Origin of the sequence: Rheinheimera soli (assembly GCF_031457405.1) — a bacterium.
Taxonomy (GTDB): Bacteria; Pseudomonadota; Gammaproteobacteria; order Enterobacterales; family Alteromonadaceae; genus Pararheinheimera; species Pararheinheimera soli_A.
Genome location: NZ_JAVDWR010000001.1, coordinates 519,045 through 576,715, shown reverse-complemented (window position 1 = coordinate 576,715; position 57,671 = coordinate 519,045). Strand labels below are relative to the sequence as shown.

The 57,671-nt window shown below is 46.9% G+C and carries 48 protein-coding genes and 1 riboswitch (2 of these 49 cut by a window edge); of the genes, 19 read left to right on the top strand and 29 right to left on the bottom strand.

The features are described 5' to 3' along the window. From sucD to sdhC, 8 genes are all read right to left on the bottom strand, one after another. A protein-coding gene (gene sucD / locus J2W69_RS02580) for a succinate--CoA ligase subunit alpha (protein ID WP_008899439.1) crosses the window boundary here: on the bottom strand, positions 1-512 show its 5' portion. Its footprint begins 361 nt before the window's first position; only the first 512 of its 873 coding nucleotides appear in the window; its start codon is at positions 510-512; its stop codon lies off the left edge, out of view. A gap of 10 nt (positions 513-522) precedes the next feature. Continuing rightward, positions 523-1,689 carry an ADP-forming succinate--CoA ligase subunit beta gene (sucC, locus tag J2W69_RS02575; RefSeq protein WP_008899438.1) on the bottom strand — a complete coding sequence of 389 codons (1,167 nt, stop codon included), beginning with the start codon at positions 1,687-1,689 and terminating at the stop codon, positions 523-525. 146 nt (positions 1,690-1,835) lie between these two features. Continuing rightward, positions 1,836-3,023, bottom strand: coding sequence for a 2-oxoglutarate dehydrogenase complex dihydrolipoyllysine-residue succinyltransferase (gene odhB, locus J2W69_RS02570; protein WP_310274259.1), 1,188 nt, complete (start codon positions 3,021-3,023; stop codon positions 1,836-1,838). A gap of 117 nt (positions 3,024-3,140) precedes the next feature. Further along, positions 3,141-5,948, bottom strand: coding sequence for a 2-oxoglutarate dehydrogenase E1 component (locus J2W69_RS02565; RefSeq protein ID WP_310274257.1), 2,808 nt, complete (start codon positions 5,946-5,948; stop codon positions 3,141-3,143). 111 nt (positions 5,949-6,059) lie between these two features. Then, on the bottom strand, positions 6,060-6,779 hold the full coding sequence (locus tag J2W69_RS02560) for a succinate dehydrogenase iron-sulfur subunit (RefSeq protein ID WP_008899435.1): 720 nt from the start codon (positions 6,777-6,779) through the stop codon (positions 6,060-6,062). Between the two features lie 12 nt (positions 6,780-6,791). Then, positions 6,792-8,564: a succinate dehydrogenase flavoprotein subunit gene (gene sdhA / locus J2W69_RS02555; protein ID WP_310274254.1), complete on the bottom strand. Its 1,773-nt coding sequence runs from the start codon at positions 8,562-8,564 to the stop codon at positions 6,792-6,794. Then, positions 8,565-8,912 carry a succinate dehydrogenase, hydrophobic membrane anchor protein gene (gene sdhD, locus J2W69_RS02550; protein WP_310274252.1) on the bottom strand — a complete coding sequence of 116 codons (348 nt, stop codon included), beginning with the start codon at positions 8,910-8,912 and terminating at the stop codon, positions 8,565-8,567. Next, positions 8,903-9,280, bottom strand: coding sequence for a succinate dehydrogenase, cytochrome b556 subunit (gene sdhC / locus J2W69_RS02545; protein WP_405047864.1), 378 nt, complete (start codon positions 9,278-9,280; stop codon positions 8,903-8,905). Before sdhC ends, sdhD begins: the two co-directional genes overlap by 10 nt. Positions 9,281-9,649: 369 nt before the next feature. Between sdhC and J2W69_RS02540 the strand changes: the two genes are divergently transcribed. The 3 genes from J2W69_RS02540 to J2W69_RS02530 all read left to right on the top strand — a co-directional run bounded on the left by J2W69_RS02540 (position 9,650) and on the right by J2W69_RS02530 (position 12,641). Continuing rightward, the gene (locus J2W69_RS02540; RefSeq protein ID WP_310274250.1) at positions 9,650-10,927 is read left to right on the top strand and encodes a citrate synthase; all 1,278 of its coding nucleotides are present in this window, start codon (positions 9,650-9,652) and stop codon (positions 10,925-10,927) included. Positions 10,928-10,989: 62 nt separating this feature from the next. Next, on the top strand, positions 10,990-12,204 hold the full coding sequence (locus J2W69_RS02535; RefSeq protein ID WP_310274248.1) for an aminotransferase class V-fold PLP-dependent enzyme: 1,215 nt from the start codon (positions 10,990-10,992) through the stop codon (positions 12,202-12,204). Further along, positions 12,201-12,641: a SufE family protein gene (locus J2W69_RS02530; protein ID WP_310274246.1), complete on the top strand. Its 441-nt coding sequence runs from the start codon at positions 12,201-12,203 to the stop codon at positions 12,639-12,641. Before J2W69_RS02535 ends, J2W69_RS02530 begins: the two co-directional genes overlap by 4 nt. An 8-nt stretch (positions 12,642-12,649) precedes the next feature. Here the strand turns inward: J2W69_RS02530 and tcdA are convergent, their stop codons facing one another. From tcdA to J2W69_RS02495, 7 genes are all read right to left on the bottom strand, one after another. Continuing rightward, positions 12,650-13,435, bottom strand: coding sequence for a tRNA cyclic N6-threonylcarbamoyladenosine(37) synthase TcdA (gene tcdA, locus J2W69_RS02525; protein WP_473091916.1), 786 nt, complete (start codon positions 13,433-13,435; stop codon positions 12,650-12,652). A gap of 13 nt (positions 13,436-13,448) precedes the next feature. Further along, positions 13,449-14,156 carry a TIGR01621 family pseudouridine synthase gene (locus J2W69_RS02520; protein WP_310274244.1) on the bottom strand — a complete coding sequence of 236 codons (708 nt, stop codon included), beginning with the start codon at positions 14,154-14,156 and terminating at the stop codon, positions 13,449-13,451. Beyond that, positions 14,157-14,936 (bottom strand): 3-deoxy-manno-octulosonate cytidylyltransferase, encoded by a 780-nt coding sequence (gene kdsB / locus J2W69_RS02515; protein ID WP_310274243.1) that lies wholly within the window; start codon positions 14,934-14,936, stop codon positions 14,157-14,159. Beyond that, positions 14,924-15,121 carry a Trm112 family protein gene (locus J2W69_RS02510; RefSeq protein ID WP_310274240.1) on the bottom strand — a complete coding sequence of 66 codons (198 nt, stop codon included), beginning with the start codon at positions 15,119-15,121 and terminating at the stop codon, positions 14,924-14,926. Before J2W69_RS02510 ends, kdsB begins: the two co-directional genes overlap by 13 nt. Then, positions 15,121-16,092: a tetraacyldisaccharide 4'-kinase gene (lpxK, locus tag J2W69_RS02505; protein ID WP_310274238.1), complete on the bottom strand. Its 972-nt coding sequence runs from the start codon at positions 16,090-16,092 to the stop codon at positions 15,121-15,123. Before lpxK ends, J2W69_RS02510 begins: the two co-directional genes overlap by 1 nt. Further along, on the bottom strand, positions 16,092-17,840 hold the full coding sequence (gene msbA, locus J2W69_RS02500) for a lipid A export permease/ATP-binding protein MsbA (RefSeq protein ID WP_310274236.1): 1,749 nt from the start codon (positions 17,838-17,840) through the stop codon (positions 16,092-16,094). The genes lpxK and msbA overlap by 1 nt, the downstream gene beginning before the upstream one ends. Positions 17,841-17,908: 68 nt before the next feature. Further along, a complete protein-coding gene (locus J2W69_RS02495; RefSeq protein ID WP_310274234.1) occupies positions 17,909-20,080 on the bottom strand; it encodes a DNA internalization-related competence protein ComEC/Rec2 in 2,172 nt (723 codons plus the stop codon). A 64-nt stretch (positions 20,081-20,144) separates the two neighbouring features. Between J2W69_RS02495 and J2W69_RS02490 the strand changes: the two genes are divergently transcribed. Beyond that, complete coding sequence (locus J2W69_RS02490; RefSeq protein ID WP_310274232.1) at positions 20,145-20,684, top strand: DUF2062 domain-containing protein; 540 nt, start codon at positions 20,145-20,147, stop codon at positions 20,682-20,684. Between the two features lie 37 nt (positions 20,685-20,721). Here J2W69_RS02490 and J2W69_RS02485 read toward each other — a convergent pair whose 3' ends face one another. Genes J2W69_RS02485 through J2W69_RS02475 form a run of 3 tightly spaced genes read right to left on the bottom strand, consistent with a single transcriptional unit; the run spans position 20,722 to position 23,855 of the window. Then, positions 20,722-21,960: a lipoprotein-releasing ABC transporter permease subunit gene (locus J2W69_RS02485; protein WP_310274231.1), complete on the bottom strand. Its 1,239-nt coding sequence runs from the start codon at positions 21,958-21,960 to the stop codon at positions 20,722-20,724. Then, positions 21,953-22,651: a lipoprotein-releasing ABC transporter ATP-binding protein LolD gene (gene lolD, locus J2W69_RS02480; protein WP_310274229.1), complete on the bottom strand. Its 699-nt coding sequence runs from the start codon at positions 22,649-22,651 to the stop codon at positions 21,953-21,955. Before lolD ends, J2W69_RS02485 begins: the two co-directional genes overlap by 8 nt. Continuing rightward, positions 22,644-23,855: a lipoprotein-releasing ABC transporter permease subunit gene (locus J2W69_RS02475; protein ID WP_310274228.1), complete on the bottom strand. Its 1,212-nt coding sequence runs from the start codon at positions 23,853-23,855 to the stop codon at positions 22,644-22,646. The genes lolD and J2W69_RS02475 overlap by 8 nt, the downstream gene beginning before the upstream one ends. Before the next feature lie 86 nt (positions 23,856-23,941). Between J2W69_RS02475 and J2W69_RS02470 the strand changes: the two genes are divergently transcribed. The 6 genes from J2W69_RS02470 to J2W69_RS02445 all read left to right on the top strand — a co-directional run bounded on the left by J2W69_RS02470 (position 23,942) and on the right by J2W69_RS02445 (position 32,350). Next, on the top strand, positions 23,942-24,583 hold the full coding sequence (locus J2W69_RS02470) for a PilZ domain-containing protein (protein ID WP_310274226.1): 642 nt from the start codon (positions 23,942-23,944) through the stop codon (positions 24,581-24,583). A gap of 98 nt (positions 24,584-24,681) precedes the next feature. Next, positions 24,682-28,191, top strand: coding sequence for a transcription-repair coupling factor (gene mfd, locus J2W69_RS02465; protein WP_310274224.1), 3,510 nt, complete (start codon positions 24,682-24,684; stop codon positions 28,189-28,191). Beyond that, positions 28,188-29,270, top strand: a complete 1,083-nt coding sequence (locus tag J2W69_RS02460; protein ID WP_310274222.1) for a CsiV family protein — start codon at positions 28,188-28,190, stop codon at positions 29,268-29,270. The genes mfd and J2W69_RS02460 overlap by 4 nt, the downstream gene beginning before the upstream one ends. Positions 29,271-29,297: 27 nt before the next feature. Continuing rightward, positions 29,298-29,549: a DUF3862 domain-containing protein gene (locus tag J2W69_RS02455; RefSeq protein WP_310274220.1), complete on the top strand. Its 252-nt coding sequence runs from the start codon at positions 29,298-29,300 to the stop codon at positions 29,547-29,549. A 64-nt stretch (positions 29,550-29,613) separates the two neighbouring features. Continuing rightward, entirely contained in the window at positions 29,614-31,356 is a 1,743-nt protein-coding gene (radD, locus tag J2W69_RS02450) for a DNA repair helicase RadD (protein ID WP_310274218.1), read from the top strand. Positions 31,357-31,507: 151 nt separating this feature from the next. Beyond that, entirely contained in the window at positions 31,508-32,350 is an 843-nt protein-coding gene (locus J2W69_RS02445; RefSeq protein ID WP_310274217.1) for an HDOD domain-containing protein, read from the top strand. Between the two features lie 41 nt (positions 32,351-32,391). On the opposite strand, the gene lysC is transcribed toward J2W69_RS02445, so the two are convergent. Next, positions 32,392-33,738: a lysine-sensitive aspartokinase 3 gene (gene lysC / locus J2W69_RS02440; RefSeq protein WP_310274214.1), complete on the bottom strand. Its 1,347-nt coding sequence runs from the start codon at positions 33,736-33,738 to the stop codon at positions 32,392-32,394. A 109-nt stretch (positions 33,739-33,847) separates the two neighbouring features. Then, positions 33,848-34,021, bottom strand: a riboswitch (Lysine riboswitch). A 174-nt stretch (positions 34,022-34,195) separates the two neighbouring features. Then, positions 34,196-35,443 carry a sodium:proton antiporter NhaD gene (nhaD, locus tag J2W69_RS02435; RefSeq protein ID WP_310274212.1) on the bottom strand — a complete coding sequence of 416 codons (1,248 nt, stop codon included), beginning with the start codon at positions 35,441-35,443 and terminating at the stop codon, positions 34,196-34,198. Between the two features lie 209 nt (positions 35,444-35,652). On the opposite strand from nhaD, the gene J2W69_RS02430 reads away from it, so the two are divergent. Beyond that, complete coding sequence (locus J2W69_RS02430) at positions 35,653-36,039, top strand: alpha-crystallin domain-containing protein (protein ID WP_310274210.1); 387 nt, start codon at positions 35,653-35,655, stop codon at positions 36,037-36,039. A gap of 69 nt (positions 36,040-36,108) precedes the next feature. Here the strand turns inward: J2W69_RS02430 and J2W69_RS02425 are convergent, their stop codons facing one another. Continuing rightward, positions 36,109-37,824, bottom strand: a complete 1,716-nt coding sequence (locus J2W69_RS02425) for a dipeptidyl-peptidase 3 family protein (protein WP_310274208.1) — start codon at positions 37,822-37,824, stop codon at positions 36,109-36,111. A gap of 469 nt (positions 37,825-38,293) precedes the next feature. Here J2W69_RS02425 and J2W69_RS02420 point away from each other — a divergent pair, with 469 nt between their 5' ends. From J2W69_RS02420 to J2W69_RS02405, 4 genes are all read left to right on the top strand, one after another. After that, positions 38,294-40,474, top strand: a complete 2,181-nt coding sequence (locus tag J2W69_RS02420; RefSeq protein WP_310274205.1) for a glycosyl hydrolase family 18 protein — start codon at positions 38,294-38,296, stop codon at positions 40,472-40,474. Positions 40,475-40,580: 106 nt separating this feature from the next. Then, positions 40,581-43,655: a chitinase C-terminal domain-containing protein gene (locus J2W69_RS02415; RefSeq protein ID WP_310274204.1), complete on the top strand. Its 3,075-nt coding sequence runs from the start codon at positions 40,581-40,583 to the stop codon at positions 43,653-43,655. A gap of 73 nt (positions 43,656-43,728) precedes the next feature. Further along, positions 43,729-44,934 (top strand): lytic polysaccharide monooxygenase, encoded by a 1,206-nt coding sequence (locus J2W69_RS02410; RefSeq protein WP_310274202.1) that lies wholly within the window; start codon positions 43,729-43,731, stop codon positions 44,932-44,934. A gap of 161 nt (positions 44,935-45,095) precedes the next feature. Continuing rightward, entirely contained in the window at positions 45,096-45,704 is a 609-nt protein-coding gene (locus J2W69_RS02405; protein WP_310274200.1) for an outer membrane beta-barrel protein, read from the top strand. 49 nt (positions 45,705-45,753) lie between these two features. Here the strand turns inward: J2W69_RS02405 and J2W69_RS02400 are convergent, their stop codons facing one another. The 4 genes from J2W69_RS02400 to J2W69_RS02385 form a co-directional block, all read right to left on the bottom strand. Next, positions 45,754-47,031 (bottom strand): acetyl-CoA hydrolase/transferase family protein, encoded by a 1,278-nt coding sequence (locus tag J2W69_RS02400; protein WP_310274198.1) that lies wholly within the window; start codon positions 47,029-47,031, stop codon positions 45,754-45,756. Positions 47,032-47,220: 189 nt separating this feature from the next. Then, the gene (locus J2W69_RS02395) at positions 47,221-47,427 is read right to left on the bottom strand and encodes a 2-hydroxymuconate tautomerase family protein (RefSeq protein ID WP_310274196.1); all 207 of its coding nucleotides are present in this window, start codon (positions 47,425-47,427) and stop codon (positions 47,221-47,223) included. Positions 47,428-47,436: 9 nt separating this feature from the next. Next, positions 47,437-47,829: a nuclear transport factor 2 family protein gene (locus J2W69_RS02390; protein ID WP_310274194.1), complete on the bottom strand. Its 393-nt coding sequence runs from the start codon at positions 47,827-47,829 to the stop codon at positions 47,437-47,439. Beyond that, the gene (locus J2W69_RS02385; protein WP_310274192.1) at positions 47,826-48,428 is read right to left on the bottom strand and encodes a glutathione S-transferase family protein; all 603 of its coding nucleotides are present in this window, start codon (positions 48,426-48,428) and stop codon (positions 47,826-47,828) included. Before J2W69_RS02385 ends, J2W69_RS02390 begins: the two co-directional genes overlap by 4 nt. A gap of 115 nt (positions 48,429-48,543) precedes the next feature. On the opposite strand from J2W69_RS02385, the gene J2W69_RS02380 reads away from it, so the two are divergent. Both J2W69_RS02380 and J2W69_RS02375 read left to right on the top strand, forming a co-directional pair. Beyond that, entirely contained in the window at positions 48,544-49,431 is an 888-nt protein-coding gene (locus J2W69_RS02380; RefSeq protein WP_310274190.1) for a LysR family transcriptional regulator, read from the top strand. Between the two features lie 315 nt (positions 49,432-49,746). Further along, positions 49,747-50,352: an outer membrane beta-barrel protein gene (locus J2W69_RS02375; RefSeq protein ID WP_310274188.1), complete on the top strand. Its 606-nt coding sequence runs from the start codon at positions 49,747-49,749 to the stop codon at positions 50,350-50,352. Positions 50,353-50,424: 72 nt separating this feature from the next. Here J2W69_RS02375 and bktB read toward each other — a convergent pair whose 3' ends face one another. The 3 genes from bktB to J2W69_RS02360 all read right to left on the bottom strand — a co-directional run bounded on the left by bktB (position 50,425) and on the right by J2W69_RS02360 (position 55,291). Beyond that, positions 50,425-51,609 (bottom strand): beta-ketothiolase BktB, encoded by a 1,185-nt coding sequence (bktB, locus tag J2W69_RS02370; protein WP_310274186.1) that lies wholly within the window; start codon positions 51,607-51,609, stop codon positions 50,425-50,427. Between the two features lie 75 nt (positions 51,610-51,684). Beyond that, entirely contained in the window at positions 51,685-52,134 is a 450-nt protein-coding gene (locus J2W69_RS02365) for a hypothetical protein (protein ID WP_310274183.1), read from the bottom strand. A 178-nt stretch (positions 52,135-52,312) separates the two neighbouring features. Beyond that, entirely contained in the window at positions 52,313-55,291 is a 2,979-nt protein-coding gene (locus tag J2W69_RS02360; RefSeq protein ID WP_310274181.1) for an ExeM/NucH family extracellular endonuclease, read from the bottom strand. Between the two features lie 287 nt (positions 55,292-55,578). On the opposite strand from J2W69_RS02360, the gene J2W69_RS02355 reads away from it, so the two are divergent. Next, on the top strand, positions 55,579-55,812 hold the full coding sequence (locus tag J2W69_RS02355) for a hypothetical protein (protein WP_310274179.1): 234 nt from the start codon (positions 55,579-55,581) through the stop codon (positions 55,810-55,812). Between the two features lie 16 nt (positions 55,813-55,828). Here J2W69_RS02355 and J2W69_RS02350 read toward each other — a convergent pair whose 3' ends face one another. Beyond that, positions 55,829-56,566 carry an alpha/beta fold hydrolase gene (locus tag J2W69_RS02350; protein WP_310274177.1) on the bottom strand — a complete coding sequence of 246 codons (738 nt, stop codon included), beginning with the start codon at positions 56,564-56,566 and terminating at the stop codon, positions 55,829-55,831. A gap of 179 nt (positions 56,567-56,745) precedes the next feature. On the opposite strand from J2W69_RS02350, the gene J2W69_RS02345 reads away from it, so the two are divergent. Beyond that, on the top strand, positions 56,746-57,671 hold the 5' portion of the coding sequence (locus J2W69_RS02345; protein ID WP_310274175.1) for an ABC transporter ATP-binding protein. 40 nt of this gene lie beyond the right edge of the window; 926 of the gene's 966 nt are visible here — the first part of the coding sequence; the start codon lies at positions 56,746-56,748; its stop codon lies off the right edge, out of view.

Sequence of the window (57,671 nt, the reverse complement as noted above, 5' to 3'; positions counted from 1 at the left end):
CCGAAACCGTAATCCGTAGTTTGTTTTACTGCTTCATACGTCAGAGTACCTGAACGTGAAACAATACCTACTTTACCTGGTAAGTGAATGTGGCCTGGCATAATACCAATTTTACATTCGCCCGGAGTGATTACGCCTGGGCAGTTAGGGCCAATTAAGCGTACGCCTAATTCGTCACAACGTACTTTAGCATCCAGCATATCCAAAGTAGGAATGCCTTCAGTGATACAAACGATCAGCTTAATGCCACCGTTTGCAGCTTCCAGGATAGAATCTTTACAGAAAGCTGCAGGTACGTAAATTACTGATGCTTCTGCACCAGTCGCTTCTACTGCTTCTTTTACTGTATTGAATACTGGTAAACCTAAGTGAGTTTGACCGCCTTTACCAGGAGTCACACCACCAACCATTTTAGTGCCGTAAGCAATGGCTTGTTCAGAGTGGAAAGTACCCTGAGCACCCGTGAAGCCCTGACAAATTACTTTGGTATCTTTATTAATTAAAACGCTCATTGATAACCCCTTATGCCTTAGCCGCTGCAGCAACTACTTGCTTGGCAGCACTAGTCAGGTCTGTGTCAGCGATAATATTCAGGCCGCTTTCAGACAGCACTTTAGCACCCAGTTCTGCATTGTTACCTTGCAGACGAACAACAACTGGTACTTTCACGCCGACTTCTTTCACTGCGCCGATCACACCTTCAGCAATCATATCGCAACGAACGATACCGCCGAAAATGTTGATGAATACCGCTTTAACAGCGTCATCAGACAGGATAATTTTGAAGGCTTCAACAACACGTTCTTTAGTCGCACCGCCGCCAACGTCCAGGAAGTTAGCTGGTTGGCCACCGTGTAATTTCACGATGTCCATAGTACCCATAGCTAAACCGGCACCGTTCACCATACAGCCGATATCGCCACCTAAAGCTACGTAGTTCAGTTCCCATGAAGCAGCATGTGCTTCACGCGGATCTTCCTGTGAAGGATCCTGCATAGCTTTTAAATCAGGGTGACGGTACAGAGCGTTGCCGTCGATCACCAGTTTGGCATCTAAGCAGTGCAGATCGCCGGCAGGAGTGATAACCAGAGGGTTCACTTCCAGCAGAGCTAAATCTTTGTCTTTAAACAGTTGAGCTAAGCCCATGAAAATTTTCACGAACTGTGCAACTTGCTTGCCTTCCAGGCCTAATTTGAATGCTAATTCACGACCCTGGAATGGCTGAGCGCCTACCAGTGGGTCTATTGCAGCTTTCAGAATTTTTTCCGGAGTTTCGTGGGCTACGGTCTCAATTTCCACGCCGCCTTCAGTAGACGCCATAAACACGATACGACGTGAAGAACGGTCTACTACTGCACCTAAATACAGTTCTTTCGCGATGTCAGTACAAGGTTCAACCAGGATACGACTTACAGGCTGACCTTTTTCGTCTGTCTGGTAAGTCACCAGTTGCTTACCAAGCCATTTTTCAGCAAAAGCTTTGATGTCTTCTTTGCTCTTCACCAGTTTAACGCCGCCCGCTTTACCGCGACCACCAGCGTGAACCTGAGCCTTGACAACAAACATGTCGCCGCCGATTTTATCTGCAGCTTCTACCGCTTCTTCAACAGTTGCTGCGGCGATGCCTTTCGATACAGGCAAACCATATTGGGCAAACAGTTGTTTACCCTGATACTCGTGCAAATTCATGGCTATTTTCCGTTCATTTTGACATTGAAGGCTACACCGGAGGTGCAACCTGACCTTTAGATCGGCGCGTATTATAGTGCCAATCAGTCTGATAAAAAATGCTGTTGCTATAAAACAACAGCATTTTTAGTTACTTTTTCCAGATATCAGATATCCAGCAGAATACGGGTTGGATCTTCCAGCAACTCTTTGATAGTCACCAGGAAGCCTACTGACTCTTTACCATCGATGATACGGTGGTCATAGGACAGGGCTAAGTACATCATCGGCAGAATTTCCATCTTGCCGTCAACAACCATGACGCGGTCCTGGATTTTGTGCATACCCAGAATAGCTGATTGTGGCGGGTTGATGATTGGAGTAGACATCAGAGAACCGAACACACCACCGTTCGTGATAGTGAAGTTACCGCCAGTTAAGTCGTCCATAGACAGCTTACCGTCACGGCCTTTTAAGGCTAAGTCTTTGATGGCTTTTTCGATTTCAGCAAGGTTCATTTTGTCACAGTCACGCAGAACCGGTGTTACCAGACCACGAGGTGTAGACACAGCGATGCTGACGTCGAAGTAGTTGTGATACACGATGTCATCGCCATCAATAGCAGCGTTCACTTCAGGGAAACGTTTCAGCGCTTCAGTCACAGCTTTGACGTAGAAAGACATAAAACCTAAACGGATACCGTGACGCTTTTCAAACACGTCCTGGTACTGCTTACGCAGTTCCATAATTGGTTTCATGTTCACTTCGTTGAAGGTCGTTAACATGGCTGTAGAGTTTTTCGCTTCTAACAGACGGTTCGCGATAGTTTTACGTAAACGTGTCATAGGCACACGTTTTTGTGAACGGTCACCTTGTACCGGAGCTGGAGCAGCAACAGCAGCTTTAGCAGGAGCAGCTGGTGCACCGGCCAGGAATTTTTCTACGTCTTCTTTAGTGACACGGCCATTTTTACCAGAACCCTGGATTTTAGCAGCGTCTAAGCCTTTTTCAGCAATGAGGCGACGAACAGATGGAGTTAATACGTCATCTGATTCTGTTGCAGGAGCTGCAGCGGCCGGAGCAGCGTCAGCTTTAGCAGCAGGTGCGGCGGCAGGAGCTGCAGCGCCAGCGTTCATATGACCAATGACTTGTTCAGCCAATACAGTTGCACCTTCTGCATGAACGATTTCGCCCATAACGCCATCGGCCTGAGCCACGACTTCAAGTACAACTTTATCGGTTTCAATGTCAACCAGGACTTGATCACGGCTAACGGCTTCACCTGTTTTTACATGCCAGGTGGCGATTGTTGCGTCTGCAACTGATTCTGGTAGTACCGGGACTTTAATTTCCACTTTGTCACCTTTTTTTAAAAAATTGGGTTCTGAATCGTTACTTAAACTAAAGTCAGAGCGCCTTGCGGCAGCACTGACTGAATACAAAAACGGCACAACCAAAGTTGTGCCAAATTATTAAGCTATAGTTAAAGCTGCGTTGACTAAAGCCTGTTGCTGTTTGTTGTGCACAGACAAGTAACCTACTGCAGGTGAAGACGATGCTTCACGGCCAGCGTACGTCAGTTTTCCACCTGCTGGGATTGAAGCCCAGAAATGGTGTTGACTGCAGTACCAGGCGCCCTGGTTCTGAGGTTCTTCCTGACACCAGACAAAATCTTTTACATGCTGGTAGTCTTTCATGATCGCTTCCATCTCTTGTGCAGGGAATGGATACAACTGTTCAATACGGACAATAGCAATGTCGGTCAGATTGCGTTTACGACGTTCTTCCAACAGATCGTAGTACACCTTACCGCTACACATCACCACACGTTTCACATCAGCTGGCTTGATTGGATCAATTTCAGCAATGGCGTTCTGGAATACACCAGAAGCAAGTTCTTCTAAGGTAGAAGTAGCTAACGGGTGACGTAACAAAGATTTAGGTGACATCACAATCAGAGGACGACGCATTGGGCGTACCATCTGACGACGGATCATCGCATAGACCTGAGCCGGAGTGGTTGGAACCACAACCTGCATATTGTGATCAGCACACAATTGCAAGAAACGTTCTAAACGGGCTGAGGAGTGTTCAGGGCCCTGACCTTCGTAACCATGAGGCAACAATAATGTCAGACCACATAAACGGCCCCACTTCTGTTCGCCTGAGCTTAAGAACTGGTCAATCACCACCTGAGCGCCGTTGGCGAAGTCACCAAACTGGCCTTCCCAAATGACTAAAGCACGAGGTTCAGCTGTGGCATAACCATATTCAAAAGCCAATACCGCTTCTTCTGACAAAGCAGAGTCGTACACCTGGAAAGGACCTTGTGAGTCGCTGATATGTTCCAGTGGTGTATAAGTTGAAGCATCGTTTTGGCTGTGCAATACGGCATGGCGATGGAAAAAGGTACCACGGCCAGAATCCTGACCTACGATACGAATACGGTTTCCTGCACCCACTATAGAAGCGTAAGCCAGAATTTCAGCGAAACCCCAGTCGATCTTTTTCTCGCCTTTGAGCATTAAAGCGCGGTCTTCATACACTTTACCAACCTGACGTTGCAAGGTATGAGATTCAGGCACCGCAATGGCTTTTTCACCTAAAGTGACTAAATCAGGCACAGTCATACTGGCATCGTAAGCCACATTCCAGTCATGGCCAATGTATGGAGTCCAGTCGACTGAAACTTCAGTCATAGGACGCCATTCTTCAACCACGCAGTCGCCTTTATCTAAGGCATCACGGTAACCATCGACCATCTGCTGCACTTGTTCAGCAGTCACCACGCCTTCAGCAATCAGCTTCTGGGCGTATAACTCACGTGGAGTTGGGTGTTTTTTGATTTTCTGGTACATCAGCGGCTGAGTTGCATTTGGCTCGTCCGCTTCGTTGTGACCGTTACGACGGTAACAAACTAAGTCAATCACCACATCACGTTTGAAGGTGTTGCGGTAGTCTACAGCCAACTGAGCCACAAAAATCACAGCTTCAGGATCATCACCATTCACATGGAAAATGGGTGCCTGAACCATCTTGGCGATGTCAGTACAGTATGGCGTAGAACGGGTGTCTTCAGGGTTAGATGTGGTGAAACCGACCTGGTTGTTAATCACCAGACGGATAGAACCACCTACTTTGAAAGCACGGGTTTGAGAGATATTAAAAGTTTCAGCAACAACGCCCTGACCAGCAAAAGCAGAGTCACCGTGAATGGTAATAGGCAGAGCCAATGAACCATCTGTGCAACCACGACGGTCTAAACGGGCACGTACTGAACCTATAACCACAGGGTTCACGATTTCTAAGTGGGACGGGTTAAAAGCTAAAGCTAAGTGAACATTGCCACCTTTAGTTTCAAAATCAGATGAGAAACCCATATGGTATTTCACGTCACCTGCGCCAACCACTTCGTATTTACCGGCAAATTCGTCAAACAGCTTGCCTGGGTTTTTACCCAATACGTTGATCAGCGTATTTAAACGACCACGGTGCGCCATACCAATAATACAGTCTTTTGCGCCCTGCTCGCCGGCACGGTGGATCATGGCTTTGAGCATAGGCACCATGGCGTCACCGCCTTCTAAACCAAAGCGCTTGGCGCCCGGGAATTTAGAAGCCAAATATTTTTCCAAACCATCAGCTGCCACTAAGCCTTGTAACAGTTTGGTTTTTTCTTCTTTTCCGAACGCACGTGAAGCCTGTTGGCTTTCTAAACGTTGTTGGATCCAACGTTTTTCGTCCGTCGAAACAATGTGCATATACTCGGCACCTATAGAACCACAGTAGGTGGCTTCCAGGGCTTTGTATAAGTCGCCTAACTTCATACTGGTGTCGCCACCAGCAAAAGAGCCGACATTAAATTCGGTATCAAAGTCTGCCTGAGTCAGGTCGTGATAGGACAACTCCAAATCACGCACACGCGGCTGCTTCCACAGGTTCAGCGGGTCGAGGTTTGCATGCTGATGACCACGGAAACGGAAGGCATTGATTAATTGCAGAACTTTCACCTGGCGCTGATCCGAACCACCAGCATTCACCGTAATGACTTCACGGTGTTTGTTTTTGGCGAGTTCAGCAAATTGCTGGCGAATGTCACTGTGACGGGATTCGAGTTCTACGCCGTCAATTTTGGGCAGACTGGCAAAAAACTCGCGCCATTCATCACTGACGCTGGTCGATTCAGCTAAGTAGGATTCATAGAGCTCATCTACATAGGCCATGTTGCCACCGCCTAAATGAGAAGACTCTAACCACGCCTTCATTACACCTTCGTGCATTTAGTTTCCCTTATTCGAAGCACCTGGAAAAAATTCGCAAAAAGCGGCCTGAGGTTTCAGGCGCGCTTCATTTTATACCAATCAAAGCTTTTTAGCTCTGACAAAGGGCGCTTAAAGCGCCCGGTTTAACAGCATAGATTTGATCTGACCTATAGCTTTGGTCGGGTTCAAACCTTTTGGACATACGTTGACACAGTTCATGATGCCATGGCAGCGGAACACGCTGAATGCATCATCTAAATCGTTTAAACGTTGTTCAGTGGCAGTATCACGGCTGTCAGCTAAAAAGCGGTAGGCATGCAATAAACCAGCTGGTCCGATAAATTTATCCGGATTCCACCAGAACGATGGGCAAGAAGTTGAACAGCATGCACATAAAATACATTCGTACAGGCCGTCTAACTTTTCACGATCTTCAGGTGACTGCAGGTATTCGCCCGCAGGGGGTAACTTATCATTGATCAGGTAAGGTTTTACCTTTTCGTACTGAGTGTAAAACTGAGTCATATCAACAACTAAGTCACGCACTACAGGTAAACCTGGTAATGGACGGATCACCAGCTTGCCACCTTTCCCTTTGCCTAAAGCAGACAATGGAGTAATACAGGCTAAACCGTTTTTACCGTTCATATTCAGACCGTCTGAACCACAGACACCTTCGCGGCAGCTACGACGGAATGATAAGGTTGGGTCTTGTTCTTTTAATTTCAACAGTGCGTCTAACACCATCATGTCACGACCCTCTGGATTCTCCAGAGTATAGTCCTGCATACGTGGCGCTTTATCGACGTCAGGGTTGTAACGATAGACAGAGAATTCTAACTTCTTCATTCTGCATCCCTCTTAGTACGTACGTGCTTTAGGCGGGAAAGCTTCACGGAATTTTGGTTCCATATTCACTTTACGCTTAAACATTGATTCGGTATCTGGCGTGTAGACGCTGTGGCATAACCAGTTTTCGTCGTCACGATCAGGGAAGTCAAAACGAGCGTGGGCACCACGGCTTTCTGTTCTGTAGTTGGCAGCAACTGCAGTAGAAAACGCGGTTTCCATCAGGTTGTCCAGTTCTAAACATTCAATACGCATGGTATTGAAGTCTGAGCTCTTGTCATCCAGACGCGCATATTTCAGACGTTCACGGATTTCTTTCAGCTCTGCCAAACCTTCAGCCATAGCAGCACCTTCACGGAATACCGAGAAGTTCAGTTGCATACATTGCTGTAAGTCTTTTTTGATTTGAACCGGATCTTCACCCTGACCTGGCTTGCTGTCTTCCCAACGTTGAGTACGGGCTAAGGCAGCTTGCAGATCGGAATCAGAGGCAGCACGGTATTCAGAAGTTGCAGAGAGAGCTTCACCCAGGTGTAAACCTGTAGCACGGCCGAATACCACTAAGTCTAACAAGGAGTTACCACCTAAGCGGTTGGCACCATGTACAGACACACAAGCGATTTCGCCACAAGCGAATAAGCCTGGAACTATGACTTCAGAACCATCAGCTTTCGGATGGATCACCTGGCCATGTACGTTGGTTGGAATACCACCCATCATATAGTGACAGGTTGGGATCACAGGAATTGGCTCTTTGACAGGGTCAACATGAGCGAATGTCTTGGACAATTCACAGACACCTGGTAAACGGCTTTCTAAAACTTCAGCACCTAAGTGGTCCAGTTTCAGCTTGATGTGTGGACCCCAGGGACCATCACAACCACGGCCTTCACGGATTTCAGTCATCATAGAACGAGCTACAACGTCACGACCCGCCAAGTCTTTGGCGTTTGGCGCATAACGCTCCATAAAACGCTCGCCGTCTTTATTTAATAAGTAACCACCTTCACCACGACAACCTTCAGTCACCAGCGTACCGGCACCTGCAATACCTGTCGGGTGGAATTGCCACATTTCCATATCCTGCAGCGGCACACCGGCACGTAAAGCCATACCTACACCGTCACCGGTGTTGATGTGCGCATTAGTCGTAGAGGCGAAGATACGGCCTGCACCACCAGTAGCTAAAACTACTGCACGGGATTTGAAGTAAACAATTTCACCGGTTTCGATTTCAATGGCAGTACAACCTACCACTGCGCCGTCCTGGTTTTTTACCAGATCCAAAGCGTACCACTCAGAAAATACCTGAGTTTTGTTTTTTACGTTTTGCTGGTACAGCAGGTGCAATAAAGCATGACCAGTACGGTCTGCAGCAGCTGCGGTACGGGCGGCCTGTTCGCCACCAAAGTTTTTCGACTGACCACCAAAAGGACGCTGATAAACACGGCCATTCTCAAAACGAGAGAAAGGTAAGCCCATGTTCTCCAGTTCAGTAATGGCTTCAGGGCCAGTTTTACACATGTATTCAATAGCGTCCTGGTCACCGATATAATCGGAACCTTTGACAGTATCAAACATGTGCCATTCCCAGTTGTCCGGGTGAGAGTTACCTAACGCAACAGTGATACCACCTTGTGCAGATACAGTGTGAGAACGGGTTGGGAATACTTTGGATAACAAAGCACAGGTTAAACCTGATTCAGTAATTTGCAGAGCGGCGCGCATACCCGCACCACCTGCGCCTATTACTACGGCATCAAATTCGCGTACTGGAATATTCACTTAAACACCCCACAGAACAAAGAGACCAACAGCCACATAGCCAAAAGCTAAGGTGTACAACAGGAACTGTAAAACGCCACGCAAAGCTGCGTTTTTAACGTAATCAGTTAATACCTGCCACAAACCAATTTTGGTGTGAACTGCGATACAAACTAAGGTTAATAAAGTGAAGGCTTTCATCAGCAGACCGGAAAACAGCGCTTTCCAGACATCGTAAGTCACTTCTGGAGTGACCAGGAAAAATCCCAGAATAAACAGAGTGTACAGCGTCAGAATAATGGCTGTGGCACGTAACGAAACGTAGTCTTTGACACCGTCGCGCTTTAAACTGGCTTGATTCAGAACCATAACCAAACTCCTGTTAAAACAGCTAATACAATCCACAGTACTATAGTAATGACTGCGCTCAGGTTACCGGACTTCAGTTCTTCCCAGTGGCCCATGTCCATAATCAAGTGACGGATGCCACCAATCATGTGATAAAGCAATACTGTGATAGTACCCCAGGCGATAAACTTGGCGATGAAGGATTGTAATACCAGTTTCACTTGCTCAAAGCCTTCAGCAGAAGACAAAGAGACTGCCCAAGCCCAGATCACAAACACCAAAGCGAAAAACATGGCGACGCCAGTTACGCGGTGCAGGATCGACGCTAACGCAGGAGCAGGAAAAGATATTGTTGTAAGGTCGAGATTTACAGGTCTTTGCTTTTTCACAGTTTCTTGCCCATCGACGCTCTTTATAGAGCTTTGTTGTCATTATGTGTTGCTGAATATTCAGTCAACGCCCAATGGATATACAGGCTACAGCTCAGTGTGGTTCAGCCTGTTTTTTTATCTATCAAACGCTGAACAGGTTTAAAACCCGCGACAGTATATAATTCACCACTTCGGATTACAATTTATGTTTGATTTGGTTATCGAATTTCTGCGTACTCTACCCTACAGCATTCAACTTTGATGGCAATACGACCAGAGTCGAATACTTATTATCCAATCGCGCATTAAAATTGACTTTTAGGCAGCACTTGACGTTAGAATAGCTGCGAAAAGGTTTAACCCAATTAAAACAACAGGAGAAATCCAATGGCAGATAAAAAAGCTGTCGTGCAGATCGAAGGACAGGCACCATTTGAACTTCCTATCTATTCTGGCACTGCAGGCACTGATGTTATTGATGTTCGTGCTTTAGGTCAGCAAGGATACTTCACCTTCGATCCGGGCTTTATGGCCACGGGCTCATGCGAATCAAAAATCACCTATATCGATGGTGACAATGGCGTGTTGTTACACCGGGGTTACCCAATTGAGCAATTAGCAGAGCATTCAGATTATCTGGAAACCTGTTATTTGTTACTGGAAGGCGAATTACCAGGCAAAGAAAAGTACGAAGACTTTGTGCATACCATCACGCGCCACACCATGGTACATGAGAAAATTGCCTCATTTTTCCAGGGCTTCCGTGTTGATGCTCACCCTATGGCTATGCTCTGTGGTGTGGTTGGCGCTCTGTCATCTTTTTATCACTCAGACCTGGACATTAACGACCCGGCTCAGCGTAAACGCAGTGCCCACCGCTTAATTGCCAAGTTACCTACTATCTCTGCCATGGCGTATAAGTACACTGTAGGTCAGCCTTTTGTGTACCCACGCAATGACTTAACTTATGCAGAAAACTTCCTGCATATGATGTTCTCTGTACCAGCTGAAGATTACAAAGTCAGTCCTATTGTTGCTAAAGCAATGGACCGCATTTTTATGCTGCATGCAGACCATGAGCAAAACGCTTCAACGTCCACAGTGCGTTTAGCTGGTTCTTCAGGCGCAAACCCATACGCTTGTATCGCTGCTGGCGTAGCATCTTTGTGGGGCCCTGCACATGGCGGCGCCAACGAAGCTTGCTTAAAAATGTTACAGGAAATCGGCTCTGTAGAGCGTATTCCTGAGTTTGTGGCTCGCGCTAAAGACAAAAACGACAGTTTCCGTCTGATGGGCTTTGGTCACCGCGTTTACAAAAACTTTGACCCTCGCGCCAAAGTGATGCGTGAAACCTGCCACGATGTATTAAAAGAGTTGAACATCAAGGATCCTCTGCTGGATGTAGCAATGGAACTGGAGCGTATTGCGCTGTCAGACCCGTACTTCATCGAGAAGAAACTCTATCCAAACGTTGATTTCTACTCAGGCATCATTTTAAAAGCCATTGGTATTCCAACCAGCATGTTTACTGTGATTTTTGCTATGTCACGTACTGTTGGCTGGATCTCTCACTGGGACGAAATGTTGTCCGACAAAGGCCACAAAATTGGTCGTCCGCGTCAGCTGTACACCGGCTACACCAAGCGCGACTACAAAAAAGCCTAACCTGCTGATGAGGCCGGATGTTATGATCCGGCCTCGTTTTTTACAGCTTTAGGTTGCCAATCTTGAATTTCAATCTCCCCGCTTTGCGGCAACAATTCCCGTTTTTTACCGCTCATCCGGATTGGATTTATCTGGATAACGCAGCCACTTTGCACAAACCTCAAGCCGTTTTTGATGCAATGAATCAGTTTTACAGCCAGCAAAACAGCAATGTGCATCGCTCAGCCCATGGCTTAAGCCAACAAGCAACTGCGGCCTTTGAAGCAGCCAGAACCACTGTAGCTCAGTTCTTAAATGCCCGTTTTTCGCATGAAATCATCTGGACCAGCGGCACCACTGCAGGTTTTAATCAGTTGGTGTTTGGTCTGATGGGGCCTGTTTTGCAGTCCGGCGATCGGGTATTAATTTCAACTATGGAACATCACGCCAATATAGTGCCCTGGCATATCCATGCTTTGCCCTTTGGTGTGGAGTTGGACGTCGTACCTTTGACGACAGAGCATCGTTTTGACCTGACTGCTTTTGCAGAATTATTAAAGCTCAAACCTAAAGTCGTCAGTATCAGCCATGTCTCTAATGCTTTGGGCCATATTCAGCCAATCGCAGACATAGTGCGGCTGGCCAAGGCTGCTGGGGCTATTGTGGTGCTGGACGGCGCTCAGGGTATTGTCTGGGAAAAAGTTGATGTACAGGCCTTGGATCTGGATTTTTATCTGCTCTCCGGCCACAAGCTGTATGGTCCAACAGGTAGTGGTGTTTTGTATGGAAAAACAGAGTATTTAGAGTTGCTGCGCCCACTGCTGGGTGGTGGCGAAATGATTAAAACGGTGAGTTTTTCTGGCAGCAGCTGGAACGATTTACCTTATAGATTAGAAGCTGGCACGCCTAATATGGCGGGTGCTGTTGGCCTTGCAGCAGCTATTGTATGGCTGCAACAGCAAGATTTAGCGGCGATGCAGCAGCATAAAAAAGCGCTGCTACAACGTTTTTATGAGGGTTGTCGACAAATTCCTGGACTTGAGCTGCTATCTGGTCCGACAACCAACGCAGGAATAGTGGCACTCAACCTGAAAAATGAGCACCCTGCCGACCTCGCGACCTTACTTGATCAACAAAAAATCGCAGTACGGGCCGGAACTCACTGTGCTATGCCGCTATTTCAGGCACTCAATAGCAAAGGTTCAGTGCGATTTTCTTTTGCCTGTTATAACAGTTTCGACGAAATTGACCGAACTTTAACCGCTTTAGCTACTGCAGTGGAGTTACTTGCTGAATGATCCGACCAGATATCTTTACAGAAACCGCTGCTGCGCTAAAAAACATTTACGATACACAGCTGCCGGAATTACAGCAGCTGAAAGACTGGCAAAGCAAATACCGTATTTTAATGACGCTAGGCAAAGCATTACCTGCTTTTGACAATGATGGGCACAGAGATGAGTTTTTAGTTCAGGGCTGCGAAAGCAAAGCCTGGCTGCTGCATTATCAGGACCCTGTTACAACACAACATTTCTGGGCCTTCGACAGCGATGCCCGCATTGTCAAAGGCTTAATTATTCTGATTTTAGCGCAAGTGAATGGTTTAACCGCAGAAGAGTTCGCCAAGGCGACACCAGAGTTATTGCTAAACGAATTGCAGCTGCAACAAAATATCAGCCCCTCCCGCAGCAATGGATTGCGGTCTGTATTAAACAAAATGAAAAATGTGATCTGACCCTAATTTCATTTATTCGCTTTTTCCGCCAGCTTTTTCAGCACTCTTGAGACAGCCACAAAAGCAAAAGAGCCAGTTACTACAGTGACGGCTCCAAAACCACCGCTGCAGTCTAAGCGCATAGGGCCATCCAGTTCTGGTTTGGTCTGACAAACGGTGCCATCGCCTTTTGGATACACCAGTTGCTCGGTCGAATACACCGCATCTATACCAAAACGTCGTTTAGGGTTACGACTATAGTTGTAGTCACGACGTAGCGTGTTCCGAACTTTGGATAACAAAGGGTCGTAGACAGTCTGGCTTAAATCGGCCAGCTGAATTTGAGTGGGATCCACCTGCCCGCCTGCTCCGCCTACCGTCACTATCGCAATTTTATTGCGTTTACAGTGTGCTATCAGCGCGACTTTAGCTTTGATCGAATCGATGCAATCCACCACATAGTCAAAATTGCTGCTCATCAGCTCAAATAAATTGTCAGAGCTGACAAAATCTTCCACCTGATGCACTATACAGTCCGGATTAATAGCTTTAATACGCTCTGCCATCACCGCCACTTTGTCCTGCCCTATGCTGCCCGACAAGGCATGCAGTTGCCTGTTGGTGTTGCTGATGCAAATATCATCCAAATCAATCAGTGTTATTTCACCTATGCCCGAGCGCGCCAAAGCTTCAGCAGCCCAGCTGCCAACCCCACCAATGCCAACCACACAAACATGAGCCTTCTGAAACGCATCCAATGCTTTGGTACCATACAAACGGCCTATGCCGGCAAAACGTAATAAATAATCGGACACGTAAATTACTCTTTTACTCAACAACTTTAGAGGTTGTTGGTTTTTGATACAAAGGCCACTCCAGCAATGCAGGTTCTGCCCAAATCTGATTCAGGTGCTGCAACAAGGATGGCGATAAAAACTCTGTGCCATCAGATGGAGGCAACACCAGCTTAATATCAGTGCCACGCCAGCTAAAATACAGCGCATAAGCATGCAGATAGAGACGGTCTGCCGCTGTGCCCTGATACAACTCATCCCCTAGAATAGCAGCGCTGACACTTTTTAAAGCGACCCGCACCTGATGGGTTTTACCGGTAAAAGGCTTGACCAAAAAAGCTCTGCGTCCCTCCACCTCATAAAAAGCCGAGACAAAATAACTGACCGCAGGATTAGTTAAGGTACTGGTGAGCTTCCAGGCCGAACGGCGCGCCTGCACCATATCACCTTTGACCCAACCTTGCTTTTTCTTCGGCTTTTGATCCGTCAGCGCTACATAAAACTTTTGGATCTGCTGGTTTTGAAACAGTTGTGACAAGTCCGCTGCGGCTTCGCTGCTTTTTGCCAGCAGTAATAAACCTGAAGTGCCTTTGTCTAATCGATGCACGGCATAGAGCTTTAAACCAAATTGCACTTCAGCCAAGGCCACAACGCCAGGTTCAAACTCAGAATGAAAACTGCTTCCGGAAGGTTTATCCAGCACCAGAAAATCGACGTGATCAAACACCAGCTTCAATGACATTTATAAAGCTGCCGCAACCAAACGGGCTCGTTCTAAATCTTCAGGCGTATCTACGCCCACAGCAGGAGTTTCCAGCGCAGTAGATACATGAATAGCTTCACCTTGCCACAAGACTCTAAGCTGCTCTAAGCATTCAATCTGTTCCAGCTGTGATGCTGGCCAACTGACATAATCCTTAATAAAACCAGCACGATAAGCGTAAATGCCGATATGACGGCGATAAATATCAGCCAGAGCTACAGTAAAATTTTTATCGCGATCAAAAGGGATCACAGAGCGACTGAAATACAGTGCATAGCCATTTTTGTCGCTTTGTACTTTCACCACATTCGGGTTTTGTACTTCGTCTGCATGTTCAATAGGCACAGACAAAGTCGCCATACGGGCTTTGCTTTGGCTGGCTAAGTTTTCGGCCACCTGACGGATAATGGCCGGCGGAATAAAAGGTTCATCGCCCTGCACATTCACCACCACTGTCTCATCGGCCAAAGCTAATAAAGACACCACTTCGGCCAGTCGCTCAGTGCCAGAGTTATGCTTTGGACTTGTCATACAAACTTCAGCACCAAAGCCTTCACACACCTGCTGCACCCGTGCATCGTCAGTGGCTATAACAACCCGCTCTGCACCACTTTTAATGGCCTGACGGTACACCCGCTCAATCATACTTTGGCCGGCAATGTCAGCCAAAGGTTTGCCAGGTAAACGACTGCTGGCGTAACGGGCTGGAATAACAACCAGAAAGCCTGAAGTGTTCATAGCTTCGTTCAGGAGCGCCATTTCTCAGCCTCATCCAGACTTAAAGTGCGGGCTTCAGAGCTTAACAACACAGGAATATGTTGTTTTACCGGATAGGCCAGACGGTCTGCAGTACAAATCAGCTCCTGCTTTTCTTTATCCAGTTTCAGTTTGTTTTTACAAATTGGACAAGCAATGATGTCCAGTAAGGCGATATTTAAAGCCATTAGTTATCTCTCCATTGGTTCAGCTGCTGCTGCAACCAGAATTTAAATTCATCCGGTAATTGAGCTTCGACCGGCAGGTAATACCAATTCGCTTTGGCAAAAGCCCGACATTTCACCGCATCTTTTTCAGTCATCAATACTGGGCCTTCAATGCCTACCAACGTCTTTTCATCAAAAGCATAATGATCGCGGAAAAACTCTGTGCTCTTAATCTCAATACCAAAACTTTTTACAGTATCGACAAAACGTTGTGGATTGCCTATAGCTGCCACTAAAGTCACAGCTTGTGCTTGTTCTGGCCATTGGCTTTGACCATCTAAAGCAATAGGAACAACAGGTTTTAACACCATTTTATACCGTGCAGACTGGAAATCGCCGCTATTTACAATGACCGCATCGACGCTTTGTAACCGAGACACGGGCTCACGTAAAGGACCTGCTGGCAATAACTGCTGATTACCCAGTCCACGCTGACCGTCAATCAGTACCAGCTCCAAATCACGTTGTAATCTGTAGTGCTGCAAACCATCATCGCTAATGACAATATCGCAGTCCGTGGTAGCAAGCAGATACTGTGCTGCTGCCACCCGATCCGGACAGACCACCACAGGGCAATTACTTTTACCTGCTAATAACAAAGGTTCGTCACCCACATCAGCGGCTAAATGCACAGAGGTGACCCGCACAGGTTCGGTGATACGGGCACCATAACCCCGGCTGACAATACCAGGAGTAAAACCCTGCTCTGTTAAAAACTTACAGAGCCAAAGCGTAAAAGGAGTTTTTCCTGTGCCCCCGACTGAAATATTACCGACAATAACAACAGGTTTCTCCACAGCAAAAGACGCAAACCAGCCGCGCTGATAACCAACACGGCGAATAGCAGCCACCAGCAGATACAACAAACTCAAAGGCCAAAACAACAGTGTAAAAGAATGCTGTTTATACCAGCCGCGCTCCCACCAGTTCATCAGGCCTCGCTAAATTGCAATTTGTACAGCTGAGCATAATAACCATTTTGTGCCAACAAAGACTGGTGAGTGCCCTGCTCTACGATCTGGCCCTGATCCATCACTAGGATCTGGTCGGCATTTTCAATAGTGGATAACCGGTGCGCTATCACAATACTGGTACGGCCTTTAAACAATTCTTCTAAAGCCCCCTGTATTTTACGCTCTGATTCGGTATCCAAAGCTGAAGTGGCTTCATCCAGAATAAGTACAGGTGCCTGACGTAATAAAGCCCTGGCTATGGCAATACGCTGGCGTTGACCACCGGATAAAGTCACACCATTTTCGCCAATTTCTGTATCCAACCCTTGTGGCATCTGGCTGACAAATTCCATCACGTGGGCTTTTTCCGCCACATTAATCAAATGCTCGCGGCTTAATTCACCACGATAACCATAAGCAATATTATTGGCGATGGTGTCGTTAAACAGCACCACCTGCTGCGAAACCACAGCCATTTGCCCACGTAACGAATCCAAAGTGCAGTCTTTGGCATTGATGCCATCCAGCAGAATCTCGCCTTGTGTTATTTCATAAAAACGCGGCAATAAGTTGGAAATCGTGGTTTTACCACTACCAGACCGGCCTACTAAGGCTACTGTCTGACCGGGCTCCACTTTAATATTGATCTGTTTTAACACCTGCTTTTCATGGCCAGGATAATGAAAGCTCAAGTCTTTAATTTCTATTGCGCCTTTGACATGAGCAAGCTCAATAGTGCCTGTGTCCTGCTCTGGCTTTTCGTCCAACACTAAAAACACATTGGTTGCAGCAGCCATACCACGCTGGAAATCACTGTTCACAGTGGTCAGCTGTTTGAGCGGTTTTAATAACAGCATCATGGCGGCCAGAATTTCACTGAAAGTACCAGGGGTCAAGGTATCGAGCATGGCCGGGAAGCTGGCCAGATAAATCACAAAAGCTAAAGCAAAAGAAGCGATCAACTGCACCAGCGATACACTGATGGAACGGGTTGCTTCCATTTTGACGTCCAGCTGGCGGTTACGATTATTTACTTCTTTAAATCTGGCATTTTCCAGCCCGGCAGAACCAAAGGATAAGATCACTTTATGGCCGTTTAGCATTTGCTCTGAGCTGGTGGTGACATCCCCCATGGCGTTTTGCATATTGCTGCTGATTTTGCGAAAGCGTTTTGACACATGAGTGACGATCAAGGCGATCACAGGTGCTATCAGCAGAAAAATAAGCGACAGCTGCCAGCTGTTATAAAACATCAGGCCCAGACAACCCAAAACAAACACACCTTCGTGAATAAGCACCATCAGTGCTTTACTGGAGGCTTGTTTAATTTGCTCTGCATCGTAGGTAATTTTGGAAATCAGCTCGCCGGTCGAATGTTTATCATGATAACTGACAGGTAAAGCGATCATCTGACGGAATAACTGCTGGCGTAAGTCTTTAACTATATGAGTGCCAGCCCAGGTTAAGCAGTAACTGGAAATAAAATGAAATACACCGCGCAGGAAAAACATCCCCACCACAAAAACCGGCGCCCAGGCCAGGTAAGCCATATCTTTTTGGGTAATGCCTCTGTCGATAAAACTGGAAAACTGTGAAATAAAATACACATCCACGCAGGCATAACCGGCCATACCCAACATGGCCATCGCAAACCCGGCTTTATAGGGCTTTAAATACTGCAGCAGGCGTTTAAAAGTGCTGATTGAACCTGTTGTTTGTGAAGACAAATCTAACCCCAAATAATATGAAAACCGCGGCCATTCTACCTTGTTGTTTCGGCTCTTTCAGCAATTGTTCACTGCTTTTGCAGCCAAAAGGGCAAAGGCTGCTGCCGGTAAGGCCAGATATCTAGCTGCTGATCCGTTATTTCAATCCGAATAGCCCCTTGGTCTGCGGTGTTCAGCAGCGGAATTTGCAACAAAGACAGCCGCGCCCGCACTTCTTTGCTTGGATGGCCATACGAATTATTAGCAGCAGCACTATTGAGTGCGAACAAAGGCTGCACTTGCGCTAAAAAACTCAGATGACTTGAGCTTTTACTGCCATGATGGCCTAACAATAACAGATCCGTCTTCAGATCAGGTTCAGCACTGAGCAGCTCGGTTTCCACTTTATTGCTGATATCCCCCGTTAATAAAGTGCGCCATCCGGCTGCCTCTATCGCAAGTACACAGGATGAATCATTGCCTTCCGGCTTGGCATAAGCACTTCGAAACGACCCTAACCGGGCATCCAGATAAACAGCAGGCAAAGCTAAACAAGGCTGCTGCGGATAACCCGTCTGAAAATCAGCGATTAACTGAACCTTCGGATAAGTCTTCAGTACTTCAGAAAAAGCGCCTGTATGATCGCTGTCAGCATGGCTTAAGACTAAATAATCCAGCTGGCGTATGCCCTGATAATGCAGGTAAGGCAACACATAAGCTTCGGTTGCATTAAAGCTGCCATACACAGGCCCCACATCATACAGCAGCCCTCTGTCACCTTTTTGCAGCAACACAGCCGTCCCTTGCCCTACATCAATCAGATGCAATTGCCACTGCACCACTTTAGGCCACAATAAAAAAACAAAAGGCAACAGCAATAAACTCAGTCGTAACTTAGGGGCAGAACCGGGCAGGAAAAACACAGCCATTAACAGCAATGCCACTAAAAGCGCAGAAAAAACCGTCTGAGCAGGTAAAAGCCACCAATAGTCCATCGCCGCACCGTACAGCAACCAATGGTAAAGCGGCGCTAAAACCAGATCTGCCAATTGCCAGTGCCATACCGCATGCGCAGGCAACACCAGCTCCAGTAGCAAGGCGACGAGTAAATAAGGAATAACCAGTAAAGAACACCAGGGCACAAAAATCAGATTAGATAACAAAGCTAAAGGCGCTATGCCATGGAAAAACAATAACGTAGGCGCACTCATCAAAAGTGTCATCAGCGCCTGAAATTTAACAGCGTGGCGGACTCTTCCCCTGAAACTGTGATCCAGCAAAGGATAACGCCAGACAAAGAGAAAAATCAGCGCTACCGCATAGACAGTCAACCAGAAGCTGATACTCATCACCCACAAAGGGTTTAGCAGCAACAGCAAGCCACAGACCAGCAGCCAGCTTTGGCTGTAACTTAAACGCCTGTGCTGTTGCATTAAATACACAGCTAACACCAGCGCGACTAAAGCACGTAAGGTAGGAATAGCAAAACCAGCCAGCAAGCTGTAATACCAGGCGGCCGCTAAAGCCACAAAAGGAGCCCACTGCCGACAGACTAACAGCCTTAGATGGATGTTTGCCAGCAACAGCATCAGTCCATAGACCCAGCCAAACAACAAACCTATATGAAAACCGGATATCGAAATTAAATGCCCAAGTGCCGTCGCCTGCAAACCTAACCATAACTCATCGCTAAAAGGCCGCTCCCCCAAAGTTAAAGCGGTGATCAGAGAAAAAGACGGCAAATCACCAATTTTTGCTTTTAAACGCTGATACAACTGCTGGCGGTGATCCCATTCATGCTCCAGCAAAACCGCATCTTTTACAACGCAGTTGGCAACAAGGCCAAGCACATAGGCATTGGCCTCCACATAAGCAGAGCCTGGATTGGCCGGGGAGCGAACTGCTTTACAACGTACTTTAAACCACCAGTGCTGCCCTTGGCCTAAGACCTGTGGCGCATCCTGCCAGCGCAGTCGCACTAAGTACCCCTGGTGTGGTCCTTCATTGATTTGCCATAAAAATCTGCTGAAGTCTTCATCTTGTTGTCTGATACTCACCACCTGCCCTTTTAGCCAGGGATCGGACAAGCTAAGTAAACGCTGCGTATGCAACTGGTGCTGTTGTACTTGCCAAAGCCAGAGACTTAAAGCACAACAAAGCCCGGTAAAAAACAGCAAACGGTAGTACAAACAAATCAGGATCAAAGATAACAAAAAAATAAGCCACAAAAGGGCTGGCACTATTGGTAAAAATAATGACAATAGACATCCGCTGATCACGCCGATGAAAAAACGGTTCACGTTAATTTTTCATTAATGAGTTGTAATGGCAAAGAATCTAATTAAGAAATATCTACCAGATACAGAAAAAATCAAGCAACACCCGTCGCTAAAAATTTTTGGTGCTTTGTTGCATGACAACAATTTGTGGCACTTTAACCGCCGTTCAGCCCGCGGCGCTTTTGCAGTGGGTTTGTTTGTCGCGTTGATCCCTATGCCGTTTCAGATGGTACTAGCTGCAGCTTTAGCTATTTTATTCAGAGTAAATTTACCTTTATCTGTCGCCTTAGTCTGGATCACTAACCCTCTGACTATGGGGCCAATATTTTTTATTTGTTATCAGTTGGGAGCGCTGATCCTGGGTCATCCCGGCCATCATGTCGAGCCTCAGATCAGTGTAAGCTGGCTGATAGATAGCCTGGATACCATAGGAAAACCTTTCCTGTTAGGCAGTCTGGTTATTGGCTGCACCCTGTCGGCTTTGGGTTATACGCTGGTGGATTATTTCTGGTGTTTGTCGGCAAAAAAATCCTGGCAAAACCGCATTAAGAAACGTCAGAGTGAGACTGAAACCGACTCGCTCTGAGGTTCTTTGTTTTTATCTGAAGATCTTTCGCCAGAAACTACCGTTGTCCTAGCACAAAGGCTGGCTGCACTTTGCTGGCACTTAGTGCAGGATAAATAGTCGCCAGTAAACTCATCACCAACGCTATGCCTATGGTTATCACCACTTGCATGGGTTCGATATGAGAAGGCACATAATCAACAAAATAAATGCTGGAATCCAGTAAGCTAAAACCGGTCAGGCTGGTAATAAAGCGAAACAGCGGCTCTATTTGCCAGGCCAATAACAAGCCCACAATGCCCCCGACTAAAGTTCCGGTTAAGCCATTCAGCCAGCCAAGCCACATAAAAGCTTTCACTATGCGGCTTCTGGGCATCCCCATGGTCAACAAAATAGCAATATCCCCTTGTTTTTCCCGCACTGCCATCACTAAAGTGGCGACAATATTAAAGCAGGCCACAGCCAACACCAGCACTAATACCAGATACAAGATACTGCGCACCATCTGAATATCGTTATACAAATGGCCCTGAGTGCGGAACCAGTCCAGCATATAAACATAATCACTCGCCTTATTGCCCAACTCTCTGGACAACAAAGGTGCGGCAAAAATATCGTCAATTTTAAAGGCAAAACCCTGAACAGCACCCTGCGGATAGTTCAGCCAGGCCCCTAAAGCAGCAATATCCACCCAGGCTTGTTGGTGATCCAGCTGGCCGCCAATACTGACGATGGCGGATACGGTTAAACTGACATGCTTATGACTGGCCAGCTTGCCATCCGCAGTAACTTGCGGCAGCATCAGTTGCACTTCGTCCCCTACTTTGGCCTGCACTTCGTCGGCTATGCCTTTGCCAAGCACAATCTGATGCTCGTCTATCTGGCTTAAATCCCCTGCGACTACAAAAGAGCCTAAGGCACTGATGCCTTGCTCCAGCTGCAGATCAATGCCCCTTAAACCTGCTGCTTTGACTTTAGCGCCGCTACGGATCATGGTATTGGTTTTGATATAAGGCGCGCCCGCAACAACGCCCGGGTGTTGTTGCAAAGGCTGAATTTTTTTCCGCCAGTTCTGAATAGGGTCCGACACGGCCTGCAATTCCACATGAGGAATAACAGACAAAAGTTTATCTTTTAATGCCAGCTCAAAGCCGTTCATCACAGATAAGGCCAGGATAAGAATAGCAACACCAAGGCCAATGCCTATAGTCGAAGAGGCCGCAATAAAACGGATAAAGGCATTACTGTTACGGCTTTTGCGATACCGCTGCGCCAGTTGCCAGGACAAACTAGCCATGACTCAGGCCATCCATAGTTTTGCCCAGGTGGCCATCACGCATCCAGTATTGCTGGTCGAGCTTTTTCGCCAGAGCTAAATCATGGGTCACCACAATAAAGCTGGTTTTCAGCTCCCGGTTTAATTCACGTAACAGCTTATAAATACTTTCTGCGGTTTGATGATCCAGATTACCAGTAGGCTCATCGGCCAGCACCAAAGCAGGCTCTCCCACCAAAGCCCGGGCTATAGCAACACGCTGACGCTCACCGCCGCTCAATTCAGCAGGCCGGTGATCGACCCTGTGCCCTAAACCCACACGTTTTAACATAGCTGCTGCTTTTTGTTCGGCGTTTTCGTTAGACTCACCCCGAATAAGCAGCGGCATAGCCACGTTTTCAAGCGCAGTAAAATCCATCAGCAGATGGTGAAACTGATAAATAAAGCCCAGTTTCTCATTACGCAGTTTTGCTTTGGCATTGGCCGATAACTTAGCCACAACTTTGCCTAATAAGGTCAGCTCACCACTGTCCGGCTGATCCAAAGTGCCTAAAATATGCAACAAGGTACTTTTACCTGAACCTGAACTGCCGACTATCGCCAGCATTTCGCCCGCTTTGACTTCAAGACTGACCTGATGCAAAACCGGAGTGACATTTGCACCATCTCGGTAACTTTTATTGATTTGACGGGCTGTTAAAATACTACTCATCTCTTAAAATCTCTGCTGGTTGTACTTGCACTGCCCGCCAGGCTGGATAAACCACAGCCAGGGCCGTCAGCACCAAAGCTGATACCACTATAAAAAAGATTTGCACTGGCTGAATATCGACAGGCAAAGCCACCCCGGCCACCACACTAATGCCCAAAAGTGACAATATACTGTTAAGCTGCCATGCGATCACAATGCCGGCCACAGCACCACTTAAAGTACCAAGCAGGCCGTTATTCATACCCTGTACGGCAAAAACGGTGAAAAGCTGAGCGTCTGTCATGCCCTGAGTTTTTAAGATAGCTACTTCACGTTGTTTTTCTGTAACCATCATCACCAAAGCGGACACTATATTAAAAGCAGCTACGGCCACTATCAGCAGTAACATCAGCCACATCATGGCTTTTTCCATCGCCACGGCCGCAAATAACTTTCCATGACTGTCCCGCCAGTCTGTGACTTTTTCCACAGCCGGGGATCTGGCTATCTCATTGGCTAACACCGGAGCACTAAAAGGCTCAGCGAGACTCAAACGCCACTGCGGTGCATCTTTGAGTTTACTGCCCAGCCGTTTTAAATCAGGCAAATGCAACAACGCCACGCCGTTATCTACTTCAGAGCCGGTATTAATTAAACCAGCGACAGTAAATAAACGTTGACGTGGCAACCAGCCCATAGGGGTAAAACTTCCCCCTTCAGCCAGCAATAAACGAATTTGTTGACCAGGGCCAACTTTTAACTCATCGGCAAGACCAGCACCTAAAATCACAGAATAAGGCTGAGCTGTTAAAGCAGACCAGTCACCGGCGACCAGAGATTGTTGTAAAAAAGACGGGATTTGATCCGGCTCTATGCCTTGCAATAACACAGCAGTCAGTTGACCAGGGCTTTGTGCCAAAGCCTCCAGTTGCAGATAAGGTGTGGCCTGCTGAATTTGTCGGTATTTCTGTTGCAAAGCGGCGATATCAAGCTGTGGCTCTGACGCGCTTTGCACTATTAAGTGGGGGATCACACCTAAGATACGTTTTTTTAGTTCAGCTTCAAAACCATTCATCACAGAGCTGACAATAGTCAGCGCCATCACACCTAAAAAAATACCTGTGACAGAAAACAGCGTAATAAAGGATAAAAACCCATGTCCTTTCCGGCTCTGGCTGTAACGCAAACCAATACGGACACTCAGGGGGAATTGCAGGCTTTTCACAGACTTCCACTTGGGTTGGTGAAGAAATTGCTGCGATAATAGTGATTATCCGTTAAGGTTACAAGCTTGCTACCCGAGGTATCCTTATGCAACAGCCTGGCAATACAAACACAGCCTCAGAATTAGTCGCAGAATTTGCTGATTACTTTCAAATTGAGCACCAGACTACGGTCAATTTAGTACCTTTTCCCGCGCCTCTGCCGGACCAGGATGGTTTTTTACGCCTCATTCCTGACGCTTTTAAAATGACCAGTGAGTTAAGTCTGCTGAACAATTCATCCATTCGTACTTTTAATGCAGTGAAAGATTTATCCGTTGATTTAGCCCATTATTTACAGCAACAAGCCCGTAAACTGGATGCCTTAACTCATTATGTGCTGCGATCACAGGACGATCCGGCCTGCCGTTTTTTTACTTTTAGTTACGGCGGCTCTGGTGTACAGGTGTGGATGGATAACCCTGTGGCTTTAGACCAACTTTATGAAGTAAAACTGTTTTTAGATAATAATGATGGCGCTTTATTTTGTTTAGGTCAGGTGCTGGAGGTGACAGAACAAGCCAGCACAGAACCAGAACAAAAAACCGGTTATCTGGTTAAAATTCTGTTTCGTCGTATTCGGGATGAAGACAGAGATATGGTGGTCAGAGCCAGTTTGCATGAACAATCCAGACAATTAAAACGGAAAGCGGAACAACGCCAGTTGCAGGCTCAGCAAAGCCAGCAATAAAGCTGTTTCGTAAAAGCTGAACCCAAAACACTAAACCCAAACAACAAGACAGACCGTACAAAACACGGTCTTTTTATAACGAGTAAAGAATTTCCCTGATGATCCGCATTGAAGCATTACCAGCGCCCACCTCCAGCACCGATCAAAAACAATGGGGCCGCCTGTCCGGCGCTGCCTTGCCATGGGCCATTTATCAGCTGTATCAGCGCCAGAAAGGCCTTTATCTGGTTGTAGTGCCAGACACCACCACAGCCCTTCGCTTAGAGCAGGAACTGACGGTGTTTTTCCACGAAAACGCTGCTGACGTCTGGACTTTTCCAGACTGGGAAACTTTGCCTTATGATGTATTTTCACCGCATCAGGATATTATTTCTCAGCGCATAAAAACCCTGTACAGCTTGCCGCGTTTGCAACACGGCATAGTAATAGTGCCGCTGAATACGGCCTTGTTACGGTTAACTGACGCCAGCTATTTACAGCAATACAGCCTGGTATTAAAAAAAGGCCAACAGCTGGATTTAACAGCGCTACGGCAGCAATTGGCTGCAGTGGGTTACCGCGCCGTGGATCAGGTGATGGAGCATGGCGAATTTTCAGTGCGCGGCTCTTTGCTGGATTTATATCCTATGGGCAGTACCTTGCCTTATCGCATTGACTTTTTAGATGATGAAATTGACGGCATTCGCCTCTTTGACCCGGATAATCAGCGCACAGTGCAGCAAGTGAATGAAATTGAACTGCTGCCCGCCCACGAATTTCCGCAGGATAAAGCCGCGATAGAACGTTTTCGTATTCGTTATCGTGAGCGTTTTCCGGCACGCAGCGAAAAAGAATCGCTTTATATGCAGGTCAGTCAGGGCCTGATGCCTGCTGGTATCGAATATTATCTGCCACTCTTTGCTGAGCAATCTGCGCCTTTGTTTTCGATGCTCCCTAAACAAACAGTGATGCTGGCGGTCGGGGATTTAGAAGCTGCAGCTGAGCGATTCTGGCAGGACTTGCAACGTCGTTATCAGGACAGAGCAATAGATTTACTCAAGCCCATTTTAAAACCGCAGGAATTGTATTTAGCAGTCGATGAGTTTTTTGCTCAGTTAAAGCAATGGCCACGCTTACGTTTAAGCCGGGCTGAATTGCCAGAGCGTGCCGGACAATCTAATGCAGCAGTGGCTGATTTGCCGGAACTAACGGTCAATCATCAACTGAAAAACCCGCTGGAAAAGCTGCAACAATTTATTATTGAGATCAAAAAGCAACAAGGACGGGTGCTGTTTTTTGTCGAGTCTGAAGGCCGGCGTGAAAGCCTGTTGCAGCTGATGCAACGCAATCAAATTCGCTTACAGCAGTTTGCTTCGGTTGAAGAGTTTTTAACCGATCAGGTGGATTTAGGCATAGTCATAGGTTCATTGGAGCAAGGTTGTTTACTCCAATCAGGCTCTGGAAAAGCTAAACCCAAAGCTGGTGAAGAACCTTTAGCTTTAGTCAGCGAAAACGAGCTGTTTGGCCACAAAGTAACCCAACGCCGTAAACGTAAACACAGCCAGCAAATATCCGGCGATACCATAATCCGTAATCTGGCTGAGCTTTCTGTTGGCCAGCCTGTGGTGCATTTACAGCACGGTATAGGCCGTTATCAGGGCTTGCAGGTGCTGGATGCTGGTGGGATCAGTGCTGAGTTTGTCACCATTGAATACGCAGGTGCCAGCAAGTTGTATGTGCCTGTGTCTTCCTTGCATTTAATTAGCCGTTACACAGGTTCGGATCAGGACCATGCGCCGCTGCATAAACTCGGCAACGACACCTGGGAAAAAGCCCGGCGTAAAGCGGCAGAGAAAGTGCGGGATGTGGCAGCAGAACTACTGGATGTCTATGCACAGCGGGCCGCCCAGACAGGCTATGGCTTTAAACTTGAAGCCGATCAGTACGAGCTGTTTGCCGATGGTTTTCCTTATAAAGAAACAGTGGATCAACTCGACGCCATAGCTGCAGTACTAAAGGATATGCAAACCGAACGCGCCATGGACCGTCTGGTGTGTGGGGATGTAGGTTTTGGTAAAACAGAAGTGGCGATGCGGGCGGCTTTTGTTGCAGTCAATGACAATAAACAGGTCGCAGTTTTAGTGCCTACCACGCTTTTGGCACAGCAGCACTTTGAAAACTTTCGCGACCGTTTTGCCAACTGGCCGGTAAAAGTGGCGGTGTTGTCGCGTTTTATAAGTAGCAAAGAGCAAAAGCTGATACTGGAAGAAACCGAACAAGGCAAAGTGGATATCCTGATAGGCACCCACAAACTGCTGCAGGACGATATTCGTTTTAAAGATCTGGGCCTTTTGATTGTTGATGAAGAACACAGATTCGGCGTGCGGCAAAAAGATAAAATCAAAGCCCTGCGCGCCAATATAGATATTCTGACCTTAACAGCCACTCCTATTCCACGTACTTTGAATATGTCGATGTCGGGTATGCGTGATTTATCTATTATCGCTACTCCTCCGGCCAAACGTTTGCCGGTCAAAACCTTTGTGCGTGAACATGAAGAAGGCTTAATTCGTGAAGCTGTGCTTCGGGAAATATCCCGTGGCGGTCAGGTGTATTTTCTGCACAACGATGTGGCGACTATAGAAAAAGCAGCCGCTGATTTAGCCTTACTGTTGCCTGAAGCTTTAATTGGCATAGCTCATGGTCAGATGCGCGAACGGGATCTGGAAAACATCATGGCTGATTTTTATCATCAGCGTTTTAATCTGCTGCTGTGCTCGACTATTATCGAAACCGGTATAGATGTGCCCACAGCCAACACTATTATTATTAACAGAGCGGATAATTTTGGTCTGGCACAGCTGCACCAGTTGCGGGGCCGGGTTGGCCGTTCGCACCATCAGGCTTATGCTTATTTATTAACGCCACCGCCAAAACGTTTGACTAAAGACGCAGAAAAACGGCTGGAGGCGATTTCCGCTCTGGAAGATTTAGGAGCAGGTTTTGCTCTGGCCAGTCAGGATATGGAAATTCGCGGCGCAGGTGAGTTATTAGGTGACGAACAAAGTGGTCAGATTGAATCCGTAGGTTTTAGTTTGTATATGGAAATGCTGGAGCAAGCGGTTGAAGCCCTTAAGGCGGGTAAAGAGCCAAGTCTGGATGCACTGCTGACTCAACAAACCGAACTGGATATGAAGCTGCCTGCTCTGCTGCCGGATTCTTATATTCCTGATGTCAGCTTACGTTTATCCTTTTACAAACGTTTAGCTTCTTGTCGCGACGAACAGGAACTGGACGATGTACAGGTAGAACTGATTGACCGTTTTGGCTTATTGCCGGATGCCGCAAAAAACTTAGTCAAAATCACAGAGTTAAAAATGCAGGCGCAAGGGCTTGGAATTAAACGACTGGAAGCCAACAGCAAAGGTGGTGTGCTAGAATTCGCCGAACGGACTTCAGTGAACCCGTCTTACATTATTCAGCTGATCCAGACTCAGTCGAAAGTATTTAAATTGGAAGGCGGAAGTAAACTGAAATTTATCAAAGATTTACCTGATACCAATAGCAGATTCGCCTTCGTCAGCTTTATGCTGGATGACTTTGCTAAACATCAGACAGGAGCATCATGAAACATCTGCGTTTAACATCGCTGGGACTGGCTTTGGTTGGTTTATTCGCTTCAACCACTGCCTTGGCAAACAGCTGGTATGAAATTGAGCTGATTGCCTTTAGCCGAAGCACCAATAACAGTTTAAAAGAGCAGTTTGAAGCCCCTGTAGCGGCGCTTAAAACCAGCAATGCGATGGATTTGATGCGTCCTTTAGTGCAACCTGCTGTAGCTGATTTAATTAAAGCTATACCAGCTTGTACTCGCCCCGCTCAGGCAGGAGCCACTCTGTCAACTCCTGCTCCGGCACAGCCAGTTTCTGCCACTGTACAGCAGCAAATTCAGCAACTATTAACAGAACATCAGCAGAATAAACAGCCAGAACCTGTGGTGGCTGAAGCTCCGTTAGATGTGCAATTGGAACCAGAGCCTGCAGCAACTTCTTTATTTCAGCTGAATTTTCAGAATTGTCAGATGGAACAATGGGATATGGATGGTCAGTTAATAAGCAGGCCATTAAGTGCTGAAGAGTTGGCCTTGCAGTTACCTGCCCCAGCGCAAATTCCAGCTACCTTTACCGGGGATGGACTTGCCAGAGATACGGCTTACTTAGTAGGACCAAACGATTTACAACTGAAAAATCTGGCCTATCAGTTACAACGTGAAGCAGGCAAACAACTGTTGCTGCACACAGCCTGGCGTCAACCTCTGGTATCAGGCCGTAACAGCCGCAGCCATTGGTATGCTGGCTCTTACCATACGGATGAAAATACAGATGCAGGGCAAACTGTCGATTTAATGCAACAAGTGCAGCAACAACTGGCCGCAGTGCAACAAGGTCAGAGCAGCTTGCAACTTTGGTTCAGTCCGTGGCAATTTGACTCTTTAGTTCAGTTACGTTTAGGTCGCTTTATTCAGTTTGATGGCACTTTTTATCTGCGCCAGAGCGAAGATACAAAACAGCCGGCGCAACTTGCTATTAAACAAAGTGCCCGTTTAACTTTAGGCCAAATTCATTATCTGGATCATCCACGTTTAGGTGTGATTATTCAGGTGAAACGCTTTACACCGCCAGAGTCAGCTGTGGCGACAACACTTTAAACACTTAAATAACACAAGGAATCTGTTATGAAGAAAATCGTAGTTTTGTTAGCTGCGCTCACTCTGTTAGGAGCATGTAGCAAACTGACGCAAGACAATTATGATCAGGTGAAAGCTGGTATGACTTACGCCGAAGTGACCGATATTTTGGGCAAAGCGACTCATTGTGACGAAGCTGTGGGCACCAAAAGCTGCCGCTGGGGTGATGATGCGAAAAATATCAAAATCACCTTTTTAGCGGACCGCGCCACAGTATTCTCTAACCACGGTATTCAGTAATCACTGGTATTAACCCTTATCAAGGGGCGTTTTTATCGCCCCTTTTTCTGCGTAAAGCGTCCTGATGTTTCAACTTCGTTCTTATCAACACCAAGCTGTGCAGTCTGTTCTTGTGCATTTTCGCCAAAAACAGCATGCGGCTGTGCTGGTGTTGCCTACAGGTGCAGGGAAGAGCTTAGTCATCGCCGAACTGGCACGACTGGCGCGTGGCCGCGTGCTGGTATTGGCTCATGTCAAAGAGCTGGTGGAACAAAACCATGCTAAATACCAAAGTTATGGCTTAGAAGCCGCTATTTTTTCCGCCAGCTTAGGCCGCAAAGAAACTGCGGCCAAAGTGGTTTTTGCTTCAGTCCAGTCGGTCGCGCGCAACCTCGCTGAATTTACTGAGCAGTATAGTTTATTGGTGATAGACGAATGCCACAGGGTGGGCGATGATGAAGACAGCAGTTACTTAAAAGTCATTCGCGCATTGCAGGCACAAAACCCGGATCTAAAAGTATTGGGTTTAACAGCCACCCCCTACCGCTTAGGTTCAGGCTGGATTTATCAGTATCACAGTCGGGGTCTTATCCGCACTACTGAACCACGCTTTTTTACATACTGTATTTTTGATTTACCTATAAGGTTTTTATTGGGCGAAGGTTATTTAACACCTGCAGTACTGATGGATGCGCCAGTGCTGAGTTACGACTTTGCTGGTTTAAAACCAACAGCCAGTGGTTACTTTAAAGAAACCGATCTGGATTTGCGTATCAACCAGCAGCAACGTGCCACGCCCCAAATTATTCAACAAGTGATACAACAAGCCCAAAGTCGGCAGGGCGTGATGATTTTTGCCGCTACTACAGCCCATGCCCGTGAAATTTTGGGTTATTTACCGGCCTCTGAAACTGCATTGATTTTAGGCGACACCCCGCAAAAAGATCGGGATGCACTGATCAACAGCTTTAAGCATAAACAACTGAAGTATCTGGTGAATGTGGCCGTTTTAACTACAGGTTTTGATGCACCTCATATAGATTTAATCGCCATTTTGCGACCCACTGAATCTGTCACTTTGTATCAGCAAATTGTTGGCCGTGGCCTGCGCTTGAGTCCGGGAAAAACAGACTGTCTGGTATTAGATTACGCCGGAAACCGTTTTAATCTGGAGCAACCTGATATAGGTGAATTGAGGCCGGCCCCTGGTACTGAACTGGTGACTGTGCCCTGCCCGCTCTGTGGTTTTTTTAATAACTTCTGGGGCAAAACCGATGACAGAGGTGTAGTGTTGGAGCACTATGGTCGTCGCTGTCAGGGCTACAAAGAGGATGAACAAAAAAAGCCTCAAGCCTGTGGCTACCGTTTTAAAGCCAAGTTTTGCCCGGACTGTGGTGCTGAAAATGATATTGCCGCACGCCACTGTGGTGATTGTGGTTTAGTCTTGGTCGACCCGGATAAGAAGCTCAAAGAAGCCTTAAGTTTAAAAGATGCGCTCGTGCTTTATGTCACACGAATGCAACTGCAAAGTCATCAGAGTAAAGAAGGGAAAAGCTCACTCAAAGTCAGCTATTTTTCCGCCGACGGCGCAGAAATAGCCGAATACTGGAGTTTGCAAACCAAAGCACAAAAACAAAAGTTCTTAAGCTTATTTGTGCCCCCTCATCTGGTCGACAGACACAGGGCATTTAGTGAAGCGACCGTCAGCAAAGTGTTGCAACAAGCGCACAGATTTCAGCCCCCTGCAGCCATCATAGCCCGCAAGGACGGTCGTTTTTGGCAAATTCGTGACAAACTGTTTCAAATTCAGGATAAAGAAACAAACTAATTCCCCAGATCTGGACAAAATGAAAAATTCTTTTGTTTTGCTACTGGGCAAAGCCAACAGAATTCGTTAATAATCGGAGTGTCCGTCTCTGGTCTGATAGCAAGACTGCACACAAAGCCAGTTCTCCTTTTTTGTCACAAGGTTACAGTTTATGTCAAACGAAAACGCATTATTAAGTTTGCTGGTCGAAAGAATTCAAAACGATACCTTGGTGCTGCCAAGTCTTCCCGAAATTGCTCTACGGATCCGCAGAATGGCGGAAGACCCAAATGTAAATTTAAACCAGATGGCAGATATTATTTCTCACGATCCAGCCATGTCGGCCCGTATGATGAAAATTGCCAACAGTGCCTTTTTAGGCCGTTCAGTACCCGTCAGTTCTTTACAACAGGCTGTTACCCGCATTGGCCTGCGTTATATCAAAAACATTGCGACAGCCATGGCACTGGAGCAGTTGTTTGTCTCTCATTCCAGCCTGATTAAAGACATGATGGGCAAAGTTTGGCAGGACACACTGGAGGTAGCGGCTGTTGCTTTGGCTACCATGCAGTTATACAACAGCAAATTGAAATCCAGCCCTGTTAACTTTGATACCATGACACTGGCAGGCTTAATTCATAATATAGGGGCTCTCCCTATTCTGACGGAGGCGGAAAAACATCTGGAGCAATTTGGAGATAAAGACTTTATTACTGGCTGCATTACCGATCTGGCAGGCGGTATAGGTGGCAGTATTTTACGTAAATGGGAATTTCCGGATGAGCTGATCGAAGTAGCTGAACTGTGGAATACCAGATTGCCTCATATGGATAAAGTAAATTACCTGGATTTTATTCGTATTGCCACTATTCAAAAAGGGTTTGCCAAAGACAAAACCGAAGCTCGTATTGCGCTAAAACCTTTTGCGGACAGAGGGTTAATTACCGATGTTAATTTCAGCCACAGCCCTGAGTTTGTCGCGCTTTATCAGGATATGAAACAGCTGTTTGTCTGATTGAAGCTGGTGTCAGAGCCCGAAGCTCTGACACCAGTTTTTTAGTTAAACAACTTCTGATGTAACTCTTTTACCACAGCTGCAGCTGAAGCATCCTGAACTAAAAAGCACAGGTTGTGACGGGAGGCGCCGTGGCATATCAGCCGCATATTGATTTGTTCCAGGGCACTGAACAGCTCGCCTGTGACCCCTTTGGCACTGTGCAGATGATTACCTATCACCGCGACCAGACTCAAGCCCTGCTCCACTGATACTTCACAGAAACTTTTTAGTTCTTCAAGTGCAGGTTCAATCGCAGAACCAAAAGCACTGCCCGCAGATTCGTCTAAAGTTAACGCCACGGAGATTTCCGATGTCGTGACTAAATCAACCGAAATCTGATGACGGCTCAGAATATCAAACACCCTGGCTAAAAAGCCTGCGGCATGCAACATTTCCGGGCTTTTTACTGTGATCAGTGTCTGAGATTTACGCAGCGCTATAGCACGGTACGCAGGTTTATGTTCGACAGTTTTAGCAATCCAGGTACCGCCCGCTTCGGGTTCGCGGCTTGAACCGACAAATACTTTGATATTACGGCGCATGGCCGGAATTAAGGTTGCAGGGTGTAACACCTTAGCGCCAAAAGTGGCCATTTCAGCCGCTTCATCAAAGCTGATTTCATTGATACAACGGGCCTCTGACGTTAAACGTGGATCTGTGGTAAATATGCCCACTACATCAGTCCAGATTTGCACAGTGGCAGCGTTTAAAGCTTCACCCAATAAAGCCGCGCTGTAGTCTGAACCACCCCGGCCTAATGTGGTGGTTTGCCCGGCTTCATCGGCACCAATAAACCCCTGAGTGACCACAATGTTTTCACGCAGCAAAGGCAATAAATGAGTTGGAGCCAAATCAGCAATCACATTGATTTGGGGTTCGCCTTTACCAAAACGGCTGTCGGTGCGAAGCACGCGGCGAACATCAAAACACTGGGCTGCAGCGCCTCGTTCCACTAAAACCTGAGTAAATAACACTGAACTTAAGCGTTCACCAAAAGACTGGATCAAATCTTTATCAGCGCCGGAATACACAGCTCCACCGGTTTCAATCAGGTTGCGTAAATCAGCAAGCAAGCTGTTGATTTGAGCGGCCACAGTTTCAGGCTGCTGCAACGCATTTAATACAGCCAGCGTAATACGCTCTATGCCTTCAAATGAGCTGTAACGGGCCTGTACTTCGGTTTGTTTAGTGATATCGACCAATAAATTGGTCACGCCCGAACTGGCACTGACAGCCACCAGACGGATAGCAGGATCGGCTAACACAATATCAGCACAACGTGACATAGCCTGAAAATCGGCCACTGAAGTTCCGCCAAATTTGGCGACAATAAGTTGATTAGACATTCGAGTCTCTCCTTATCAATAAGTCATAAGGCAGAGCATGGCATTTGCAGGCAGTAAATAAAGCTGTAGTGCAGGCATGATGCTGCATACAACTGATCACGGACACACAAAGGCCAGAAGCTCTCCACCACAAAAAACAGGTGACAGTCGTAAGGATTCAGCCTTAGCAACCGGACGCACAGCAGCTACAGCTGTTAGTCCTCGGCGTTAATCCCCCTCAAACATCCTGCGGCTTGTAGCGGCCTGAGATGTTCTACCTGGTTAACGCTCCTCTTCTGGTCTATACCCGTCGTTCTTGAATACGGGCGGGGGTAAACCCCGCCCCTACGTTCCAATCGGGGTATATCACAATCACGTATGATTGACGGCGCTGAGCTTAAGTGACTTTTTTACAAAAGGCAACAGCCGTTTAGCCGTCTTTTTAGAAAAACTGTAATTTAGTTACAGTTTTTCATCCTTAACCCAAAGCAAACTGACCAATAAAATACACGCCAACATAACCCAGGCTATAACAGCCCAGCAGATAACCAGCCATCTTAAAGTATGTTACAAAGGTCAGCTCTTTGACTTTACTCATTGCAATAATACCGGCCGCTGAACCTATGATCAGAATTGAACCACCTACACCTGTAGCGTAAGTTAAGGTCAGCCACTCTGCAGTTGTCATAGTTAAATCGGCTTTTAATAACGCAGCAGTTAAAGGTACGTTATCAATTAACGCTGATGCTATACCCATCAGATAGTTTGCTTGAGAAGGCTGCAGATACTGATACAACATAGTGAAATTGTCGAGGAATCCTATTTCTTTTAAGATGCCAACCAATAACAACACACCTAAGAAAAACAACAAAGTATCAAATTCTACTTCGCGAATATAATGCAAAATACTGACTCCTGTTTTCTTGCGCATCAGGTACTGTGCGGCTAAAAACATCACCCCTAAACCAAAGAGAAAAGTCAGCACTGGCGGGATTTGGAACAGAATATTAAACAGCAGGGTGCAGCCTATTGTTGTTGCAAATATACCAGCAATAACCACATCTTCTTTTTCGATGGGCTTTTTTGACTTTTCCAGCACGATACGGCCTTTCATTTTCCTTGACAGTAAAATTGCAAGCACAGCAACAGCAAATAAAGAAGGCAGGATCAACAGCAGCAAGTGCGTGATACTGACTTTTCCGGCAAGAAAAATCATCAGTGTGGTCACATCACCAGTGATCAGGGAAACACCGCCACTATTGACAGCAAAAATAATTAAAGTGGCATACTGAATGCGTTTTTTTACGTCCAGCTTAATACTGCTAATCACCGCAATGGATACTAAAGTCGCGGTGACGTTATCCGCAAAAGATGAAAACAAAAAAGCGAAAACAGCAATGATAAACATCAGCCTCCGTTCAGATAGTTCATCGGGCAATACACGCTGAACTATCTGAGAAATAAAACCTTTGCTGTTCAGATAAGCGACAAAAGTCATAGTTGACATCAAAAACAACCACAAAGTGGCGATTTCTAATAAGTTATGATTCAATTGCTCAGTAATTTCGGCACTTGTAGCGCCGTGCATTGGAAAAATAAAAGCGAGGATCCAGCAAAGAGTACCGAAAAAAAGTGTCGTTTTTGCTTTGTTTACGTGGATGATATCCTCAATAACGATCATCACAAAGGCTATTGCCACCAGAGCCAAAATTACTGCGCTTACCATGATGTAGTACCAGCTTTATTGTTGTGGAAAAGGAAGGAATTTGCGGGGCGTCATTCTACCAGCCCGAACAAGATGCCACTACCCTACCAAAGTCACATTTGTGAGATATTTATGAAAAGCATGAAAAGAAAGGACAGATGATAGGCCACGTAAAATTATTGATTGCTTAGATGAGCACAGGACTGTCATTGAGCTGTTGGTCGGGCAAAATGCCAGTAGCAACGAGCGTAGTACAGGCTGCGAAGGACTATTTAATTCAGGCTGTCAGTGAAAAAGGTGGTTTAACTTTATCCGACCTATTCGATATCCGCTTTAAAGTAGTAAACCGGGCCGGAGAAATCGAGTTCTTCGACAAAATTGACTCAGCAGGCTCCAACGGTACCCGTATTAGCATTAAGTTATTGTGCGGTATGTTGTTTATCCGCCAGTTATTATCTGAGCACGAACGCGGTAAATACCGTATTTCAATTTACATCGACGAAGCAGGCGATATTGATCCGCATAACCAGCATGCAGCGCGCAAAACCGGGTCGATGAAAAAGACTGGATTTTATCTGAAAAAATCCCGGTTGCTGGTGAAGCTGAAGAGCCGCTAGTGACTGAAACAGAGCCAGCTTAATCGACGGACTAAAGGGATCAGAGCTAAAACTCTGATCCCTGCCTATTTACAACCCCAATACAGCTTTACCCTGATTAAAGATAATATCCACCGGAATATTAGCGCTGGTTAAACGGGCTAAATCATCCGCCAGTTGAGCTTTGATCACACCTTTGTCGGCCATTAATGACGCCACACCTTCGTAGTTACCGTCTCCCTGCAACGTCAGGATCAGTTGGGATAACGAGGTCATGGCTTGTTTCATTTTGACGTAATCGACCTGATAGGTGCCATCGTCGTTACGGACAAAAGCGCCCTGCTCAGCAAAATAGTTAAAACACACCATATTGGCTTTGCCGTGTGCACTTGAAGCACCAAAACGTACTGAGCGGAAAATGCCAGCCATAAAGGTGGTGTAAAAATCTTCCATTTTGGCATCAGGCAACAAACCCTGCTCTGACAACTGGGAAATCATATACAAACCTAAAATATCGGCTTTGCCTTCTTCCAGTCCGCCTGCAAACTCTTTTAAGCTCTGACGCACTGTGCCCTTGTCATTGATGGTGTTTTTAATACCTAAACCATGCGCCACTTCGTGAAACATCACATTATTAAAAAATGCATCAAAAGTGATGTGCTGGCGCTGTGACGGTGCTATCAGTACATCAGCTATGGGCAACATAATGTGCTCAAACTTGGCCTGCATCGCATTTTTTAACTGTAAACGTCTGGTGCCTTTTTCCAGCTGCACCTGCTCGTCGTTTGGCAGGTTGATGGCTATGGTTTTACCACCTGAGTTGGAGTGACCCGCGTAATAAATCACATCATAGGCATTTAGATCAGCATCTGAACCAGGGCTTTCAGTTTTATATTGCTCTGGCACTGGCAGACCTTTTTGCAGCGCAGGCAAGGTGGCAGCGTATTTGGCCAGGCGCTCACTCCAGGCTAAATCTTTTAGCAACACATAAGATTCAAAAGCAGCACGGTAGCCAAACAGCTGATCTTCATAAGTTTCAATAGGACCTATTACCAGATCAACAGGGTTGGTTTTCATTGCCATCCAGGCAAAATCTGACGGCTGGTAATTGTCGGTTAAAAAGGCTTCAGCACGCATGGTCAGATAATTGGCAAAGTCTTTATCTTCCGATAAAGCCGCAGCTTCTTTTAATAAAGCGGCAGCTGCTGTCAGTTCCGTTTTGTAGAGCTGCGAATAAGGTACTGCCACTAACTTACCGTCTTTGTCACGCTGTACCATTGAGTACAGGCCCGCTTTATCGGCAAAATCAGCTTGTTCAAACTCTTCTTTGGTCATATCAGATGGGTAAAATTGCGCGCCCAAAGGCTTAGCCGGATAATCTGTTAAAAAAGCCTGATTACCTTGTAATCTGTCCCATGGGCCATAGTTTACATCGGCAAAAGCTTTGACTTTAGCATCGTTGATTTTACCCAAAAAGCTTGTTTTATCTTCGGAAAAAGCTTGTTTCCAAAACAACTGGTCCATAATTTCTGAGGCATCAATCAATTTGGCCAGCATCTGTTTATGTTGTGCTGATACAGCAGACAGATCAGCAGTCAAATCCACAGTACGGTAGATATCTAAACGTTTTTCAAAACCAGGCACCAATAAACTGGCAGTGCTTTCGGATATTGAGGCTACAGGGTGTTCAGCCACTGCAGTTGTCTTTTGTGGTTCTGTTTGTGCAGCCTCTTCAGCAGGTTTACAGGCGGTCAACGCCAAAGCGCCACCAAGGCTTAATGCCAGCATAATTTTGTTGGGGTGCATCCTCTTATTCCTTCTGTTTTTTAGTGTTGTGTTGGTTCTGTTTTGGACCTGTCTGGCCTGAGATCTGACTCTTTTTAACCCGCACTATCATACTCCAGACTGAGTCAGCTTTGTGCCGCAGCCTCATAGTTTTTGGTAAAAAACGATGTGGCTGTGCAAAACATCTATCGACAAAATTTCCTGTAAAACCTCCAAAAAGATAAAAACGACAAAATTATTGTCTATCGCTGTCATTAAAATGGATAAAAAACTTATATTTTTTATCCTTGCTTTTCATAATGATAAGTAGATATAACCAAATTATCACAAATTTATCATCAAAGAGAAATGATCATTAATTGACAGCGGTGTCATTTGAGCTAGTTTTTAATGCGCTGGTAACGCACTGGGAGAAGGATGGTCCGTGGTCAGTGTCTGCATCGGCATACACAAGCAAATTATTGCTATAAACAAAAAGACCGGAGAAACCATGTTAACGACCTTCATTCAGCATCCTGCAAAGGCCGGGGCACAGCAGCTCAACACCAGATTACTTCAACCTTTGACTTTTGCAGCGGCTGCAGCCCTGCTTTGCAGCACGCAGCTTATAGCAGCACCCGCAGCCCCTGCAAAACCACAACTGGCATGGCAAGAAAGCAATGTAAGCCTGGTTAATGGACAAATTAGTATTCCCATTCAATGGGATATGTGGTGGGGCACCAACGGTAATCAATGGATCCTCAGCCAAAATGGCGTGCAAATTCACAGTGCAGCCCTGACTAAAAACGGACAGAACGCCCAAAATGGCAGTTTTGCTGTGCCCGTCTCAGCCGCAGGCAGCTACGAGTATATTGTTCAGCTCTGTAACCTTGAAGGCAGCGAACAAAGTTGTACCAGCAGTGACGCGCGGCTAATCCAGGTAGCTGCCGGTTCAGGCGGTGATACCGGAGGCGGTGGTGATACCGGAGGCGGCGGTGATACCGGAGGTGGTGGTGATACAGGTTCAATCCCGGCTCCGGCCAAACCTTCCCTGAACTGGCAGGAAACCAGCCTGAGTTTAAGCAACGGTCAGGTCAGTATTCCTATTAGTTGGAGTATGTGGTGGGGAACCAACGGCAATGAGTGGAATTTATTGCAAAACGGCACTCAGATTTACAGCGCCAGCCTGACGCCCAACGGAAGCAACGCGCAAAGTGGCAGTACTTCAAGCACAGTCACAACAGCAGGAACTTATAACTTTGTCGTGCAGTTGTGTAACGTGCAAGGCACAGTAAAAAATTGCACCAACAGTGACAGCAGAGCCATCAGCGTCAGCGGCGGTAATGCAGGTGGTGGTGATACAGGTGGTGGTAACGATGGTTTTGATCCCTGGACAGATATCAATGTTGGCGCCTACCCTCAGCCTTTAAAACAAAACAATGTAGCGCACAGCAACAGCACAGGAAAAATGGTCGGAGGTTATTTTGTTGAATGGGGCATTTATGGCCGCAATTACCATGTTGCTGATATTCCAGCCAAAAACCTGACCCACCTGTTTTATGGTTTTATTCCGGTTTGTGGCCCCAATAGCTCATTGAATGATGCCAATCCACAAGGGTACAGCGCGTTAATGGCGCAATGTGCCGGAAAACCGGATTACACAGTGGTGGTGCATGACAAGTTCGCTGCTTTAGAAAAATCCTACCCGGGTGACACCTGGGATCAGCCGATACGCGGTATTTTTGCCGAGCTGTACCGTCTGAAAAAAACACATCCAAATCTGAAAATCTTACCTTCAGTGGGTGGCTGGACCTTGTCTGATCCGCTGTACACCATAGGAGTGAATGCTCAGGCCCGCGCCACTTTTGTGGAGTCCATTGTCGATATGATCCAAACCTACGACTTCTTTGATGGCGTGGATATCGACTGGGAGTTCCCTGGCGGCGGTGGTGCCCACCCGACGCTTGGTTCTCCTCAGGACGGTGCAGGTTTTGCGTTGTTGATGCGTGATTTACGTCTGGCGCTGGATGCGTTAAGTGTGGAAACAGGCCGTACTTATGAGCTTACAGCAGCCATGAGTGGTGGTGTACAAAAACTGCAACTGGTCGACTGGGAAGCAGCCCACCCATACATGGATTACATCAACCTGATGACCTACGACTATTACGGTGCCTGGAACGGTGTGTTAGGCCATCAGGCGACTTTATACCCCAATCCAAACTCTCCATTGCCAGGTTTTAGTGCTGACGAAGCAGTGCAGCATTTGCTGTCACGTCAGGTACCAGCAGGCAAAATCACCTTAGGAGCAGCTATGTATGGCCGTGGCTGGAAAAATGTCAGTAACGTCAGCGGTAACAATCCGTTTACCGGCACTGGCGGTGCTGGCATCAGCGGTAGCTGGGAAGCGGGTATTGAAGACTATAAAAAAATCGAAGCCGACTATATGGGTGGCGTCAATGGCACCGGAGCCAATGGCTTTAGTCTGCTGTGGGACGACACGGCCAAAGCCAGCTATGTCTGGAATTCCGCTGTAGGTACTTTAATCAGCTTCGACACTAAACGTTCTGTGCAAGCCAAAGGCAACTATGTGCTGCAGCACCAACTAGGCGGCATTTTTGCCTGGGAACTGGATGCAGACAACGGCCATATCCTCAACGCTATGCATGAAGGTTTAGGTCATCCGGCGCAATAACGTCAAAGCAACAGCGGGTCTGTCTTTTCCAGAGTCAGAACCCGCTGTTTTTTTACAGTAGCTTTTTACAACAGCACTAGCCACAACTCAAAATAAGAGAATCATTATGCAACAGGTACAAAAACTTTATCTGTGTGGGCTACTCAGCCTGAGCAGTTTCAGTAGTCTTGCACTCGACTGCGCGCCCCTGGCTTCATGGGACGCCGGCGGCACTTATGTCACCAATAATCAGGTGAAACATCAAAACAAAGCTTACAAAGCCAACTGGTGGAACCAAAACCGAGATCCGGCTTTGTATTCAAACCCTTACCAGGAATGGAGCTTACTCGGCAATTGCGATGGCGCGACCGAAAATCAGTTGCCTGTTGCAAGTATCACCAGCCCTGCTGCCAATACCAGCTTTAGCGCCGGTACTGTGATTAGCTTCAGTGCCAATGCGACAGATCCGGATGGCAGTATCAGCAAAGTCGATTTTTACCTGAATAATCAGTTGCTAAGTTCAGACAGCAGCAGCCCTTATCAGGCGCCATGGACTGCTGTAGCCGGTAACCATCAGCTTTATGCAGTGGCTTTTGATAATGAAAATGCCAGCACTCAAAGCAGCACTATTGCTTTTAGCGTGACCAGCGCACCTGGCAATCAACCGCCACAAGTCAGCCTCTCCTCTCCTGCCAATAACAGCCAGTACAGAACAGGCGAAACTATCTTAATCAGTGCCTCTGCCAGTGATAGCGATGGTACTGTGGCCAAAGTGCAGTTTTATCTCGGCACCAGCTTGTTGGCAGAACAAACCGCAGCTCCTTATACCACCAGTTGGACAGCAGTTGCGGGTCAGCAGCAACTCAGAGTGGTGGCAACAGACAACCTGGGTGCAAGCAGCGAAGTTTCAGTTTTGGTCAATGTGACAGATGAGCAAAGTGGTCATGCCGCTTGTCGTCCTGATGGTTTGTATGCCACGCCTGATCTGGATATACCTTATTGCACAGTGTACGACAGCAATGGTCGTGAGCTGATGGGCGCCGATCATAAACGCCGTATCATTGGTTACTTCACCAGCTGGCGCAATGGCGCTAATGGCCAACCTACTTATTTGGTGCCCAATATACCGTGGAGTAAAATCAGTCACATTAACTATGCCTTTGCCCATGTCAATGCCAGCAATCAGGTGGGCATAGGCAATACCCAAAGTGCAGCCAATGCAGCCACAGGTATGGAATGGCCTGGTGTGACAGGGGCAGAAATGGACCCGGAGTTTAACTACAAAGGTCACTTTAACTTGCTGAATAAATACAAAAAACAGTACCCGCATGTCAAAACACTGATCTCCATCGGTGGCTGGGCTGAAACAGGTGGTTTCTTTAATGATGCTGGTGAACGTATTGCCAGTGGTGGCTTCTACAGCATGACCACCAATGCGGACAACAGCATTAACTACAACGGCATCAATACCTTTGCCGACTCTGTCGTCAGTTTCCTGCGCACTTATGGTTTTGATGGGGCCGATATCGACTACGAGTACCCTTCTACCATGAAAGACTCAGGCAATCCGGATGATTTCACCATAGCCAATGCCCGCCGTGGCGGCTTGATGGCTTCTTATGTGGTATTGATGAAAACCTTAAGAGAAAAACTGGATGCGGCTTCAGTAGCGGATGGCAAACATTATCTGCTGACCATAGCCTCGCCTTCGTCCGGTTATCTGCTGCGTGGCATGGAAGCTTTTCCTGTCACTCAGTATCTGGATTACGTCAACATTATGACCTACGACCTGCACGGCGCATGGAATCAGTATGTTGGGCCTAATGCAGCCTTGTTTGATGATGGACAAGACAACGAGCTGGCGACCTGGAACTACTACAATTCGGCGCAGTACCAAAACATCGGCTACTTAAATACCGACTGGGCTTACCACTATTTCCGTGGCGCTATGCAAGCGGGCCGGATCAATATTGGTGTGCCTTATTACAGTCGCGGCTGGAATAATGTCACAGGCGGGACCCATGGTTTATGGGGTAAAGCACCTTTGCCTAACCAGAATCAGTGTCCGGCAGGTACGGGCGGATCAGCACAAAACCAATGTGGCAGCGGTGCTGTAGGCATAGACAACCTCTGGCATGATTTGGGCAAAGATGGCAATGAAATGCCTGCTGGCTCCAACCCACTCTGGCATACCAAAAACCTGCAGGCTGGTATCTTAGGCAGCTACGCTAGTATTTATGGCCTGGACCCTGTAAATCAGCCAAAAGATCAACTGATTGGCACTTATCAGCACCATTATGACAGCACGCTGGTTGCACCATGGCTTTGGAACAATACCAAAAAAGTCTTTTTGTCGATTGAAGATGAAACCAGTATTGCCGCCAAAGCCGATTACATTATCGAACGCGGTATAGGTGGTGTGATGTTTTGGGAGCTGGCGGGTGATTACAGCTACAACAGCAGCACAGGTGAATATGGTTTTGGTGATGATTTAACCAGTATCTTCTACAACAAGTTTAAAACAGCCTCTTTGTACGGCAATCAGCGTGACCCACGGCCTTTACCTGCCAGCAGTCTGGATCTGAAAGTCAGTCTGGGTGGTTTTAAATTAGGTGATTCAAACTACCCACTGAATCCTAAACTGACTTTGGTGAATAACAGCGGTCAAACCTTACCTGGAGGCACAAAAATCAGCTTTGATGTGCCCACAGCTACTGGCAATAACGTGACGGATCAAAGCGGTTTAGGTACTACTGTTATTGAAAATGGTTCCAACAGCTCAGGCAACAACATTGGCGGTCTGGACAATGATTTCCACAGAGTGGAATTCACCCTGCCGGGCCACAGCCCTTTAGCTGCTGGCGCCACTTTGGAGATGACACTGAACTACTACCTGCCTATCCCTATGCCGTCGAACTGGCGTGTCACTGTAGGTACAGAGTCTTTTGCGCTGAAACAGGACTACCCACAATTACCAGCAGGCACCATCAGTGGTGGCTCTGGCGGTGATGGTGGTAATAACGGAGGCAGTTGCGCTGGCGTGCCTGCCACAGTAGTGACTTACCCGGCATGGCCTCAAGGCAATCATGCTGCAGGTGGGAACTACATTCGTTATCAGAACCTGATTTACAAAGCCAACTGGTGGACCAACTCAGTACCAGGCTCAGACAGCAGCTGGACCCTGATCTGCACCGCTTCTTAAGCTTGCACCAAAGCGAATTTCTTTAGCCTTCGCAGCGCCGGATTGACTCCGGCGCCTTTTAAGGAGATCTGTTATGAAAAAATCACAACTCTTCACCGGAACTTTGAGCTTACTTGCCCTGCTCTGTTCTTTTCACAGTCAGGCCCATGGGTATGTCGAATACCCCAAAGCCCGACAGCAAATTTGTAAAGAAGATGGCGGTTACTGGTGGCCTGCTGACGGCTCTGGCATACCCAACCTCGCCTGTCGTGCCGCTTTTGTGCAATCCGGCGAATACCCTCTGAGCCAGCACCACGAATTCTCCAGCAATGTAGCCAACTATCAGGATATCAACGCAGTAAAAGCCAAACTGACCACAGGCTTGCTTTGTGCTGGTGGCGATGCCCGCAAAGCCGGTATGGATGCACCTTCAGCGCATTGGCACTACAGCACTATTGATCTAAGCCAGCAAAACAGCCTGCAACTGAAATTTAAAGCCACAACTCCACATAACCCCAGCTACTGGCAAGTGTATTTATCCAGCGCCGATTATGATCCGGCCACAGAACTTTTAAGCTGGGATAAATTACAGTTAATTCATCAGCAAGCGGATATCACAGCACAAGCGGGCTATTATCTGCTGAACATCAGTTTGCCTGCTGATCGTCAGGGCAAAGCAGTACTTTATACCCGCTGGCAAAGAGAAGACGCAGCCGGAGAAGGCTTTTATAACTGCTCAGATGTGTTGCTGGTTAATAGCAACACAGACCCGGATCCAGAACCTGTCTGGTTTGATAAAGGAGCCTATTTAACTTCAGGGCAGACAGGCTCTGCAGGTGAAACTGCGGTAGTGCGTGTATTTGACAGCTCAGGTCAGGAACTGATGGAGCAAAGTCTGTTGATCACAGAAACTGCTGTAATCAATCAGCAATGGGCGTTAGATTTAGCGAACCTGATCAATACTCAGCACAGCGCTTTGCTGCAGATTGGTTTGCAACAAAATGCCCTGATCACAGTGCAGCCAAACGCCAGTCAAAACCGCTTTTATCTGAGTAATAACACTCACTTTGTGAATCTGGATTTAAAGCCAGCAGAAGTTACAACACCGGGCTGTGCTGGTCTGGATCCAGCTCAGATTTTTGCCTACCCCAACTGGCCGCAAAAAGACTGGAGCGGTCAGCCCAGCCATGCCAGTCAAGGCGATTATCTGTCCTATCAGAATAAAGTCTATCGCGCCAACTGGTGGACTCAGTCCATACCAGGCTCAGACAGCAGCTGGACTTTGATTTGTTCAATGTAAGCAGTATAAAACAAAGCCTGATCTGGCGGATTGGGCTTTGAGCTTATTCTGGATAAAACTCTTTATGACTTAAATAGTTAGCAGCTTAAGAAGAAAATAATTTACAAAACAATCCAATTAAATTTAGAGTGTAAAAGGGAGTAAACATAAAAGGAACTTCGATGAAAACTGCTCTGAAACTACTACTGCTTTTACCTTTATTTTCTGCTGCGCCCGCTTTATTCGCCGCGCCGTCAAACATAGCCGTCACCGCAGATGTCGGCGCAACACGACAATCCGGAGATGGCGAATCTGGTAATGCCACCTCACTCTCTGCTGGCCTGAGTTATCAAATCACCCCCACCTGGTCTGTAGTGCTGAACTATACGGATTCAGGTGAAGCAGATGTGCTGAGTTTCGGCACAACGCTGCCAGGAGACAACAATACTTATAATGCCACCCTGTCTCTGGATACTACAGGTATAGGACTTTTTGCCCAGTACCTGACTGAACGCCAGGTTGAGAATTGGTCCTTTGGCGGCCGTTTAGGCTTGATACGCTGGGATGCTGATGTAAATGTAACAGCACATCTTTCACCTGATGTCAGTCTGACAGCTTTGTCTGATAAAGGAACTGATCTGGCAGCAGGTTTACTGGCTCAGTATGCATTCACCGAAAAATGGGATCTTACTTTGGGCCTTGACTACCTGCGGTACGACATGAGCTTTGAAGGCGAAAGCACTGATATCACAAATACCAGACTCTACATAGGTTTAAAAAACTCTTTTTAGCCAGATACACAAAGCCCTGAAATTACAGCTCAGGGCTTTGTTTTTTCACTTAAATGACTAAACCCCAATCTTCATAAGCGGCTTTAGCTAATTGTTCCCGAAATTGGGGGGCCGCTATATCAATTAAAGCTCTGGCTCTTTCAGTCAGGCTGCGCGCCCGCAAGTTTGCCACACCAAATTCTGTCACCACATAATGCACATGAGCCCGGGTGGTCACTACCCCAGCGCCAGGTGCCAGTAAAGAACTGATACGGGATAAAGTGCCGCCAGCTGCTGTGGCTGGTAAAGCAATAACAGAACGTCCGCCTTCAGACAAAGCGGCACCACGAACAAAATCCATCTGCCCGCCCACTCCTGAATAAATGCGGGTTCCCAGTGAATCAGCACAGACCTGTCCGGATAAATCCACCTGCAACGCACTGTTGATTGCCATCACCTGTGGGTTCTGCCGGATCACAGCAGTGTCATTGGTGTAAGCCACATCTAAAAACACCACTTCAGGGTTATCATCCACAAAGTCATACAAAGCCTGACTGCCCATCGCAAAAGTAGTGACTATTTTGCCAGGGTGTTTTTTCTTATTGCAGTTGGTGAACACACCTTTTTCCAGCAAAGGCAAAACGCCATCAGAAAACATTTCGGTGTGAATACCTAAATTCTGCCTGTCGCCAAGGCAAGCCAAAGTGGCGTCAGGAATAGCCCCAATGCCCATTTGCAGGCAATCGCCATCGCGCACTAAACTTGCCACATGACGGCCTATCTGAGCTGTCACCGGATCAACAACTGCAGGTAAATGCAAAGGAATTGGACTCTCCAGTTCAACATATGCCGCAAAATCTTTCAGATGCACAAAAGAATCGCCATGAGTACGGGGCATATTCGGATTGACTTGCGCTATGATTTTTTTCGCAGACTGCAAAGCCGCTCTGGTGGCTTCCACTGAAATACCAAGGCTACACAAGCCATGTTTATCCGGCGGCGATACCTGAATAATAGCGGTATCGAGCTTTTGTTCCCCACTGCGGAATAACTTAGGAATTTCCGATAAAAAGGCAGGTACATAATCCGCCAGCCCCGCATTCACAGCAGGACGACTGGGCCTGCCAACAAAAAACACCCGCTGGCGCAAATGGCCTTTTAAATCCGGTGAACATAAAGCTTCGCTGTGTTCTGTATGCAGGCTAAGTAAGGTCAGGTTTTGTTTTTCCAACGCAACACGGGCAAGGCCATTGAGCATGCTGTAGGGAGTTGCTGCCATCGAATGGCACCAAATGGTTTCGTCGTTTTGGATCAAAGAAAGTGCTTGTTCGGCCGAGTAACAACGCATAAAAGTCCTGAGTCAGGGAATGAAGATAAACGAAGTTTAGTCGCTTTTCATCAGGCAAATACTGATAAGGATCAACTACAATCCATATTAATCAGCAACGGCTTCGACGATAACGTCCAGAGCAAGATCAAGACAGCGAAACAACTCAAGGGCACTCTGTTTTTCCAAAAACAGCGGCCCTTTTTATTATCAGTGCCTGGCGGCCAGGCGCAGCTCTGTCACAAGTTGATAACCAACTCCCCAGTTGTCGGTGTTTACTTCGTCAATCAGCACAAAGGTAGTACTGGGGTCTTTGTTCAGCACATCAACTAACAATTGAGTCACCCCTTGCACCAGCTTGCGCTTTTGCTCCGCAGTTACTCCTTCGTCGGTTATTTTAATATTTACATATGGCATATTTAGCTCCTAATTGTGGTTGGGATCAGTAAAAGGGTTGTCAGCATAAAGCTTGGCGACAATACGCCAACTGCCCTGCTCTTGCAGTAACCCCAGATAATCGATGTACTGCCTGCCTAATAATGGACAGCGTACTTTTGCCATGGCTTGCTCTCCGGCCAGTTCAACAGACAAAATCTGATATGCAAAAGGGTGCGCCAACTGCGCCGGCACCGGCCTGCTTGCGACTAAATCCAGCCACTGTTTTTTGCTGCGTCGCACCCCAGGCGCATACAAATGCGCCTCATCATCAAAGATACGGCTTAGCAGCTCTGTATCTGCCCGATGTAAAGCATCAAAGTATTGTTCCAGCAGCGCTGTAATTGCCTGGAAATCGCTGACCTGTTCAGTCACTATGGTCATGTTGCTTGCTGCTCAGCAACCAGAGCAGCCTGATAGCTGGGCAGTGCCTGAACTTTGGCAATCATGACCTGGCTGAGAGGGCCAATGCTGATAGCAACAGAAAAAAACGCCCCCCAATTGGCATACACAGCCAGCAGAATATCGGCGACAGAGTACTGTTGCCCACCCAGATAAGGCTGTGTCTGCAGCTTTGTTTCTACTAACTGCCAAAGCTTGCAGATGTGATTAGCAGCAGTTGCCATCGCCAGCTCTTTAATCTCGCCCTCAGCTAATTCGCTGCTGAGGAAAAACAACTTGCTGTAAGCCGGATGTAAAGTGGCATTGGCAAACATCAGGTGTTCAATAGCTTTCTGGCGTGCCTCTGTGCTGGCTGGCAGTAAATCGTTGGCATGTTTTTCTAACAAATACAAAATGATAGCCGCGCCTTCAGTCAGAACTTTACCTTCGACAGCAAGCGCTGGTACTGCACCAACCGGATTAATCCGTTGATAAACAGCCACGCTGGCTTTGTTAACCAGCTCAAACGGCTGACCAAGTTCGCGCAAAACAACCTGAATAGCCAGCGAGCAGGCTCCGGGTGAAAAATACAAAGTGTACATAATGGGTCCTCGTCGTTATGCACTCCACAAAACAGGAGCAACCTCAATATAGCTATGCCCACTAAGTGAATAAATGACTACAATGGAACAACTTTATTTCCCAGAAGGAAACAATGTGGACAAATTAAAAGCGATGCAGTTGTTTGTACGGGTAGCGGAATTGGGTAGTTTCAGTAAAGTTGCCGGGCAAAACGCTGTCAGTAAATCCATGCTCAGTAAGCAGATAAGTGCATTAGAACAGAGCTTAGGTGCCCGCTTACTACAGCGATCAACCCGCAGATTGCAGTTGACGCAAACCGGAGAAGAATATGTACAGCGTTGCCGGGATATTTTGCGCCAGATCGAGGATACCGAAGCCCGTATTCAGGAACAGCAACAAGTACCACAAGGCAAACTTAGAATTAATGCGGCCATGGCGCTGGGGCTAACCACTCTGGCACCGGCCCTTGCCGAATTTATGCGCCAGTATCCGCAAATCGAGTTGGACGTGCATTTAAGTGACGAAGCACAGGATCTGTTGCAGCATAATTTTGATCTGGGTTTACGGGTTGCCAGCCAAACATTTGACTCGGCCTATGTTGGTAAAACTATTACGCAGTTTAGTTACACCATTTGTGCATCGCCCCAGTATCTAAGCCGTCATGGTCCCATCAGTTGCCCTGAGGATTTGCTTCATCATCAATGCTTTGAGTACAGCTATTTTCGCCACAAACATATCTGGCCTGTGGGGAAAAACGACATTCCCATCAGCGGTAATCTGAAGGCCAATAGCTCTGTGTTTTTACTGGAGATGGTTAAGCAAGGTATGGGGGTCGGTTTTATCCCGCGTTTTATTAGTCATCAGGCGCTGCAAGCGGGTGACATAGTTGAAGTGCTTAAGGCCGAACAAAAACCCAGGATGACACTGTACGCGCTTTACCCGGTGAGACAATTCACGCCACCGCGATTAAATTTGTTTATTGAATTCCTGCAAGCCTGGTTTAGCCGACATCCCTATATCTAGAAGCGATGGAAGCCCGTTTCGATACAACAAGTGCCCAAAATACTAACAGATCCGCAAAGGTGTTTTATTGCAACTGATGTGCTGGATTTTGTGTTTATCTGTTCAGGCTTACTGCGACTGTACTGATAGTGTTGCCTTCCATGCTATTCATCTCCATTCCGGAACAATAAAAAATTACAACCTTTTAAAAACAACAATTTACATTAATGAGTTAATTAATTTACACTCCAGACCCCAACTGGGCTCAAACCATGGCTCAGGCACTTCAGTTGTGATATTGCACTGGAAAGATACTTATCAACCAAAGGGATTTTGATGAAAAACTACAGCATTTTATTGTTTTTATTACCTACTTTACTACTTTCCCAGCAGGTAGCAGCTCAGGCTGATGCATTAAATCTGACGGTGGATTTAGGCGCAGCACAACAAAAAACAGATAGTTTTTCAGAAAGCGACAGTTCAGCCTCTGTTACTTTGGGTTATGAACTCAGCTCTAACTGGTCACTGAACTTAAGCTATACAGATTTTGGCAAGGTATTTGCAGGCCCGGGTCTATTGGTCACTGAATCAGGCAGCTATGATACGCAGCATTTTATCGAAACCAAAGCTTTGGGTTTAACAGCTCAGTATCTGACGGATCCTTTGATTGCGGGTTGGGCTTTTGGTGCTCGTTTTGGCCTGATGCATGTAGACACAAAATTATCCTCTGTTGCACCGGAATTCATGGGTGGTTTCAGTCACAGCAGATTAGATTCAGGCACTGCGCCAACAATAGGAGCTCTGACAACTTATGCTCTGACAGAAAAACTGGCTCTGATCGTCAGTGCTGACTATATGGCGCCTGAAGTAGAAACTTCAGGCATTGGTGATGAAGATATTAAAACCACACGTTTTGCCGCAGGTTTGAAATACCACTTCTGATGAGTCCCCTGGAACCCCGGTTCAGACTTTTGAGTCCTTTTATGGAGAAAAGCTAAACCGGGGTTTCTTTTATCAGAGTCGTTCAATCAATAAAGCTATACCCTGCCCGCCGCCAATACACATAGTGATCAAACCATAACGCCCGGCAGTTCTTTGTAACTCGGCCAAAGCTTTGACCACTAAAATAGCCCCAGTCGCTCCAACCGGATGACCCAGTGCTATAGCTCCGCCGTTTGGATTTACTTTCGCCGGGTCAAAACCTAAGGTCTGGCTGACGGCCATAGCCTGTGATGCAAAAGCTTCATTCGACTCAATCACATCAATTTGCTGCAACGAAAACCCGGTCTGACTCAGCAGTTTTTGCACTGCGGGTATAGGCCCAAGCCCCATCAGAGCGGGTTCTACTCCGGCAAAACTATATCCTATTAAACGGGCTGCGGCTTTGACGCCAAGACGATTGGCTTCACTGACACTGGTTAACACCAAAGCGGCGGCGCCATCATTTAAGCCGGAGGCATTACCTGCTGTCACCAGACCGTCTTTTTTAAATGCAGCTTTGAGGCGGCTTAAACTCTCCACTGTGGTATCCGGCCTTATATGTTCATCCTGTTTTACCTGGAATTCGTTCTGGCGGGACTGAACCACTACAGGCACAATTTGTTGGTCGAAGTAACCTTGCTGCTGCGCATAAGCGGCACGGCGCTGACTTTCAGCGGCAAAAGCATCAAGCTCACCGCGGCCAAAGCCATAGTGAGCTGCAATAGTTTCAGCAGTCAGGCCCATATGACCAGTACCAAAAGGGTCGGACAAAATTCCCAGGGTTAGATCTGTCACAGCAGCATGACCGAGGCGTAACCCTCTACGAGCCCCTGGTAGCAGATAAGCACCGTTACTCATACTTTCAGCGCCACCGGCCAAAGCCACCTGGCTTTGCCCCAATTGGATCAACTGGGCTGCAGAAATCACGGCTTGTAAGGCAGAACCACATAACCTGTTGACATTAAATGCAGCACTGGTCACAGACAAACCCGAATTCAGCGCTAAATGGCGGGCTAAATACGCATCCTCTGTTCCGGTTGTAATAATATGGCCAAAAACGGCATGGTCGATTTGCTCTGCCGTCACACCACTTCGGCTGATGGCCGCTTTAGCCGCCACAATCCCCAAGTCTGTAGGGCTTAATGAAGATAAAACGCCGGCAAAACTGCCAATAGCAGTGCGCGCACAGCTAAGAATAACCACATCAGAAAGTTGCATACGGACCCCACACTAAACAGATGACTTACTATCATTCATAGCAGCTTATCTCAGTTGGCTGACGCACAGCACCTGCTATAGCCTGTCAGCCGGGCCACACATCGGCAGTTTTTTCATCTCCTGCTCTGTCGCGCTGTCGTTACATTCACCAATAATCCGCTCGTAACCATGCTCAAAACTGCTGTCGAGTTCAAAGTAGCCTTCTTTACAAAACTGTTTTGCTTGCATTAACTCAGCCAGTTCATTATACAAAGGGCCTTTTCCCATCTCTTTATCATAACGATCGGCATTGGCGGGACGAGCAGAGCGCCACTGCATTTGCCGCTCTGTGGCCATGCGCTGCATCATCACTTTGTGTTCTATTTGCATAGGGCGGCCTTTGCGGTAGCTAAATTGTTTGCTTTGATCCGGATGTACGCAGGCTTTAAATACCGCCTTTGCGTCAGAGCGCTTGTGGGGTGTTGAAGAACATCCGGCAAGAAGCACAACAACACTCATAAGCCCTACCCAATACTGTTGTTTCACCTGACTATTTTCCTTTTACTAAGCAGTTGATCTGCATGAAAGCTTTGGATCTGAATCAACCAGACTCTGGCTAACCTATTAGGTTCCTTGTAACACAAAATAACCCCGATAAGCAGCCAAAAAAACAGCCACCCGCAGGTGGCTGTCTCAATATACTCTGGTCTGATTCAGGCAGAGGTTAACCAAATAACCAACCCAATACAGCAGTAATCACAGAAATCACCCACTGTACTACCGCATTACCTTTGCTATCTTTCACTTCAATGGCATAAGTCACAGTGGTGCTGACCCCCAAAGAGTCTGTCGCTTTGATGCTGAATTTAAGTTCAGGCTGATGTTTAGCGTTCAGTTTCTTTTTCAGTGTCAGTTGACCATTTTTAAACGTCAGGTACTTGTCAGCGTCGATCAGCTGAAGGCTTTGAATACTGGCGTTGTTGCCTGTCGCTTCTGCTTTGACTGTCGCCAGCAAAGTACCTGGACGAATGTTATCGGAAATAACAGCTGGTAAACCTTCTAAGCTAATAACAGGTAACTCAGGTAAATCATTCAGCTGTACTTCAATGCGGGCAGCTTCAGACACTAAACCGGATTCAGTTTGTACTGTTAAGTCAAAACGCAGCACCTGACGGCTTTCATAGTCCAGTTCAGCACCAGCAGCTACTATCAACTGACCTGTAGCGCTGATAGTAAAGAGTGCAGCCTGTTCACCTGACAATTGATAGCGGCTAATAGCCACAGCAGAACTGGTGACAATCTGCCCTACAACAGTGCCCGGAGCTGCCTGCTCGTCCAGCGTAAAAAACTGGTCCTGCACTACAGGTTTAGCAAAATAAACCGACATCACCATAGGGTCATGATCAGAAGAGCGGAACGGGCCAGGCGCATAAAAATTGGCTTTGGCTACTTCAGATTTAAACTCTTCGTTGTAATCCAGAATGATAGGTTCATCTGCATTGATCGCCCACTCTGTTACTTCGGCTACCCGGCTTCTGATATCACCAGCGGCAAACACATGATCCAGACTGCCCGACTCACCATTAAACTGATAAGAGCTGACTTTGTTGCCATGCGCCTGCTGACTTAACTGTACATAACCTGCATCATTCATAGCCCGGATAGGGTCTTCCAGCATATAGGCATTAAAATCACCTACTATCACGCTGTTGTCGGTTTCGACGCCTGTAGGGAAACCTGCAAGCCAGTTGGACATTGCCGTCGCAGCTTGCAAACGTAAACCGTTCCAGCACCCCTGACCATCGCCTGAATCTATATTGGCCAGATCAGATTTATTACCTGGACAGCTGCCTTTGGATTTAAAGTGCACTACAGTAAAGTTCACTAACTCACCGGATTGCTGCACTTTAAAACTCTGGCTGATCAGAGGCCTGTTGCCATAATCAAAAGGCGCAGCTGTGGTTATAGCAGCCAGACCAGCCTGAGTGACTTTGTCCTTGCGATAGATAATAGCCGACGTAATAGCGTCAGTTCCTACTTGCGGCATGGCAAAATCAACAAAAGCCCAGACATCAGCCCCCGCTTCTTCATTTAAACCACGGACTAAATCTGCGAGGGCGCTTTGTTCGTTAAAACCATCATTTTCAATTTCCAGCAAACCAACTAAATCGGCGTTCATGGCCGAAATAGCGGCAATAATTTTGCTGCGTTGTTTGGCAAATTCAACAGCAGTGGAAGCACCACGGGATGTAGGAAAACCAGCACCAGTGCCGTCACCGTTAAAATAGTTCAGCACATTGATACTGGCGATACGGTAATCACCTTTGCTGATAGCTGGTTGCTCTGTGCGTGGATTGCTGCTGATAAATACAGGCTCGGTCAGAGGGTGAACCCGATATTTACTAAAGCCATAACCCAGCACGGCATCAAAAGGCAGCACCTCATCACCCACCCTTAAGGTATTACTGGCCGATAAACCAGGTGCAGGATACACCTGATCTTTATTCTGCAGATTAGAGCCGTCATCCAACACCAGCTTGTTCAGGCTATTGGCTGCCATCACAGCTTTTGCAGCATCTCCTGGTAATGCAATTTGCGTCGGCTGATACAAACGTTCAGAAGATAAGGTCAGTTCGTTGTAACGACCTAAGCCATAGTTATCAGTGACAGTCAGGCGTTCGGTTAAGCGAACTTTCATCCCCTCCAGCGCTTCGAGCTGGCTTAAACTGCTGACAGGTAAAGTCACAGCAACAGCGGCTATATCCTCGCCTTCACCACAGTCGGTTAAGTCCACCAGTTTCGCCAGTTGAGTCTGACCAAAAGACTCTTCGACCACGGCACTGACACGAACTTTGTCACCCACTGACACCAATTTACCAAACAGGTTGTCGTAAACAAACACCCCTTCAGAGGTCAAAAGGTTTTGATCCTGATCGGCCATTTCTTCCTGAATAAAAAAGCCTTTTAAGCCACTGGTCTCCTGATAGCTGGCTGTAACTACTGCTTCGACAGAAACAGTCTGACCTTTCAGTGGCGATTCATCCGCCTCACCCTGAATAGCGGAAATAAAGGTGGCTACATCACCACACTGGCCGTGTACGTATACTGGTTCTTCCGGTTCAGGTTCTTCCGGATCCGTAGAGCCTGAGCCGTTATACAGCCCTATATCGCTGAAATCATCCTGAGCAAACTGCTCGTATTCCAAAGAAGGATCAAACAGATCCTCAGGGATGGTATCCCCTTGTCTAACTGAAGCTTTGCGTCTTAAGGTTTTATCTAGGGTAGAGACGCCACCTGAGTTCCAGGCACTGCCCGGGTCAAAGCCAACCTGACCAAAAGAATCAATCACCTGCCCGCCCTTGGAGAGCACCAACGCATCGTCACCGTTGTACCAGGATGAACTATTCAGCAATTGAGCTTTGTCTTTTAACGCCGCTACTGCATTACTATTGGCAATGACATAGACAGCGCCTGGTGCCAAAGTACCTGTTAAGTTGATGGTATTTGCAGCTGTGCTATTGCCATTAAAAAACATCTGCAGTTTGTACTGCGACAAATCAAGGCTCTGAGTGCCCAGATTCACCAGTTCAATTGCTTTGTTATTGGACGAGCCTTCAACGTATTCGGAGATCAGCAGTTCGGCCTGCAGCTGTGGACTGAGCGCCAGTGCAACTGCAACGGCGCATAAATTTTTGATGTTCATGGAGTTCACTTTTTAGTTGTTTATAATTTTAACGGCTAAACATTAGAAGTTAATAATGTTACAAACACATTAATAAACGAACGCTTTTATTTAATCAATCGCAAAATACCAGCGGCTAAACGGAGTTCAGGCTGCATTCATCGTAATTTTTCTGCTTTTTGTCCAGCCAAAGGAACAAAGTCACTTAACTTTTGTCAGAGCCATTGCATGAGAACTCCTCCCGGAGTGAGAGAAGTAGTACACCACCAGGGATTATTATTAAAAAGCGCTACACCGGAGCTCAACCCATGATGACAAGTATCCGTACCCGTATTCTGGCTTTTTTAGATCTGGCGCACTGCCAGTACAAAGTAGAAGGCAATACCATCACCACGTCTACTGCAGTGCTGGCCTTCACCGCTGATCATTTATCTATTTTGCGTGAGGGTAAACCTGAGCGCTTCATGCCTTATGAAAAGCTGAATATGGATAAAATTCTGTTTTTACTGACAGCTCAGTCGGATAAAACTCCAGCGCATTAACAGCACAGCAGTTGGCTCAGGCTATTTGCACCGACTGTGGTGGCTGTGCTGAAACAAGATGCTCTTCGATAAAGAGTTGTAGTTGCCAGGCCGCTTGCTCCGGGACGGCCTGAAGTAAAAAATGTGGAGCATCTAGTCTGACAAGCTGCATACCAGGTTGCAGTTTTTTTAAGGTTTTTGCATTAAAAGCCCAGATAAGCCGGTCCTGCCGGGCCTGCAAATACATCAAAGGTAAAGTCAAAGTAGCAAACTCTGTCAGTACGTCCACCTGCAACGTTTGTTTAGCCCTGTGTTTAATCACCTGCTCTGGCACCATCATCAGAGCATTTCCCATCAAGGCAGATAACTGCGGGCTGGCATATCGCCCTTGCAACCATAATGCAGTCCAGTGATGCACCAGTTCATTCCAAGGCAGTTTATCCACAGCACTTGCCAGACCTTTAATAGCAGGTAACGGATTCCGGCCAAAAGTACAGCACAACACCAGAGCTTTTAAGTAATGCGGTTTTTCTGCAGCCAGAATTATGCCCAAAGGGCCGGAAAAAGATTCGGCCAACAACAAATAAGGGCTTTGCGGCAGTTGAGGCCGGATGTAGTCCAGTAACTCACTGTAACCCCACAGCTGATCCAAAGGATATGCAATCACCTGAAGCTCATAGTCCGGTGCCAGTTGCTGAGCCAAGTGCTGATACAAAGTGCCGGTCCCATCCAGGCCTGGCAGCACTACTATGGTCATTTGGCTTTTGATGATCATGAGTCCCATCCTGCTCTGATAACCCGAAAGCTCATTCTAACCAAGGCAGATGACAAAGTGCTGACAACAGCAGAATACAGAGGGAAGGTTAATAACCTGTCACATTTTCCAGTTGTTGTTACCTCATGAGCATTGATATGCTTGGGATTCCCCCACTTATTTGCTTGTAAGGACAGATCATGCTCAGGATTTCTGCCTTTCAGATAGAAAAAAGCTACAGCACGGTCAAAGCGGTTAATGGCATTAGTTTTGACGTTCAGTCTGGCCAGATTTTTGCGCTGCTTGGCCCCAACGGCGCAGGAAAATCTTCACTTATCCGTATGCTGGTCGGATTAACCAGACCCGATGCAGGCCAGATCCGTATTGAATATAAAGGGGAAGAACTCAGCACTTTGCCTCAACGTTGTTACGGCTATCTACCAGAAGACAGAGGGCTGTATCAGGACAGAACGGTACGCCAAAACCTGACCTATATTGGTAAATTAAGGGGCATGACCACAGCAGAGATCAGCACAGCCTTGATTCACTGGTGCACCCGGCTTGATCTGCTGGAAAAAATGGATGACAACCTGACTAAATTATCCAAAGGGAATCAGCAAAAAGTGCAGCTGATCAGCTGCGTTATGCATGCACCTGACTTGTTAATTCTGGACGAACCCTTTTCAGGTCTGGACCCGGTTAATCAGGAGCATGTGTTGTCCATTCTGACTGAATTAAAACAAAGTGGCACTACTGTGATTTTAAGCGCACACCAGATGGCGCTGATTGAACGCTTAGCCGATCAGATGCTGCTGTTAAATAAAGGTCAGCTGGTGGCTCAGGGCAGTCTGACAGAAGTCAGCCGGCAGTTAGACCCACAACAATGGTTCGAAGTCTGTTTTGAACAGCAGCTCCCTGCTGAGGCTTTGGCTCACTTAACTGCGGTGGCAGAAGCAAAAGCCATAGACGGCCACAAATTCCAACTGACATTAAAACCAGATGTAAGTGTCAGTCAGTTACTGCAACAACTCAGCGCTGTGGCAGAGCTGGCGGATTTCAGCCGTATTCAACCCAGTTTGCATCAGTTGTATCTGACCGCAGTGCAGCAACACAATCAACAACAGCC

Coding starts and splice junctions, on each gene's coding strand:
- sucC (WP_008899438.1), bottom strand. CDS start 1,689: ATGAATTTGCACGAGTATCAGGGTAAACAACTGTTTGCCCAATATGGT.
- J2W69_RS02565 (WP_310274257.1), bottom strand. CDS start 5,948: ATGCACGAAGGTGTAATGAAGGCGTGGTTAGAGTCTTCTCATTTAGGC.
- J2W69_RS02560 (WP_008899435.1), bottom strand. CDS start 6,779: ATGAAGAAGTTAGAATTCTCTGTCTATCGTTACAACCCTGACGTCGAT.
- sdhD (WP_310274252.1), bottom strand. CDS start 8,912: ATGGTTCTGAATCAAGCCAGTTTAAAGCGCGACGGTGTCAAAGACTAC.
- J2W69_RS02540 (WP_310274250.1), top strand. CDS start 9,650: ATGGCAGATAAAAAAGCTGTCGTGCAGATCGAAGGACAGGCACCATTT.
- J2W69_RS02530 (WP_310274246.1), top strand. CDS start 12,201: ATGATCCGACCAGATATCTTTACAGAAACCGCTGCTGCGCTAAAAAAC.
- J2W69_RS02520 (WP_310274244.1), bottom strand. CDS start 14,156: ATGTCATTGAAGCTGGTGTTTGATCACGTCGATTTTCTGGTGCTGGAT.
- kdsB (WP_310274243.1), bottom strand. CDS start 14,936: ATGGCGCTCCTGAACGAAGCTATGAACACTTCAGGCTTTCTGGTTGTT.
- J2W69_RS02510 (WP_310274240.1), bottom strand. CDS start 15,121: ATGGCTTTAAATATCGCCTTACTGGACATCATTGCTTGTCCAATTTGT.
- lpxK (WP_310274238.1), bottom strand. CDS start 16,092: ATGAACTGGTGGGAGCGCGGCTGGTATAAACAGCATTCTTTTACACTG.
- J2W69_RS02490 (WP_310274232.1), top strand. CDS start 20,145: ATGGCAAAGAATCTAATTAAGAAATATCTACCAGATACAGAAAAAATC.
- J2W69_RS02485 (WP_310274231.1), bottom strand. CDS start 21,960: ATGGCTAGTTTGTCCTGGCAACTGGCGCAGCGGTATCGCAAAAGCCGT.
- lolD (WP_310274229.1), bottom strand. CDS start 22,651: ATGAGTAGTATTTTAACAGCCCGTCAAATCAATAAAAGTTACCGAGAT.
- J2W69_RS02470 (WP_310274226.1), top strand. CDS start 23,942: ATGCAACAGCCTGGCAATACAAACACAGCCTCAGAATTAGTCGCAGAA.
- mfd (WP_310274224.1), top strand. CDS start 24,682: ATGATCCGCATTGAAGCATTACCAGCGCCCACCTCCAGCACCGATCAA.
- J2W69_RS02460 (WP_310274222.1), top strand. CDS start 28,188: ATGAAACATCTGCGTTTAACATCGCTGGGACTGGCTTTGGTTGGTTTA.
- J2W69_RS02455 (WP_310274220.1), top strand. CDS start 29,298: ATGAAGAAAATCGTAGTTTTGTTAGCTGCGCTCACTCTGTTAGGAGCA.
- radD (WP_310274218.1), top strand. CDS start 29,614: ATGTTTCAACTTCGTTCTTATCAACACCAAGCTGTGCAGTCTGTTCTT.
- J2W69_RS02445 (WP_310274217.1), top strand. CDS start 31,508: ATGTCAAACGAAAACGCATTATTAAGTTTGCTGGTCGAAAGAATTCAA.
- lysC (WP_310274214.1), bottom strand. CDS start 33,738: ATGTCTAATCAACTTATTGTCGCCAAATTTGGCGGAACTTCAGTGGCC.
- nhaD (WP_310274212.1), bottom strand. CDS start 35,443: ATGGTAAGCGCAGTAATTTTGGCTCTGGTGGCAATAGCCTTTGTGATG.
- J2W69_RS02430 (WP_310274210.1), top strand. CDS start 35,653: ATGCCAGTAGCAACGAGCGTAGTACAGGCTGCGAAGGACTATTTAATT.
- J2W69_RS02425 (WP_310274208.1), bottom strand. CDS start 37,824: ATGCACCCCAACAAAATTATGCTGGCATTAAGCCTTGGTGGCGCTTTG.
- J2W69_RS02420 (WP_310274205.1), top strand. CDS start 38,294: ATGTTAACGACCTTCATTCAGCATCCTGCAAAGGCCGGGGCACAGCAG.
- J2W69_RS02415 (WP_310274204.1), top strand. CDS start 40,581: ATGCAACAGGTACAAAAACTTTATCTGTGTGGGCTACTCAGCCTGAGC.
- J2W69_RS02410 (WP_310274202.1), top strand. CDS start 43,729: ATGAAAAAATCACAACTCTTCACCGGAACTTTGAGCTTACTTGCCCTG.
- J2W69_RS02405 (WP_310274200.1), top strand. CDS start 45,096: ATGAAAACTGCTCTGAAACTACTACTGCTTTTACCTTTATTTTCTGCT.
- J2W69_RS02400 (WP_310274198.1), bottom strand. CDS start 47,031: ATGCGTTGTTACTCGGCCGAACAAGCACTTTCTTTGATCCAAAACGAC.
- J2W69_RS02395 (WP_310274196.1), bottom strand. CDS start 47,427: ATGCCATATGTAAATATTAAAATAACCGACGAAGGAGTAACTGCGGAG.
- J2W69_RS02390 (WP_310274194.1), bottom strand. CDS start 47,829: ATGACCATAGTGACTGAACAGGTCAGCGATTTCCAGGCAATTACAGCG.
- J2W69_RS02385 (WP_310274192.1), bottom strand. CDS start 48,428: ATGTACACTTTGTATTTTTCACCCGGAGCCTGCTCGCTGGCTATTCAG.
- J2W69_RS02375 (WP_310274188.1), top strand. CDS start 49,747: ATGAAAAACTACAGCATTTTATTGTTTTTATTACCTACTTTACTACTT.
- bktB (WP_310274186.1), bottom strand. CDS start 51,609: ATGCAACTTTCTGATGTGGTTATTCTTAGCTGTGCGCGCACTGCTATT.
- J2W69_RS02360 (WP_310274181.1), bottom strand. CDS start 55,291: ATGAACATCAAAAATTTATGCGCCGTTGCAGTTGCACTGGCGCTCAGT.
- J2W69_RS02355 (WP_310274179.1), top strand. CDS start 55,579: ATGATGACAAGTATCCGTACCCGTATTCTGGCTTTTTTAGATCTGGCG.
- J2W69_RS02350 (WP_310274177.1), bottom strand. CDS start 56,566: ATGATCATCAAAAGCCAAATGACCATAGTAGTGCTGCCAGGCCTGGAT.